General features: G+C 48.8%; 32 protein-coding genes and 7 pseudogenes. 22 read left to right on the top strand and 17 right to left on the bottom strand.

The genetic code is table 11. The features are described 5' to 3' along the window. Positions 1-168: 168 nt before the first annotated feature. From jag to mnmG, 3 genes and pseudogenes are all read left to right on the top strand, one after another. Entirely contained in the window at positions 169-927 is a 759-nt protein-coding gene (jag, locus tag JCM2765_RS06160; RefSeq protein WP_054735001.1) for an RNA-binding cell elongation regulator Jag/EloR, read from the top strand. Between the two features lie 776 nt (positions 928-1,703). After that, a pseudogene (gene mnmE, locus JCM2765_RS06165) lies at positions 1,704-3,094 on the top strand (tRNA uridine-5-carboxymethylaminomethyl(34) synthesis GTPase MnmE). 54 nt (positions 3,095-3,148) lie between these two features. Beyond that, positions 3,149-5,063, top strand: a pseudogene (gene mnmG / locus JCM2765_RS06170) (tRNA uridine-5-carboxymethylaminomethyl(34) synthesis enzyme MnmG). A 618-nt stretch (positions 5,064-5,681) separates the two neighbouring features. Here the strand turns inward: mnmG and JCM2765_RS06180 are convergent. Then, positions 5,682-6,872 (bottom strand): NADH-dependent flavin oxidoreductase, encoded by a 1,191-nt coding sequence (locus JCM2765_RS06180; RefSeq protein ID WP_054735014.1) that lies wholly within the window; start codon positions 6,870-6,872, stop codon positions 5,682-5,684. Between the two features lie 520 nt (positions 6,873-7,392). After that, positions 7,393-7,895, bottom strand: a pseudogene (locus JCM2765_RS06185) (acyl-CoA thioesterase). A gap of 197 nt (positions 7,896-8,092) precedes the next feature. On the opposite strand from JCM2765_RS06185, the gene JCM2765_RS06190 reads away from it, so the two are divergent. The 4 genes from JCM2765_RS06190 to lepB all read left to right on the top strand — a co-directional run bounded on the left by JCM2765_RS06190 (position 8,093) and on the right by lepB (position 10,521). Beyond that, complete coding sequence (locus JCM2765_RS06190; protein WP_054735017.1) at positions 8,093-8,449, top strand: iron-sulfur cluster biosynthesis family protein; 357 nt, start codon at positions 8,093-8,095, stop codon at positions 8,447-8,449. A 207-nt stretch (positions 8,450-8,656) separates the two neighbouring features. After that, positions 8,657-8,854 carry a hypothetical protein gene (locus tag JCM2765_RS06195; protein WP_054735021.1) on the top strand — a complete coding sequence of 66 codons (198 nt, stop codon included), beginning with the start codon at positions 8,657-8,659 and terminating at the stop codon, positions 8,852-8,854. A gap of 16 nt (positions 8,855-8,870) precedes the next feature. After that, on the top strand, positions 8,871-9,755 hold the full coding sequence (locus JCM2765_RS06200; protein WP_054735024.1) for an alpha/beta hydrolase: 885 nt from the start codon (positions 8,871-8,873) through the stop codon (positions 9,753-9,755). A gap of 184 nt (positions 9,756-9,939) precedes the next feature. Next, positions 9,940-10,521, top strand: coding sequence for a signal peptidase I (gene lepB / locus JCM2765_RS06205; RefSeq protein WP_054735027.1), 582 nt, complete (start codon positions 9,940-9,942; stop codon positions 10,519-10,521). A 284-nt stretch (positions 10,522-10,805) separates the two neighbouring features. On the opposite strand, the gene JCM2765_RS06210 is transcribed toward lepB, so the two are convergent. From JCM2765_RS06210 to JCM2765_RS06220, 3 genes and pseudogenes are all read right to left on the bottom strand, one after another. Continuing rightward, positions 10,806-12,077: a C1 family peptidase gene (locus JCM2765_RS06210; RefSeq protein WP_054735078.1), complete on the bottom strand. Its 1,272-nt coding sequence runs from the start codon at positions 12,075-12,077 to the stop codon at positions 10,806-10,808. A 309-nt stretch (positions 12,078-12,386) separates the two neighbouring features. Next, positions 12,387-13,666: pseudogene (locus JCM2765_RS06215) on the bottom strand (homoserine dehydrogenase). Positions 13,667-13,856: 190 nt separating this feature from the next. Next, entirely contained in the window at positions 13,857-15,089 is a 1,233-nt protein-coding gene (locus tag JCM2765_RS06220; RefSeq protein ID WP_054735029.1) for a D-alanyl-D-alanine carboxypeptidase family protein, read from the bottom strand. A gap of 526 nt (positions 15,090-15,615) precedes the next feature. On the opposite strand from JCM2765_RS06220, the gene JCM2765_RS06225 reads away from it, so the two are divergent. Continuing rightward, positions 15,616-16,041 carry a GNAT family N-acetyltransferase gene (locus JCM2765_RS06225; protein WP_225352007.1) on the top strand — a complete coding sequence of 142 codons (426 nt, stop codon included), beginning with the start codon at positions 15,616-15,618 and terminating at the stop codon, positions 16,039-16,041. Positions 16,042-16,333: 292 nt separating this feature from the next. On the opposite strand, the gene JCM2765_RS06230 is transcribed toward JCM2765_RS06225, so the two are convergent. From JCM2765_RS06230 to JCM2765_RS06250, 5 genes are all read right to left on the bottom strand, one after another. Next, positions 16,334-16,654, bottom strand: a complete 321-nt coding sequence (locus JCM2765_RS06230; protein ID WP_054735035.1) for a hypothetical protein — start codon at positions 16,652-16,654, stop codon at positions 16,334-16,336. Positions 16,655-16,725: 71 nt separating this feature from the next. After that, positions 16,726-16,965, bottom strand: coding sequence for a hypothetical protein (locus JCM2765_RS06235; protein ID WP_054735038.1), 240 nt, complete (start codon positions 16,963-16,965; stop codon positions 16,726-16,728). After that, positions 16,962-17,558: a phage integrase N-terminal SAM-like domain-containing protein gene (locus JCM2765_RS06240; protein WP_054735041.1), complete on the bottom strand. Its 597-nt coding sequence runs from the start codon at positions 17,556-17,558 to the stop codon at positions 16,962-16,964. Before JCM2765_RS06240 ends, JCM2765_RS06235 begins: the two co-directional genes overlap by 4 nt. Positions 17,559-17,740: 182 nt before the next feature. Continuing rightward, a complete protein-coding gene (locus JCM2765_RS06245; protein WP_054735044.1) occupies positions 17,741-18,289 on the bottom strand; it encodes a hypothetical protein in 549 nt (182 codons plus the stop codon). 137 nt (positions 18,290-18,426) lie between these two features. Next, positions 18,427-19,266, bottom strand: a complete 840-nt coding sequence (locus tag JCM2765_RS06250; protein ID WP_054735047.1) for a DNA/RNA non-specific endonuclease — start codon at positions 19,264-19,266, stop codon at positions 18,427-18,429. A 984-nt stretch (positions 19,267-20,250) separates the two neighbouring features. Between JCM2765_RS06250 and scrK the strand changes: the two genes are divergently transcribed. Both scrK and JCM2765_RS06260 read left to right on the top strand, forming a co-directional pair. After that, positions 20,251-21,123: a fructokinase ScrK gene (scrK, locus tag JCM2765_RS06255; protein WP_054735049.1), complete on the top strand. Its 873-nt coding sequence runs from the start codon at positions 20,251-20,253 to the stop codon at positions 21,121-21,123. A 139-nt stretch (positions 21,124-21,262) separates the two neighbouring features. Continuing rightward, positions 21,263-22,384 (top strand): hypothetical protein, encoded by a 1,122-nt coding sequence (locus JCM2765_RS06260; RefSeq protein ID WP_054735052.1) that lies wholly within the window; start codon positions 21,263-21,265, stop codon positions 22,382-22,384. A gap of 228 nt (positions 22,385-22,612) precedes the next feature. Here JCM2765_RS06260 and JCM2765_RS17550 read toward each other — a convergent pair whose 3' ends face one another. Beyond that, positions 22,613-22,756, bottom strand: a complete 144-nt coding sequence (locus tag JCM2765_RS17550; RefSeq protein ID WP_162838527.1) for a hypothetical protein — start codon at positions 22,754-22,756, stop codon at positions 22,613-22,615. A 175-nt stretch (positions 22,757-22,931) separates the two neighbouring features. Between JCM2765_RS17550 and cls the strand changes: the two are divergent. Further along, positions 22,932-24,384 (top strand): annotated as a pseudogene (gene cls / locus JCM2765_RS06265) (cardiolipin synthase). 666 nt (positions 24,385-25,050) lie between these two features. On the opposite strand, the gene JCM2765_RS06270 reads toward cls, so the two are convergent. Next, on the bottom strand, positions 25,051-25,647 hold the full coding sequence (locus tag JCM2765_RS06270; RefSeq protein ID WP_054735055.1) for an NAD(P)H-binding protein: 597 nt from the start codon (positions 25,645-25,647) through the stop codon (positions 25,051-25,053). A gap of 214 nt (positions 25,648-25,861) precedes the next feature. Here JCM2765_RS06270 and JCM2765_RS06275 point away from each other — a divergent pair, with 214 nt between their 5' ends. After that, complete coding sequence (locus tag JCM2765_RS06275) at positions 25,862-27,175, top strand: NCS2 family permease (protein WP_054735057.1); 1,314 nt, start codon at positions 25,862-25,864, stop codon at positions 27,173-27,175. Positions 27,176-27,253: 78 nt separating this feature from the next. Further along, on the top strand, positions 27,254-27,577 hold the full coding sequence (locus JCM2765_RS06280) for a MazG nucleotide pyrophosphohydrolase domain-containing protein (protein ID WP_054735060.1): 324 nt from the start codon (positions 27,254-27,256) through the stop codon (positions 27,575-27,577). 338 nt (positions 27,578-27,915) lie between these two features. Here JCM2765_RS06280 and brnQ read toward each other — a convergent pair whose 3' ends face one another. After that, entirely contained in the window at positions 27,916-29,289 is a 1,374-nt protein-coding gene (gene brnQ, locus JCM2765_RS06285) for a branched-chain amino acid transport system II carrier protein (RefSeq protein WP_054735062.1), read from the bottom strand. Between the two features lie 624 nt (positions 29,290-29,913). Between brnQ and proB the strand changes: the two genes are divergently transcribed. From proB to JCM2765_RS06300, 3 genes and pseudogenes are all read left to right on the top strand, one after another. After that, positions 29,914-30,750 (top strand): glutamate 5-kinase, encoded by an 837-nt coding sequence (gene proB, locus JCM2765_RS06290; protein WP_054735066.1) that lies wholly within the window; start codon positions 29,914-29,916, stop codon positions 30,748-30,750. Beyond that, positions 30,743-31,986, top strand: a pseudogene (locus tag JCM2765_RS06295) (glutamate-5-semialdehyde dehydrogenase). Before proB ends, JCM2765_RS06295 begins: the two are co-directional and overlap by 8 nt. Positions 31,987-32,952: 966 nt before the next feature. Then, complete coding sequence (locus tag JCM2765_RS06300) at positions 32,953-33,297, top strand: hypothetical protein (protein ID WP_054735069.1); 345 nt, start codon at positions 32,953-32,955, stop codon at positions 33,295-33,297. Positions 33,298-33,658: 361 nt separating this feature from the next. Here the strand turns inward: JCM2765_RS06300 and JCM2765_RS06305 are convergent, their stop codons facing one another. Continuing rightward, positions 33,659-34,828 carry an MFS transporter gene (locus tag JCM2765_RS06305; RefSeq protein ID WP_369404046.1) on the bottom strand — a complete coding sequence of 390 codons (1,170 nt, stop codon included), beginning with the start codon at positions 34,826-34,828 and terminating at the stop codon, positions 33,659-33,661. A 295-nt stretch (positions 34,829-35,123) separates the two neighbouring features. On the opposite strand from JCM2765_RS06305, the gene JCM2765_RS18015 reads away from it, so the two are divergent. From JCM2765_RS18015 to JCM2765_RS18025, 4 genes are read left to right on the top strand one after another with little or no spacing between them, the layout of a single operon-like run. After that, positions 35,124-35,927 (top strand): PD-(D/E)XK nuclease family protein, encoded by an 804-nt coding sequence (locus tag JCM2765_RS18015; protein ID WP_225352008.1) that lies wholly within the window; start codon positions 35,124-35,126, stop codon positions 35,925-35,927. Further along, the gene (locus JCM2765_RS06310) at positions 35,915-38,641 is read left to right on the top strand and encodes a PD-(D/E)XK nuclease family protein (protein WP_225352009.1); all 2,727 of its coding nucleotides are present in this window, start codon (positions 35,915-35,917) and stop codon (positions 38,639-38,641) included. Before JCM2765_RS18015 ends, JCM2765_RS06310 begins: the two co-directional genes overlap by 13 nt. After that, entirely contained in the window at positions 38,628-40,982 is a 2,355-nt protein-coding gene (gene addA, locus JCM2765_RS18020; RefSeq protein WP_225352010.1) for a helicase-exonuclease AddAB subunit AddA, read from the top strand. Before JCM2765_RS06310 ends, addA begins: the two co-directional genes overlap by 14 nt. Next, entirely contained in the window at positions 40,916-42,325 is a 1,410-nt protein-coding gene (locus JCM2765_RS18025; RefSeq protein WP_263849330.1) for a 3'-5' exonuclease, read from the top strand. Before addA ends, JCM2765_RS18025 begins: the two co-directional genes overlap by 67 nt. A gap of 58 nt (positions 42,326-42,383) precedes the next feature. Here the strand turns inward: JCM2765_RS18025 and JCM2765_RS06320 are convergent, their stop codons facing one another. Next, positions 42,384-42,575, bottom strand: a complete 192-nt coding sequence (locus JCM2765_RS06320; protein WP_156301697.1) for a hypothetical protein — start codon at positions 42,573-42,575, stop codon at positions 42,384-42,386. A 14-nt stretch (positions 42,576-42,589) separates the two neighbouring features. After that, positions 42,590-43,114: a GNAT family N-acetyltransferase gene (locus tag JCM2765_RS06325; RefSeq protein ID WP_054735080.1), complete on the bottom strand. Its 525-nt coding sequence runs from the start codon at positions 43,112-43,114 to the stop codon at positions 42,590-42,592. An 82-nt stretch (positions 43,115-43,196) separates the two neighbouring features. Here JCM2765_RS06325 and JCM2765_RS18030 point away from each other — a divergent pair, with 82 nt between their 5' ends. Both JCM2765_RS18030 and JCM2765_RS06330 read left to right on the top strand, forming a co-directional pair. Further along, positions 43,197-43,349: a hypothetical protein gene (locus tag JCM2765_RS18030; protein ID WP_263849331.1), complete on the top strand. Its 153-nt coding sequence runs from the start codon at positions 43,197-43,199 to the stop codon at positions 43,347-43,349. Between the two features lie 41 nt (positions 43,350-43,390). Next, a complete protein-coding gene (locus tag JCM2765_RS06330; RefSeq protein WP_263849332.1) occupies positions 43,391-43,918 on the top strand; it encodes a DNA/RNA nuclease SfsA in 528 nt (175 codons plus the stop codon). Between the two features lie 61 nt (positions 43,919-43,979). Here JCM2765_RS06330 and JCM2765_RS06335 read toward each other — a convergent pair. Continuing rightward, positions 43,980-45,157 (bottom strand): annotated as a pseudogene (locus JCM2765_RS06335) (thiolase family protein). Between the last annotated feature and the right edge of the window lie 470 nt (positions 45,158-45,627).

The following is a 45,627-nucleotide window of genomic DNA, read 5'->3' on the forward strand; positions in this document are numbered from 1 at the left end:
GATTCGAAACCCAGAATCTACGCCTTTAGGGGCTTACACTCTTGGGGCCTAAGCGCGTTTTGAACCACTCTGTAATATTACAGTTTCCGTTTACCACTAGTAACGCCGGGGTCCATGCTTTACTATATAGAGTGGGGTTTTAACCATTTTGAAGGGAGCACAACGCACATGACTGTATTTAAAAGCGGCACCATTGATTCTGCAATCGAAGCCGCACTGCAAGAACTAAATCTAGACCGATCACAGGTTGACGTCACGGTTCTGACGACGCCTAGACGAGGGTTCTTGGGAATTGGTGCTCGAGCGGCGGAAATTGACGTAACGCCAATTCCGCAAACACAGCCAACCGCAACGCCGGTATCGGAAACGCAACCCGTCGAAACGGTAGCGGATGCTGAAACGACAGCGACCGCGGTCGCAACACCCGTTGCAACCGTAGAAGCGCAAGAATCAGCACCCGCTGATCGTCAGGCGGCTTATCAACAGGTTGCCGGTGAGCTAGGCGACTATTTAGATGCCATTGTTGAGCAACTTGGCATCGACGCACAAAGTGATGTGACGGTTAGTCACCGCAACGTAACGGTCAACTTTGTGACTGAGCAAGAAGGGTTATTGATCGGCAAACACGGCCGTACCATTAACGCATTGCAAAATCTTGCACAAGTGTTTTTGAACCACCAACGTTTCTCAAAGCTAGTGGTGACGTTAGACGTTGCCAACTATCGGGAACGTCGGTTGGAAACGTTGACCCGCCTAGCAGAGAACATGGCTCGCGAGGTCGTTGCCACTGGAAAACCGGTTTACCTGGATCCAATGCCATCATTTGAGCGCAAACAGATCCACAGCGTGCTGGCAGATAATGACCACGTGGTGACCTATTCTGCCGGTGCTGAACCCAAGCGAGCCGTCGTGATCACACCACGGTAACCGGGTAATTAACGTTGATTAAATCGAAATTGGCGGCAGGCCTACCACACCGCATTTGCCGTGAATTTTGGCTAGGATAGTTCGGGTTTAGGCGGTTGACAAACGTCTGAATTCATTCTAGTATATTAACTAATCATTCTTATCTTAAATAGATAAAGTAGTCAAAGTGCTTTATCCATGCTGTTAGGGGCATGGAGTGGGCACTTTTTTTGTGCGTGAAAAGCTGAGCAATCAGTTTGAAAAAGGTCCGCTGTTGATGAAAGCTGTCGCAATGGCATTGCTGAAAGTAAGTTGAGTTCAGTGATGGTCGGCGGGCAGGTCAGTGGCTCTGACGGTTTAGGAGAATGACCAGTTTAGTCGTTGTTTGGGTGCTGGCGTGTGCGTTGGTGAGCCAAATGGTGGGTAAATCTGGGCGGGACGTGTTATTGTTGTTAGCCGTAATGCGTTTTTAGAAGAGTATGTAAAAGTTAGTGTTGGTGGTTGAGGGACTTGTTTCCTCGCTGTGCTGACTTGATTAGTTAGAAGTTGTTATGTTATATAGCCGAAACGTGTTCCGCAAGGCAGAGACTTGCTCCGCGCTCTGGCTGTATTAATAACGAGTTAATGTTAGTTTAGTCGTGTTATGTTAGATAGCCGAAACGTGCTCCGAGAAGCAGAGACCTGCACGTAAGCTACCTTCACCACAAATCCCAAAACCCGGGATTTCTGGCAAAGGTAGCTTACGCTCCGGTCTCTAACCGCTTCTCTCCGCACTCTGGCTACAAGGAGGTTTTTTCATGTCCACAACTAGTGAATTTGATACGATTGCGGCCGTTGCTACGCCACCTGGTGAGGGTGGAATCTCGATTATTCGGATCAGTGGTGAACGGACGTTTGAAATTGTTGCCCCATTATTTAAAGGGAAGTCGTTGGCGGATGTTGCCAGTCATACGATCAATTATGGTCACATTATTGACCCTGAAACCGGCTCTGAAGTCGATGAAGTTATGGCATCCGTGATGCGGGCGCCTAAGACTTACACGCGCGAAGACGTTGTTGAAATCAACTGTCACGGTGGTTGATGGCCACTAACCAAATCTTACAGCTCATTTTAAGCCAAGGGGCGCGGTTAGCCGAACCTGGTGAATTTACCAAACGGGCCTTTTTGAATGGTCGAATTGACTTATCCCAAGCAGAGGCCGTTATGGACCTTATTCGGGCGAAAACCGACCGCTCGATGAAAGTTGCCTTAAACCAGCTAGACGGGAACCTGTCGCGCTTAATTAAGCATTTACGGCAAGATATCTTGGAAGTACTAGCACAAGTTGAGGTCAACATCGATTATCCTGAATACGACGATGTGGAAACGATGACCACAAAGTTGTTGCTGGAAAAGGCGCAGGAGGTTCAAGCGTCAATTACCCAACTGTTGAAGACTGCTAAACAAGGCAAAGTCCTTCGTGACGGCCTGGCAACGGCCATTGTTGGTCGGCCCAACGTTGGTAAATCCAGTCTGCTGAACGAATTACTCCACGAAGATAAGGCCATCGTGACCGACGTTGCCGGGACGACTCGAGATGTGATCGAAGAATACGTCAACGTTGGTGGGGTGCCACTGAAACTGGTTGATACTGCCGGTATCCATAAAACGGATGATACGGTTGAAAAAATCGGGGTGGAACGCTCAAAAAAGGCGATTGCGGCTGCTGATCTGGTGGTGCTAGTCTTGAACGCTAGCGAACCGTTAACGTCGGAAGATCGCCAATTGTTGACGGATATGGCCGATGAAAAGCGGATCATCATCCTCAACAAGACGGATTTGCCACTTCAACTCGATTTAGGCGAATTACAACAGTTGGCGGGTGACACGAAGATTATCCAAACATCGATCCTGCAAAATAAGGGGGTTGATCAGCTGGAAGCCGAAATCAGCCACCTGTTCTTCGATGTTGGTATCGAAACCGGTCGCGGTAACGTGATGGTGACCAATGCCCGGCACATTGGCTTATTAAACCAAGCCAGCCAAGCCTTGGACGATGTCATGAACGGGATTGCAGCTGGCATGCCAGTTGACCTCGTTCAAATCGACATGACCCGTTGCTGGAACCTATTGGGTGAAATTACCGGCGACAGCTACCAAGATGAACTACTAGACCAACTCTTCAGTCAATTCTGTGTTGGTAAATAACTTTAAACTGAGTACCCGCGTATCATCGGATGCGCATGATTAGGAGGAACTGATATGCCTGAGATTCAACCTTACCAGGGTAAGGACTTTGACGTGATCGTCGTTGGTGCTGGCCACGCCGGTACTGAGGCCGCGTTAGCCGCTGCCCGGATGGGGAACAAGACCCTGTTAATGACAATTAATTTAGATATGGTGGCCTTTATGCCATGTAACCCATCAGTTGGGGCCCCGCAAAGGGCATTGTCGTGCGTGAAATTGACGCCTTGGGTGGCGAAATGGGTCGCAACATCGATAAAACCTACGTTCAGATGCGGATGTTGAACACTGGGAAGGGTCCAGCCGTCCGTGCCTTACGGGCACAGGCTGATAAGCACGCTTACCACGCTGAAATGAAGCACACCTTGGAAAAGGAACCTAACGTGACGTTACGTCAAGGCATCGTTGACGACTTAATCGTTGAAGACGGGGTCTGCAAGGGCGTTATCACAAATACCGGGGCCCGGTATTCTGCCAAGGCCGTCGTCATCGCTGCTGGGACCGCTGCGCGTGGGAAAATCATCATTGGTGAACTCATGTATTCTTCAGGACCAAATAACTCACAACCAGCGATGAAGCTGACGAAGAATTTGGAAAAGTACGGTTTGGAACTCAAGCGGTTCAAGACCGGGACGCCGCCACGGTGGATGGCAACACGATTCACTATGCCGAAACTGAAGAGCAACCTGGTGACGTTGAACCAAACCACTTTAGTTACACGACGCCTGACGAGAACTATTTGGCACTTAAAAACCAACTCTCTTGCTGGTTAACGTACACGAACGAAACGACGCATAAGATTATCCGCGACAACCTAGACCGGGCACCAATGTTTACTGGTGTGATCGAAGGGGTCGGTCCACGTTACTGCCCATCGATCGAAGATAAGATCGTTCGGTTTGCTGATAAGAGCCGGCACCAATTATTCTTGGAACCTGAAGGCCGGAACACGGATGAATGGTACGTTCAAGGGTTGTCAACGTCGATGCCAGAAGAAGTGCAACAAAAGATCTTGCACTCCATTAAGGGCCTTGAAGACGCTGAAATGATGCGGCCAGGTTACGCCATCGAATATGATGTTGTGTCACCTTATCAATTACGACCAACTTTGGAAACCAAGCTTGTGAAGAACCTGTACACCGCTGGCCAAACCAACGGGACGTCTGGTTACGAAGAAGCTGCGGGCCAAGGCATCATGGCCGGTATCAACGCCGGTTTGCGGGCCTTGAACAAGGAACCATTCGTTATGAAGCGGTCTGAAGGCTACATCGGTGTCATGATCGATGATTTGGTCACTAAGGGCACCAACGAACCTTACCGTTTATTAACGAGCCGGGCCGAATATCGCTTGATCTTACGGCACGATAACGCTGACTTGCGGTTAATGCCAAAGGGTCACGAATTGGGCTTGATTTCAGACGAACGTTACAACGATTTCTTGGCCAAGCGCCAAGCCGTAACGGATGAAATCGACCGGTTAAATACGGTTCGCGTTAAGCCATCTGACGAGGTTAACGCCTACGTGATGTCTCACAACGAAAAGCCATTGAAGGATGGCGTGTTGGCAGCGGACTTCCTCCGTCGCCCACAAGTCACCTACGCGGACTTACTGCGGTTCATTCCAGCGCCAGATGCACCATTGGACCGCCGGGTGATCGAAGAAATCGAAATTCGGATCAAGTACGCAGGTTACATCAAGAAGGCTGAGGAAAACGTGGCGAAGATGAAGAAGATGGAAGCCAAGAAGATCCCAGATATGATCGACTACGACGCCATCGACGGTCTCGCAACGGAAGCCCACCAAAAATTAAACAAGATCCGCCCAGAAACAATTGCCCAAGCAACCCGAATCAGCGGGGTCAACCCAGCTGATATTGCGATTTTGAGTGTTTATATTGAGCAGGGGAAGATTGCAAAGGTTAAGAGCGTGTAACAAGGCGGTTAGAGACCGAAGCATAAGCCCCTCTCGCCATAAACCCCGGTTTTGGGTTTGTGCGAGAGGGGCTTATGTGCAGGTCTCTGCCTTGTGGAACGCGTTTCGGCGCGGTGACCCCAAAACACCACTACTACCAAACTTCACAATAGAACTGATAAGCGGAAAGGCGACTCCAAGTGGCACCGAAAATAAAGTAGCCGGAAAGCACGTCGCCAGTAAGCAATTGACGAGTAACGAGCTACCGGTTTTGGGTAGCTTCACTTGGCCCCTCCTTATATGCAACCTTCTGCCCTGGTTCACGCATTTCGGCGCGGTGGATTCAAAACACCAATGTTACCAAACTTCACAATAGAACTGATAAGCGGAAAGGCGACTCCAAGTGGCGCCGAAAATAAAATGGCCGGAAAGCACGTCGCCAGTAGCAGCTGGTGAGTAACGAGTTACCGGTTGTGAGAGGGCTTACGTACAACTCTCTGCCTTAGGACACGTTTACCAATTCTCTAACGTCATCGCAAAAAATAAAATCTACTAACAGCAAACAAAAAAGCGCCCACAAACGACCAACTCTCGGTCATTTGCGGGCGCCTTTTTCAGCGTTAAATCACAAACAAATCATTACTGTAACTTCTTCTCAAACCCTTCCATCGGCGCCAACTCATCCTGATAGCTATTCTTCTTGCCATCAGTCGTAAACTGCATAACCGTCTTAAACGAGGTACTCAAGTAAGTTTGCATCACAGGTGGAATCGAAAGCTCAGTCATGTCAGTTGGGCTAAGCTGGGTGCGAATACTGCCTTCATCGCCAGCTTGTACCTTTTGGACCCACTGTGGTTCGCGAAGGAGTTCACGACCAATGGCGACTAAATCAGCGCCATCAGCCAGAACGGCATCGGCATCGCTAGGGAGTTCCACTGAACCGATGCCAATCAGCGGTACGATACCGTTTGTGTGGGCTGCGAACTGTGAAATCAAGGTTGCAGTGTTGGTCTTATCATTCAATGAGGTCCGCTTGTAGCTTCCCATCGACAAGTGAATGTAGTCAACCTCAGTCTTAATTTGATCAACTAGGTAGAGGGAGTCCTCTAAGCGGATGCCGGGTGTTTCGATTTCTTCGGGAGAAAGGCGGTAACCCAACGCAAATGGGGCAGTGGCGTATTTGGCAATCGCGGCTTTCACGCTACTGATAACGGCGAGTGGGAACTTCAACCGCTTGTCACGAGAGCCACCCCAATCATCGGTCCGCTGGTTTGAGTTAGCGGAGTAGAACTGCTGAATCAAGTAGGTGTTAGCCCCGTGAAGTTCCACCCCGTCAAATCCAGCTTGGATGGCGCGGCGAGTTGCTTCACCGAAATCAATGATGAGCTGTTCGATCTCAGCAACGGTCATTGCGCGTGGGGTTTCAGAATCAGGGGGATAAACAGCGGCAATTGCGCTGGCACTAACGGGTTGTTCGCCACGAAGAATCTGGTGGTTTGTTTTCCGACCCGCGTGGAAAATCTGAAGAATTGCTTTGGTCCCATTTTGGTGAATCGTTTTAGCGAGGTTAGTCAATCCGGGCAGCATATCATCGCTCGCAACGGAAAGTTCGCCTTCAAAGCCCTTACCGGAAGCATCGACGTTGGCGACACCCGTGATCACCATCCCGGGACCAGCGGCGCGAGCAGCGTAGTAGTTAAGCTCATCCGTGGTGATCATCCCGTTATAAAAACTGGTCATGGTCGTCATGGGTGACATCACGATTCTATTTTTGAGCGTGAGGCCGTTATTGAATTGAAATGACGATAGGAATTGGTGATTCGTAGACATACTGAAGACTCCTTCTTGGTTTTGAATTTTGAATACAAGAGTCAGTATAGTTGTTGGGGTGGTTAAAACAAGTACGTACTTAAAAGTGGGATAGATACTTTTAAGTGCCTATGTTGCTTACGTTTGTGTCCAGCGTAAGTGTGCGGAGCGAGGCGGTTAGAAGGTGGAGTGTAAGCATGACCCAGCGAAGCTACCGGGTTTGGGTAGGTTGGCTGGGTCATGCTTACATGCAACCTTCTGCCTCGCGCAGCACCATTCGGCGTGGTGGCCAGAAAGTGCGTGGTTGACAAGTTCCTGCAATGTCAGGAGCCCTAGAAATAACAGTTTAAGTGGCGCCGAATTTTGTAGTCTGAGAGCGCCGGTTTTCATGCGGCTTTGACGAGCGTAGCGATGACGAACAGCCGACACCCAAATTGCGCCCAATGCTTACGCTGAACACAAACGACAACAAAAAAACAGACACAACAGCCCACATTAAAGGACTGTCATGCCTGTATATTTCACATAACTAGATATCGAGTCAATCTAAATTCAAATGACTAAAGATCGCCTTTTGCTCATCACGATCCACTTTTCGTTCCGCCAAGCGGTCTTGATAACCCGCGCAGATGAACTTCTCTTCATCCGTTTCCGGTACAATCTCAGGTAATTCGGGATCGGCTGGTTTGGCTGCTGTAACGAAGGTCACGAAGCAGGTGAAGCCGACGAAGCGTTCACCAGTGAGGAGGTGTTCGCCAATGCCTTTCACGAAGACCTCTAGGGAACGGTGACTAGTCCCTGTGACGTAAGATTCAAACACCATCGCGTCCTGCAGCTCAAATGGGGCAATAAAGTTCAAGTGATCCATCGAGACCGTGGCGGTGACTTGGTGGGCCGCACGAGAAGCGGCGATGATGATGTGTTATCAACCATGGATAGGGTTTGGCCACCAAAAACAGTATTGTGTTCATTCAAATCGGAACTGAAGACCCGGTGATTAGTAATGGACAGGGTTTCGTGACAGGTAAGTTGACGTTTACTCATAGTTAGGACCTCCAACGTTAATGATTCTAGTGTACCATAAGTTTGTGAAAAATGGTGGCGGTTACATATACCGTAAGACGTTGTTTTAGACGGATGCATTTAACATGAATCACAACTGAATTTAACGAGGTTTTCAATTGCCTTTTGCAACCGAAACTTTCATAATGGGGGCATCTAAAGCCGAGGAGGAGATTAACATGGCACGATATCTTGAATTTTCAGATGACGCAATTGCGCGGATCAAACCGCATTTGACGCCAAATACCCGGGTGTTACTGAGCTATGATGATGGGGTGGGGCCTTATTCACATCATGGCTTGGTTGCGCTGCAAGTTTCATTTCAATTAGTGCTTATTACGGATACAATGTCGTTTAAGGACTATGACGAGCAACTAGAGACCAATTGGGTACCCGTCTACGTAAAAGGCTACTCAGACGAATTTTTGGGCGATCAGATGACGTTGACGTTACAGCCGAAGTATCAGACACTAGTTTTGGCGGATGATAGTGAAAAAATCGATGAAAACGTGGAGATCGTGGATGAGCGCAAGTGACTTAAAGTAAGTGACCTAGTTAACGGAAATGGCTAACGAAATCCTACTTTAGCGGGCTTTATACTCTTAAAACAGAGGTTGACCCAATCATTGGTATAACGACTTCACCAATTTGTGAAAAAATTTTGTCGTTCTCCTGTATTAGGGGTTCAAAAGTCGCGCTAGTCTGGTATCATCAAGGTAATTAATCTTGAGGAGGGCACCACTATGGGGAAATGGACGGATAATAAACCAACGTATACGGCAGGAAGGAGCCATGATCACGAGTTTGATTATGGTGAGTTTTACATGGCCTACGTGGCTGCCAAGCAGCAACGGCTTGACCGGCAGCGGTCCCAGGTCCAGAAGGTGTCCGAAAACATCAAGAAGGACCAGCAAAAGCAGGCCAAAACAGACGAAATGTAAGCAGGAGGCTTTTTAAGTGCGATTTATTGACCGAACAGTAGCGACAATTCCAGCAAATACCGCGGGGATCAAGCGGCAGTACCACGACATCGCGTATGCGAGTGGTGCGCGACATACGCTTGATATTTACCTGCCTAATGAGGGGAGTGGTCCCTTTCCAGTCATCATCGATGTTTACGGTGGCGGGCTGTATTTTGGTCAAAAGAGTTCGCATAAATTAGAGCCGGCACTGCAGTTGTTGGCGCAGGGCTATGCCGTTGTGAGTCCGGATTACTCGTTGAGTACGCAGGGCCGGTTTCCAGTTCAAATCAGTGAACTGAAAGCGGCGATTCGCTTCGTCCGGGGCAATGCGGAACGGTACCACTTGGCGCCCGGAAAAATCGCGTTGATGGGTGAATCTTCTGGTGCCCACTTAGCGGTGCTGACCGCGGCTAGTGAAGCGACCGGGGCGCTGGATAACGGGATGGGCGACTATCCTGATATCTCTAGTAAGGTGTCCTGCGTGATTGCATCGTATGGGCCTTATCAATTCGACCAGTTTGCGGCGCAGTTTCAACTGTTGGGGATGACGCCTCAATTTGCGGAAACTGGTCAAGCTGATTCTTTTGAGGGCGTTATGTTTGGCAATCATGAACTGACACAGATTCCGGCGCTGGTGCATCAGGCGGATCCGGCACAGTATTTGACCCGCGAAACGCCACCGTTGTTGCTTTATGCGGGGACGGCGGATGCGGTGGTACCTTACGTGCAGTCGTTTAACTTGGCAGCTCAGGCGATGACGGTCATGGGCGAATCGCGTGTGGCACTCCACATCGTTGAAGGTGCCCATCATGGACCAGCTGATTTTATGACGCCGGAAATCGTTAATCAGCGGGCGCACTGGTTGGCGAAGTGGTGTTAAGGTGAAATTTAATAAATTTTAAGCAGAAACAAAAAGCTGAGGATAGTGGCAACTATCACTCAGCTTTTTAAGTTGATGTGCCCTAGCACTTGCTTGAAATACCGTAACTAGAGTAGTATTGGTGTGTTCTACTAAAACGACTGAAAAGCACCTCGGTTCACACTGAGGGAAGGGGAATTTTCAAATGAAATTTTTAAAAGAAATTGGCCTGCCCGTCATCATTGGGTTGTTGTTGGCAGTGCTATTAAAGAGTTTTGTGTTATCACCAGTTCGGGTGGATGGGCCTTCAATGGAACCCAACCTCACGAATAATGAGCGGGTGTGGATGTTTAAACAGGCGAGTGTGAAGCACTTAAGCGTCATTGTCTTTGATGCCCATGGCGAGGATCCAGAAGCTAGTGCGGGGACGGATTACGTCAAGCGGGTCATTGGCTTGCCTGGTGATACCGTGGCCTTCAAGAACAACAAACTCTACGTGAACGGCAAACAGATCAACCAGAGCTTCATTAGCGCGGCAGAAGGTACGACCGGGACCGGTTCCGGAAACTGGACGTTGCAGAGTCTGGCTAAACAGTACGGTTGGGGCAACAACGTTAAAGTGGTGCCAAAGGGCGAGTATTTCGTCTTGGGTGACCACCGAAGCGTCTCCAATGATAGCCGTTACTGGGGCTTTGTGGATAAGGATAAAATCGCTGGGGTTGTGAAAGTACCGTTCTGGACGGGAGATAAGCAACAGCGACAAAATATTAATTCGTTGGGTTACTAATGCGTGATTAGTTGCGGTTGGTGGCTCGGAGATAAAAGAACAGCGTCATGAATTCTGGTTGGAATTCGTGGCGCTGTTTTTGTTTGAATTGTGTTTTTTGGAAGTTTGACGTGGAAGCGATGTGCAGTAGGGTGACGTTGGTGCTTTTAGGCAACCGTGTCGAAACGTGCTCCGAAAAGCAAAGACCTGCACCTAAGGGCCTTCCACCACAACCCCCAAAACCGGGGCTTCTGGCGAAAGGCCCTTAGGCTCCGGTCTTTAACCGCTTTTCTCCGCACACTCTGCTACATCAACGGATCCCACGGTGCCAATTCAACTGGCTCTGTTTCTAATAATGCTTGCTGTTCGGCCGTCAGGTACTTCTTGTGAACGACCACTTCGTAAACGAATTGGTCCATCCAGTCATCGGTCATGACGAAGTAGCCTTTTTCGCCGTTCTTTTCACCCCAAGAGTTTTCGACCTTCCAACGGTTAGGTTGGCCGTCAACTAGGTTAACGCCGGTCAGCGTCATTGCGTGGGTCACTTCGGCTTCATGGTAGGCAAAACGGTGAGCTTTATCCATTGTGAGGTCGATGCCAAATAGTTCCGCGCGTCGGAAGAGGTTGGCGTCAAGGAAGCCTTGTTCACGACTCATTTGCTGAAGCACGTCGTTCCCAAACCAAATCGTTTCGCCGTCTTGAAGTTGTTGGATGGCAGTTTGCTTGAGCACGTCCATGTCAACGTTCAAGAATTGGATCTGCTTGCCACCAACGATGTTTTCCTGACTCGCTAGCCGGTACAGTTTGTTTAATGGCTTATCGGGTGAGTTAGTGACGACGACATAGTCATCGAGATCGACGCCAAAATACTTATCGTAGAAGCCTTGAGGGGTCAAACCAGCGTCGCGATGTAGTTGCTTATCATCGTCACGATATTCGAGGTCAAAAGTTGCCGGTGGTTCGCCAAAGGAGTAGGCTGCCATGCGGTAAACTTCGCCGACCATGGTGTGGCGCTGTTGATCTAACTCGGCTGCTGAAGCACCATTGGCTGCCGCATCACGTAAGGTAACAGCATCACGGCGCATCTTCAACGCCAGGGTTGAGGCAAATGCTTTGGTGTGCTCTGAGTTGTAGGTTTCAGGCATCACGTAATCAGGCACCACACCGTATTTTTGAACTAACGCCGCGGCCATAGCCCATTGACCACCGTCGCCGCCAGCCATTTTGAGGTAGAAGGCGACTTCCCGGTCGTTCGGGCCCTTATCAGCGGTGTCGATGATGTGCTGGTAGAACATGTTGGCGCGCTCAACCTTATCCCAGAAAAACAGGTAGTTTTGGGAGAGTTCAAAGTCCTTAACCTTGTTGGTAGTCGCAAATTGATGACGCAACGTGTTCAGAAGTGAAAATTCCCAACAGCGGCCACTTTGCTTCTGGTTAGTCACACCGCCAGTTGGCAATTCAACGGAAAATACCCGGTGCAACCGCGATTGTGCTGCTGGATCAGTTGCGGCAGCATCAACACCATTGGTCATCACAGCGCGCTTGATGACGTCGCTGGCAGGTTGGCTTGCAACTATCTGGGTTCCGGTGTAAGTGTTAAGTGCGTGATTTGAGTGTTGGCTGTTTGTCGCCGCTTCGCTTGCCAAAGCCGCTGTTAAAAGCGCTCGTTCAAGTTACGAAATTCGGCGCCACTGGGACTGTTATTTCCAGGGTTCCTGGAGTAGTTAGAACTTGTCAACCACGCGCTTTATGGCCACCACGCCGAATGGTGCTGCGCGAGGCAGAAGGTTGCATGTAAGCAAGGCTCAGCCAACCTACCAAAACCCGGTAGCTTCGCTGAGCCTTGCTTACACTCCACCTTCTAACCGCCTCGCTCCGCACACTGCCTACTTCAAAACCTTATAAGCCGACAACAAAGTAATCGTATCGATGGCTTCAAGCTGTTCTTTTAAGTCGTGTAACTGAGCCTTCGACATATCATGCGTGATGATGACCACGCGAGCGGATTGGTCGTCGTTCTTGGTTTGAACGATTTGGCTAAAGCTGGCACCGATTTGGGTCATGACTTGGGTCAGTTTCAGCATTTGACCAGGGATGTCTAGCATCTTGAGAGACAGGTAGTAAGGTAGATGACGTCGTTGGCATCCACGTTGCCGGATTCGCTTTGGTAGTTGTTAAAGGCGTTCCCGGTTGTCTCCAGCACGATGTTTTTCGTGACCGACACGATATCGCTCAGGACACTATTGGCAGTTGGTAAACCGCCGGCACCAGGTCCGTAAAAGAGGGTCTCGCCGACCGCTTGACCGGTCACCATAACGGCGTTGTTTTCGTTGTTGATGGTTGCGAGCGGATGATCGGTTGGTACCAAGACGGGGCCGACTTCAGCGAAAACGCCACCGTTGATGCGCCGGGAGATCCCCAGTAATTTAATGGTGTAGCCAAAGGCATCGGCTTGCTCAACATCCTTAAGCGAAATGGTTTGGATCCCTTCAACCGACATGTCATCCAGTTTGAGGTGGGTCCCGTAAGAGAATTGGCTCAAGATGACCATCTTGTAGGCGGCATCGATACCGGCCACATCGTTTGTTGGATCTGATTCAGCGAAGCCGAGTTCTTGGGCCTTTTTGAGGGCCTGATCGTAGCTCCAGTTCTTCCGTTGCATTTGGGTCAAGATGTAGTTAGTGGTGCCGTTAACGATCCCTTTAACTTCTAGGATTTGGTCAGCGGCGAAGCTGTTCACGATGGTGCGCAGGATTGGAATCCCACCGGCTACGCTGGCTTCGTACATCAGGTCACAGTGGTTCTCACGGGCGATGTTGGCGAGTTCTTCACCAGCAGAGGCGATGAGGTCCTTGTTGGCGGTGACCACGTGTTTTTTAGCGTTAAGCAGTTGGGTGATGATCTCCTTAGCGGGATGAACGCCACCCATCACTTCGACCACGATTTTGATTTCTGGGTCGTTGATGATGGCATCTAGGTCGCTGGTAAGGGTCACGCCCTCAGGAACGGCGGCTTGGTGCTTTTCTGTGTCGCGAACGACGATGGTTTTGACGCTGAGTCGTTGGCCAGTAATATTTTGAACTTTATCCTGGTTTTCGGTCAGCATCTGCAGCACGCTGCCCCCGACCGTCCCAAGACCAATTAAACCGATTTTGATTGTATTCACGATAATCGCTCCAGTTATTTGGATTACGCCAGATGAGATTGGCGCGAGTTTAACTCAAAGTATATCAGAAGAAATTAGAAGATTGTGAAAAAAACCGGGAAATTCTCATAAATGTGAAATAAAACGGGTATTAGGTACAAAAAAAGACCACGGTTATCGGGGTTAGTCGATCGTTGTGGTCTTTTCAAGTTTAAAACAAGTGGGTAAAGAAGTCCTTGATACTATTAAAGAACTGGTTGATCCCGGAAACGTTGTGGGTGTTGCTTGATTTTTTAGGTTTAGTCACCGTCTTGGTTGCCGTTTGGCCAAGGTCGGTCGCTGCCGGTAAGCCGGTATGGTTAAAGCTCGTTTGGGTCACGAGACTGCCTTTTTTAACGGGGAGGGTCGTGGTGGTGAGCTTGTTGGTGATGCTGATTTTGGCTGGATCCTGGTTCTTCAGGTACCAGACGCCGGTTTTCGTTTCGGTTGGCGTTGTTTTAACGGTTTGGTGCTTGACCCGATACGTCTGCTTCTTTTCCGTCATGGTCTTGTAGTTTAACACCTTATCCAGATGTGTAATGATGCCGTTCATCGCGGAGAAGGTGGTGTCACTCCCTAGAATCGTTGCGACCAGTTGACGGCCGTGGCGCCAGTAGGTGATGGTCAAACAGAGGTGGGCCTTTTCAGTGTAGCCGGTTTTCAGGCCGTCTAAGTGATTGCTCTTGCGGTAAAAGGCACCGGTTTTGAGCATTGAATTGGCGTTGATCAGGGTTTGGTTGCCAATATCGTAAGTGGCCTTACTGCTCCACTTGGTGATTTGTGGAAAGGCATCAACCAAGTGCTGCGCAACGACCGTAATGGCCTTGGCACTGACGAGGTTCTGCTGGTTAGCAGTCGTCCCCTTGATCTGATAGCCGTAGTGGTGCAAATCGGAATTGTCGAGGCCGGAACTACTGATGAAGTTGGCGTCGAGGTGCCAGGCCTTGGCTTGCTGGTTCATTTTGGCGATGAATTTAGCATTATCGCCACCCGTCACCGCTTCGCCAAGGGCGATGGCGGCCGAATTAGACGACGCAATCAGCGCGGCTTGGTAGAGTTGTTTGACCGTGTACTGCTTGCTGCGGTTGATTTTAAACGTGCCCAGCGCGTAGTTTTTGCTCATCTTGATGAGTTGCTTATTTACGCTGACCTTATCAGACCACTTGAGTTGGTGTTGTTTGATGGCTTGGGTGGTTAAATACAGGGTCATCATCTTAGACAGGCTGGCGATCGGTAATTCCTTATCGCCACGGTCATCATAAAGCGTCTGGCCACTCTTGGCATCCATCACATAAGCAGCTTTGACCTTTTTGTAAGACGACATTTTAGTATCTTTTTTAGTTTTCGCATAGCTCGTTAGGGTTGGGGTAAAGACGAGTGCCGCACAGCTGATCGCAATCAGCAAGGTACGCAGTCGTCGCTTAATTTTCGACTGAATAATAGGTCGGGACCTCCGTTACAAAGATAGCATCCAGTATAGCAAAGATTTGGTAACAAATTAGCGACAAAATGGTAAAGAAACTGGAAAAGTTTGGCAAGCGCGCTTAACAAAATCATAATTTATTAGTTATTAATTAGATAACAATAAAAAAAGACAGCCGCAATAATTGCGACTGCTGATGGAAAAATCACTTCATTTGTCAGTTTCCTGACGCGTAAAGGGAACATAGATTGGTTATTAGGTTATTTGGTATGCCACTATAATAACGCAAAGTGACGGGGATTGCACCCATAATTTATCAAAAAGGTTTGCTTTTTTATCACTTGATTAGTCAGGCGTTTAAAATCAATAAGGTTTTCATCTAAGCTTACATAAGTATTTTAAATTCATTTATAAAATATTTTTTTCACAAGTTTTTAAATCAACTGATAACATCAAGGCTGGAGCGGAAATGATATAATTAACTTAACTAAAAATGGCGGTGATCAACATGAAAATTCGACCAATGATAGCGCAGGACAAACCGGCGCTTGCAGAAATCTATCGGCGCGACCGGGAACGCGATTTTCCGTGGGTTGCCCATCCACAATTAAGCGATTTTGAACGAGATTCAGCCAATGAGTCGGTGTTCGTTGCAGAAATCGACGGTGAAATTGTGGGATTCGTGTCCCTGTACCGGGTGATGAACTTTATCCACCTGTTATTTGTGTCGCCGGATTATCGGCATCAGGGCGTGGGCCACGCCCTTCTAGAAGCGATGCGACAAGAAGCGACGGGCATGTTGACGTTAAAGTGCGTGATTAAAAACGAGGCGGCCCTTCAGTTTTACGCCCAAGAAGGGTTTTCGATTCGGCGTGAAGATTGGTTAGCGTTTCCGGCGAACTATACGTTACAGGATAATCATTATACCGAGTAGGGGTATACAAAGGCCGATTTGAAGGATCTTTTGAGAATTTAGGACTTCAAAGTTACCAAGAGGGTGTTCACAATCTTGAAATTTAAGTGTCAAATCAGGGCGACAAAAAAGGATGCTTAACGAGGTGTCTTGACACAAAAATGGATGAACATCACTTGAACAAATTAGCGAAACAACGTTCTGATCGATTAGTCGAAAGGGTAATTTGAAAGTTAACCCAAAATAATGCCACCATCGCTGTTCTGAAATGAACTAGCGATAGTGGCATTTTTACGACTCATTATTAAGTTAACTAATGTGCCAACCGGCGTGGAAAATTGGGTGCCTCAGGTTGGTGCCCTTTATGGTGCTTTGGTTGACCGTGGTGGTGATGCTTACAGTGGCCTTCTGCTTGTAGTTGAAGGGCTAACTGCTTCGTCTTTTCACGTTCGATTTGGAGTTTCTTCTTATAGATACTGGCCTTCATGTGGCCATGGATCAATAATGCTAGTGGGATTACCTGGATGGCGATACCGGCGGGGATTAACCAAGGGTTGTCCTTGATAAATGCCTCACGCTGGTCAACAAATTTATTGAGTTGATCAAAGTCAACGGTTAACGTCTTTTTTGCCATAACGCCTCACACTCCTTTTGACCCTATGATACCTTAAAGTGGCAACCAATGCAGTGATTTTGGTGAAAAAACTACGCTGTCATTTCGCGAGCGAGTTGGCGGTAGTAACCAAGGGATTGGGGGTCTAATCGGAGCGTTTCTGCGATGGTGCTATCCGATTGGGTTGAATGGGTCAACAGGTAGTTCACGATGGCACTCTGGTAGAGCCGGGTTGGTGTTAGCGGGAAGCCAAGTACCTTTGCATCGGGTTTGAGGTACTTGTGGAGTCCGGGCGAGGTGAGGTGCGGATCACCGCCAAAGCGCTGCTTCAAAAAGAGGTCCTGGCTGTGTTGACGTTGCTGAATGGTTGAATGAATTGCTGATATCGTTGCCAAAAGTCGGCTTCTGCGCCGGTAAGGGTGGTTGCGTCAAATTGGTCGTAAAAGCCAGGCGTTAAGAATTCTTTGGCCGGATAAAAGTGACTCAACAAAAGTAAACTCAACCGTGTATAAACGGCCAACGTTTCGTTAGCTAAAATATCGGGTAGTAGGTAAATCCATTTAGTTGATGGCGTTTGTAATTGATCGTGTGATTTACCCTTTAACGTCACGGTGGGGTACTGCGGGATCAAATCGTGTGTGAAGAGGTATTTGAAATAAATGTTAATGTGGGATAACACTTTGTTGTAGGTCCCGTTCGTAACTTGTCGTTCGTTGACTAGCATCGCGAGGTATTGCTCAACGTCGCGGTCTAATAGTGTTGCGACCCGGTGATCACGTTGATAACCGGTGTTGAAGTCGCTGAGGTAGCGGAACAGGTCGGTGAGGACCGAACTGTACTCGTCAATGGTGGCCTGTGCCAGTTCTTGAATGGTGAGGTACTGCTCGAAACTGTCCTGATAGGGATATTGGTTGGTGTGAGCCATAGGTAATCACTTCCTTATAAGTTACTTTAACTTATTAGTGGTGCGAATGCTAGTGAGAAGCGCGTGATGCTGAAAGAAGCGTCAAAATTCAAATTTCGACTAGGGTAATAAAATAGCGTCGCAGATTCCAATGGTAGGAATCTGCGACGCTACTTTACTGATAATATGAAGCCTAATCGAAATTAATTGGTTTCCACAAACACCGCATTCGTCTTATCTGAATCGACGTTCCGCACAGCCTTATAACCGCTCATGTGGAGCTTGGTCTTGGTGTTGGTCCCCTTGGTAGTGGCCTTAACCGTTACCGTTTGAGTCATTGGGATGCCAGATAACTTACCAGACAGCTTGATGACGGTCTGGTTGTTGCTGTTCTTGGTGAAGGTGTAGTTGACCGTCCCTTCTTTGTTCAATGCGCCAGCCTTTTTAGCGGCACTAAGTGACTTGTAGAATTTATCAACGTTGTACATCGTGGCCTTGCCAGTGGCTTTGTCAAAGGCAACGGCTTCAACGCCAGAGTTACTGTTGTGGTTGATTTTACCAGCTAGGTACCAGAACCCATCGCCCTTCAGCACCGTTGATTTAACGTCAGCGTGCTGCGTGGTCTTAGGTTCATTCTTAAAACTAGCTTGTTCGTTCTGTTTTGATTTGCTTTGGTTTCCGCAACCGGCCAAAACGATGGCCAGAACCGCGACAAGACTAACTAGGAAGGTCGTTGTCCGGGTTTTCTTCATAAATAATCACCTCATTGATTTTGTGGCAAGTATAGCATAACTACGTAACAAGACGTTAATCGTTGTGTTAAGAAACGATTAAGAGTGTGGTTGAATAACTCAAACTTGGTAGGGGAGGTGGCGTCTGCCAGTTGCTGTTAGGAATTGCTGACGGTTGACTGACCAGTTTGGTAATCGATCGTCGCACCCGGTTGGACGTTGAAAATGTAGATATTGAAGCGAATTTGTTGACTACCGATGGATTCAGCCTGCATGTGAACGCCACGGGCGAGTAGTTCGGTATTTCGAAATACCGGTGTGACCTGATAGCGGACGTAATCGCTCGGGTGCGACTTCAGGTAACTCGCAACGTCGGATTCGTAGTTTTCCATGCCCGGTGCGTTGAGTGATCGGGTGCCGGTCATCAGGTTCTTCGGGTTGTTATTTTGCCCGGTGAGCTGGTAACCAATCAAATGACTTCTATTATAGAGCCAGTCAGTTTTACCCTGATAGGTGATGCGCTTGTTGTGCCAGCCGGTTGGTGAGACGTAGAGCGGTTCGCGTTCAGCGGATGGCATGAGCGACTTGGCAAGGAGAGCGTCTGCACCGGTGACCCGGTTGAGTGAGTCAAGGTTGTGGTATTCTTGCCAGGCGCCTTTGCTGGTGCTCAGTTGTGCTTGTGTAAAGGTTGGCTGATCACCATTCACTTTGACGATTTGCTGATTTTTGTAGGTGAGGTTGGCCAGTTGACTAGTGCTACTGGCGGTAGTTTTACCGGTAGTCGTACTATTTGAATTCTTAGTGTCTGAACCGCCAGTAACCGACTGGATCACGGACTGGGCTTTTTCCCGCCAGGCGGGTTGGCTGCTACTTGTTGCAGCTGTGTTTGATGATTGATTGCCGTTATCGCCAGTCGTCGAGACGACCCCGACAATAATGGCGACAAAGACAACCAGATACGTGAAGACGGAACCTTTCCGTCGACGCCTTCTTGGCATGGTGAATTCCTCCTGTTTATGATGATGTATTTAGTTTAACAGGAAACGTATGTTCGTGCGAGTGAATTTTTAATTGTCGCTTGTGTCCAGCGTAAGCATTCTTGTGTTTAGTTTGTGAAGTGAGATTTGTGTGAACTGACGATTCCGGTAAGCGACTAGGTTCCTGCTGTGGGGCCGGTCTGAGCCGAAGAGCGGTCTCAGACCTCAAATGTAAGCCTCGCCAAGCCCCGTGCGAGTCTTACATTTGTCCCCGATAATTGGCGGTTGTTGGAAGACCATCAACAACCACCAATTATCGCGACACAGCATACACCTAGTCGCTTACCTGCATCTCACGTTGCGCAATTCGGCACTATCGCAGAATATCTCAAAACGCGTTGAACGGCAACGTTAGCTTATCAAATCAGCACAAACGTGACGGTCAACTGATGAAGCTCAGCATCACGCAACCGTTGATTCATTGCGGTTACTAAACATTGACCATAATTGCTTCTGCAGTTGTCGAGTTATCGTCTAATGTTGCCGGTAGACAGTTTCGTCAACTTCAACATGTGACAGTCAACGGTTCTGGTTGCCAACAGCGCACCATGTAGCGGGAGGTGGAGGCGCGCGAGGCTCAGCAGTGTCGGTATGACTTAAGCAGTCGTAGTCCGCGGGGTTCGGGCTGCGAGTGCTTTAGTCATACGCGGGTCCGGAGAGATCCGGCACGGAAGTGGTCTTCTTCCGTTCCTAGCTCGTAGGCCCGCGACCCAGCGAAGCTTGGAAGCCTATCTGGCCACTGCGTTCCAGCCTCGCATAGCGCTGGAACCTCCCGCGGCATTCTCCCACTATTAGAAAACCAGAATCACTGAACTTCACAAACTAAACATACTTACGCTGGACACAAACGTAAGAAAAATATGTTCAACACATCAAAAACCAGTACAATAGAAACGGCAGTAAGATTCATAATAGTAATAACGTAACTCAGAAAGGAATAGACAGATGCGATTAGGGAGTATTGAAGCCGGCGGGACGAAGTTTGTTTGTGCCGTTGGTGATGAACAGTTTCACGTGTTAGACCGGACGCAGTTTCCAACGACAACGCCGGCGGAGACGTTAGCGAAAACGGTGGCGTATTTTAAACAATTTGAGGACGAACTAGATGCGTTAAGCATTGCGTCGTTTGGTCCGATTGAGATTCGATCACAAGCACCACAGTATGGCTACATAACAAATACGCCGAAGCCCAATTGGCCCTATACGGACTTCTTGGGAACGTTGAAGGCGGCACTAAACATACCGATTTATTGGACAACGGATGTGAATGGGTCGGCATATGGTGAATACGTGGCGTTACCAGAGGCGCAGCGGCCACGATCACTGGTGTATTTTACGATTGGTACCGGCGTTGGGGCTGGTGAACTCGTGAACGGCGACTTTTTGGGTGAATTAGGGCACCCAGAAGTGGGGCACGTTCGTTTGAAGCGGCACCCGGATGACTTAGATTTTGCGGGCATCTGTCCCTACCACGGCGATTGCTTGGAAGGCTTAGTTGCGGGGCCGACGTTTGAAGCTCGGTTGGGGAAGCCCGGTGTTGAAGTGCCACTCAGTGATCACGTTTGGGATATCATGGCCTACTATATCGCGCAGGCGGCGGTTCAAGAAACGCTGATGTTGCGACCCAATAAAATTGTCTTTGGTGGCGGCGTCATCAGTGAACCATTCATGGAAAAGATTCGGGAACAGTTTGCGCAATTAATGAATGGCTATGCCGAAGTGGGGGCGTTGACCGACTACCTCACGATGCCGGTCGTTCCTGAAAATGGCTCAGCAACGGTTGGTAATTTTGCACTCGCAAAACGACTTTTAGGGTAGTTTTAGTCGGTTACTATCAGTAATTACGCGGTTATTGAAAAAATGTTTGAAAAAGAAGAATTTTTTTCGACTATCGGGTTGTGTTTCACGTGAAACAAGTTCTATGATGAGAGGGAAGTTATAATTGAATAGGGGAGTGATGAAACTGAGACGATTAAGATGGTTAATGGTCAGTTTCATGAGTGTTTTAGTTGGTTTAGCACTTGTTCGGCCGTTAGGGGCGGCTGCCAAGTGGGTCGTTGTGCACCAAGCGTCATCCGGGCTGGTCGTGCACCGGTCAAGTATGCGCCGGGTTAACAACAGCCGGGTACACTACGTTAAAGTACCCAAGTCATATGCGCACGTTAAGAAGACGAGCGCCACGCATGAAATTAAGGCAACCAAGGGTAAGGCGGTCACGTTTAAGACCAAATACCTGTTGCCATACCCTGGTAAAAATGGTCAACGCTGGGGGAATCCTCAGTCGATCGCCATTTCCAAGAGTAATTATATGTATATCGTGTATTGTCCAACCAACGTTAAGAACCGTGGTCGAATCGTCCGGTTTGATATGGCGTTGTTAGCGAAGCTTGGCGTGGACAAGTCACCGAAGGTATTGCAGTCGGCTTACGTGAAGCACCATGGTCGGTATTCAGCAAGTCAAAAGCGGATCCAAAAGGCCATTAAGGTTGGCCCAACGTTTACGACGGGTCACGGGCAGTCATTAGCTTACAACTACAAGACAAAAGCCTTATACATGTGGCGTGATACGGAAAAGAGCGCCCGAGTCCCAACGAGTATGTGGGGCGTTATTCAGCACATTGATTCTAAATCTTTGCGGCCAGACCGAGCAGTTCGGTTCCGGTTAGCCTCTGGCGGGATGCGGGTACCAGGTGGCCACACCTTGGCATTTGATAAATCCGGTAACGCCTACTTCTGGAGTAATCCGGGAATCGGCGGCTACGTCTATAAAGGAAAGATTAGCGCGCATCACGTCAAATTCCGGCTAACGAGTCAGATTTTAAGACATATTCCGGGCACCCGGATTCAAAGTATGGGCTATAATCCAGTGCGTCACCGGCTATACATGGTGTCGGATGGCTCAATCGCAAGCTTCCCAACCAAGCGACTTAACGGCCGTGGCTCACTGACGAATGGCAGTTTCGAATGGTCAGGCTTGTCACCAAAGCGTGAGTTAGAAGGCTTGGCCTACGATAGTGCGGGTCATGGCTACTTGCTGACGAATCATAATCCGGAAGTGTTGGTGGCGAATAAATATTAGAGTGCGGAGAGAGGCGGTTAAAGAACGGCGTGTAAGGTGACTCCAGTGAAAGCGCCCGGGTTTGGCGGTTTTACTGGAGTCGCCTTACACATCGTTCTTTGCCTCTCGGAGCACATTTAGTCTCGAGGACAGCAACGAGGTTACGCTAGATCAACCACAAAGCAAAACCACAAAAAAGGCACCACAACACTCAACTTATCGAGCGTTGCGGTGCCTTTTCAATCACAATCAACGATTATTATAACGGTAAATCGCGAACAGCACGATTGCCAACAGGAACCCAATCCCTAAAACCGGGTTGTCCCGAAACAACCAGTGAAAGATGCGGAAGGTCCCTAAGCCGTGGATACCGCCGATGAGTGGGGTGAACATGTGCGTGCCTTCTTTCGGTAGTGGTCGTTAAACCAGAATGTTATAATCAAAATAAGTTGAACTAACGGGTCGTTAGCGCATGACTGAAGTGACCGTCTATGACGGTAGTTGACGTCATTATAGATGATGTTGGCGGCTATCTCAACTCTAGGATGTAGTGGATAGGAGGAGACGGATGGTCATTACGTTAACGATGATTGGCGAGTTGATCTACTTGGTCAACGTTGTGGTTGCCATTATCATGGTATTTCGACAACGGCGCGATATTGCGGCGATTTGGGCGTGGCTGCTGGTCCTGTTATTGTTGCCGGTGGTTGGGTTTGTGCTATACGCCTTTTTGGGGCGGCAATTACCGCAGGGCAAATTATTTAAAGTTAAAAGTGATACCCAGTTAGAAATGGCGGATCTATTGGCGAAGCAGCGGCAGGCATTAGGGAATGAGCAGCTACCAGCAGATGAGGTATCCACTTCGGTTCAGGAGTTGGTTCAAATGTTTATGACGGCCAACGATGCTTTCTTGGCCCGGAAAAACCGGGTTAAACTTATCGCGGATGGGCACGAGTTATTCCATCATATGATAGAAGATATTGAGCGTGCGAAGAGTAGCGTGCACGTGGAATTTTATACGTTTTATAACGATCAGATTGGGCGAGAACTGCGCGACTTATTGGTTCGAAAAGCGCAATCGGGAGTTGAGGTTCGGGTGATCTATGATCCGTTTGGGTCGTTGGGCACGTACCGGTCGTTTTTTAAACCATTACGAGAAGCGGGCGGTTATGCGGAGCCGTTTCTGGCCCACGCGATGATCTGGGACTTCCGGTTAAACTTTCGGAATCACCGGAAAATCGTGGTGGTTGATGGTAAAATCGGCTACGTCGGCGGCTATAACGTGGGTGACCAGTATCTCGGCCGAAAAGCGAAATTTGGCTACTGGCGTGACACTCATTTGCGTTTGACGGGCTCTGGCGTTTTCGGGCTACAGGGACGATTTATTCAAGATTGGAACGCCACGGCCCATGCGGGGGCACTGCCAGCGGACCGCATCGTTGCCAAATACTTCCCACTGACCCACGTCAAGGGCGAAACCAACCTCCAAATTGTGACGAGTGGCCCGGATTCAGAGTTGCAACAAATCAAAATGGGGTACATCAAACTGATCCAAACAGCTAAAAAACGAGTTTGGCTGCAGACCCCGTATTTAATTCCTGACGATAGCGTGATGGACGCCCTTAAAATTGCAATCATGGCGGGCGTTGACGTGCGAATCATGATCCCTGCATGCCGGATCATCCGTTTGTCTACCGGGCGACACAGTACTATGCGCATGAGTTAGCCAAATTCGGCGCGAAATTTTCTACTATCAAAACGGCTTCATGCACGCCAAAACGATGGTGGTGGACGACCAATTTGCATCGGTGGGGTCAGCTAATCTGGATTACCGCAGTTTCAAACTGAATTTTGAAGTCAACGCCTTTTTGTACGACCAAAAATTGGCTGGTGAGCTTGCTGAATTATTTAAAAATGATGAACTAAAAAGCCAATTAGTGACGGTGGAGCTATTTGAACAACAGTCCGGCTGGTTGCGGTTCAAGCAGAGTTTTTCACGCCTATTATCGCCTGTTTTATAGATTCTAGAAACGTTGTTATACCGGCGTTTACAAAACAAGTTAAAAAAATCACAAAATCCGAAGCAAAATGCTTGTAATCGGTTCCAAAACAGGTTATGATATCCATGGAAGGTTAGATAAGACCAATTCAGAACCATAGTAGTATCGTTGCTGTGAAGTAACAGAAGTCCATTGGTCAAGTGTTGTATACCAATTGATGGTAGTAGGATGTTGATGTTTCTGGGTAACACTTGCAGTACTGTTGTTGGCGGATGTTCATGTTTAATGAGGCGTCGAATAACAGAAGATGGAATCGGTGTTCGATGGTAACCCTCCCGTCATATGCAGAGTCCCAAGCAAAACGATCAAACAGATTTAGCGTCATTAGAATCAAATTGGTCATAACCTTCTACAGGTACGAAAGGTCGCGTTAGTTAGTAACTGCGACCGGTTATAAGCTCCATGTTTCAAGATTCAAGTTTTATGTTTCAAGAGTCATGCGTTAAGCTTCAAGTACCAAGTACCAAGTACCAAGCTTAAAGGGTTCCCTCGGTGATAACGATTATTGCTGAGGGAATCTTTTTTGCGTTGCATTTTATTACGACAAAAAAGTAACGCAAAACAGCCTCGAACCGGCACGCTCATTTGAGCTGTGCGGATTCGAAGCTGTTTTTAAGTTAAATTCAATTATTGACCGATTACCGCCAATGACTGATTAACGTGTGCGGCTGAGACAAGTTCATCAACCACAACTTGCGCCAAAGCAGCTTCGGTTACGGGGCGAACAGGAACTGGTTCACCTTCGTTGATCAATTGAACCTGATTGCTACCAGCAACGTTATCTAAAACGGGACGCAGAACGGTGTAGGGGAGTTCGGCTTCATCCACGATTTTGATGCCGTAGCGCTGTTGTTTGAGGTAGGTTTTCGGATCATCAATTCCCGGATAAGTTAACTCGCCAGTCAGTTCATCGTCAACGCCGGCGACGGAACGCATCACCGTTCGAACACTTTGGCGTCGTTGCCGGAGCGCTTCGAATACGGCCTCTAATTTCCAGTCGACATCAAGGCCGGTGAAGTCGGAATAGATCGTATCAACGTCAGCTAGTGCAGGCAGGTAGGTTGCGGCCTTCCGCGCATCGCCGTTATATTGGGCGGTCAATGGTAACCCAGAAACGGGCGCCTCTGCGAAACCAACGACTTCGACATCTGCGTAGGTGGCTAATTGGGTTGCGACAAGTTGGCCGACCGGTTGATCGACCCCTAGGATTAAACAGCGTTGCATGTTGAGTACCTCTCATTTGTGTAATAGTACTTCTACTATAACACGTTAACAGGGTTGATTTTTCTAGCGGTGGTCTAAGCGCGTTAAAAAGCATTTTTTCTCAGACATTATTCGTGTATTGAAATGAGAATCAATAAATGGTACGATGGTACTTGGTTTTTAAAAAGCAAAACACGAACATTCACGCAATTATTGCGGTAAGGGGTATTTATTTATGGGTCAAAAAATTGCGTCATATTTTCAGTTTGAGGCGTTAGGGACGTCTTATAAGAAGGAAATGTTAGCTGGGCTAACGACCTTCATTTCAATGGTGTACATCTTATTCGTTAACCCAAACGTGTTGAGCGTTTCGGGGATGGATAAGGGCGCGGTCTTCACAGCGACTGCGCTGGCTAGTGCCTTTGGTTGTTTCTTAATGGGCATCGTTGCCCGGTATCCAATTGCGATTTCCGCTAGTTTAGGGATCAACGCGTTCTTCTCCTACACGGTTGTGTTGGGGATGAAGATTCCTTGGCAAACCGCGTTAGCCGGGGTTTTCGTTGCTTCAATTTTATTCATGATTTTAACAGCTTTCAAGATTCGTGAAATGGTAGTTGATGCGATTCCCCGGGATTTGAAGATGGCAATCAGTGCTGGGATCGGGTTATTTATCGCCTTTATCGGGTTAAGTGATGGGGGTTTGGTTAGTGCTAACAAGTCAACAATCGTGGCCTTAGGGTCGCTACACGTTGGCTCAACTTGGTTGACGATTTTAGGCTTGATCTTAACGATTATCCTGATGAGCGCTAAGGTGCCTGGGGCCATCTTTATTGGGATGGTCATCAACGTGATCGTTGGGTTAGCCACTGGTTTGATTCAAGCGCCTGACCACTGGGTTGCGGGTGTCCCAAGCATTTCCTCAACCTTCGGCGTAGCCTTTACCCACGTCGGCAGCATCAACACGCTCCAACTCGGGGTTGTGGTGTTAACCTTCCTATTAGTTACCTTCTTCGATACTACTGGAACGTTGGTCGGCTTGACTGAACAAGCCGGGTTGGTCAAAGACAACAAGATCCCACGTATCGGTCGAGCCTTATCCGCCGATTCAACAACGATGGTCGTTGGGTCACTTTTAGGAACGTCACCAATGGGCGCCTTCGTTGAATCATCAGCTGGGATCGCCGTTGGTGGTCATTCAGGCTTCACTGCCGTGGTTGTCGGGGTGTTGTTCTTATTGGGCTCCTTCTTCTCACCACTCTTGACGGTGATCACCAGCCAAGTGACCGCACCAGCGTTGATCATTGTCGGAACGTTAATGGCGCAATCGTTGAAGAACATCCACTGGGAAAAGTTCGAGATTGCGGCCCCAGCCTTTTTGATTTTAGTTGGGATGCCACTGACTTACAGTATTTCAGATGGGATCGCCTTAGGGTTCATTACGTACCCACTTTCAATGATCGCCGCTAAGCGCGGTAAGGAAGTTAGTCCGATCATGTACGGCTTGGCCGTTGTGTTTGTGATCTTCCTTTGGATTTTACAACAAGGCTAATTTAACCTAACAGGGATTCGGGGTTACTTCCGGTCCCTGTTTTTAGTACCATAGTAACCAACGAAAGGAAGTTAGTACATGACAATTCAAGACCACCAAGCCTGGTTAAAAGACTTTTACGAGCAACGTAACTGGTACCGGTTCAACCCGATGATCCGCCTGAATTTTCTCACCGAAGAAGTGGGGGAGCTGTCACAGGTCGTTCGGACGATTGAATTAGGGCGCGACCATCCTGGTGAACACCATGCAACCCCGGCTGAGCTACATGACCATTTAAAGGAAGAGTTAGCAGATGTGTTCGACCAGACGTTGATTTTATGTAGCAAATACGATTTGGATCCCGCCGATGTGATGAAGTATGGCGAAGAGAAGTTAAAGCACCGGTTCAACGTGGGCGATTAATAATATAGTAGAAACGCAAAACCCAACAAACGAGATGCGACCTATTTTTCTATAGGTCGTATCTCGTTTGTTGGGTTTTGATCCTTTTTAATTGCTTGATGAGGTTCAAATATGTGTGAAGGATAAGTATCGGGCAAGCTGCCCGGCATTGTGGTGCACTATGTGTGGTGAGCTATGTGTCGAAGCCTAGCTTCGGATGAAACGTTATGTGTTTAATGGTGATGCAATATGTGTCCGAGATAGTTCCGGAATAGGTGACGCAATATGTGTTGAAGCTAATGCTGCTATGTGTCGGGAAGTTCCCGAATAAGTGGTGCAATATGTGTGGCTTTAATTAATTATTTCTTTTGTAAACTAGGCGTTGCGGTTTGTAAGTTGAACATCTTGGTTAATGCCCAACTGCCTAAGATGCCGATCAACATGAATGGGAAGAAGTCCAAACCAACGTTGAACAGTGGAATGTAGCTGCTAGCCCATGCGTCTAAGGCTTTGAAGAGACCCATGTTAGCGAAGAATGGTGGTAAGGTGTGAATCCCGTCGAAGATGGCTGGGATAAACGTTAAGATAATCGTTGTCTTGTAGATGAATGGGTTCTTACCGAAGAATGGGGTTAAGAGACCCAAGAAGATCAGTGACATTGCGAATGGGTAGATGAAGCTTAACAGTGGCGTTGAGTACAAGATGATTTGGTTCAAACCGAAGTTCGCAACGATGAAGGCACCAATTGAACTGAGGGATAAGAAGAAGTGGTAGCCCAACTTTGGGAACCGGTGACCCCAGTCTTCTGAAAGGGCGGCCATCATGCCGATACATGACGTGATGCAGGCTAAGAAGGTAACGGCACCCAAGATGGCAGTTCCGGCAAGGCCGGTGTAGTGGGTCATGATTTGGGTAAACGCCGTCCCACCTTCACTGGTTAACTTCAAGTAACTTAAGCTAGAAGCACCTAAGGCAATCAAGAAGATGTAGATCAAGGCTTCAAGGCCCATGCTGATGGCGCCAACTTTAGCAACGGCTTTAGAACGTTGTTTCGTATCGTTCATCCCGAAGAATTTCAAAGCGGCGATGATCGTAACCCCGAATCCTAAACCAGCTAAGGCGTCCATTGTGTTGTAGCCTTGAAGGAACCCGTTGATCAAGTTGCTACCAGCACCTGATGTGGTTGGTAAAATTGAGATGTGACGTAAATCGCCTTTGATGACGAAAGCCATGAAGAAGATAAATGCCAATAGGGCTAACAAGATTGGGTTGAGTAACTTACCAACGTAATCGGTAATTTTGCTTTGGTTCCATGAGAGTAGGAATGAAATGCCGAAGAATAACGCTGAGAAGAGCAACAGTCCAATTTGATCCCAGGCCTTTGGCAAGAAAGGTTGAACCCCGATGGCGAACGTGGTGGTAGCGGTCCGTGGTGAGGCAACCAAGATGCCTAAGGTCAAGTGAATCATGATCAAGAAGAAGAGGGCGAAGTGCCGGCCAGCTGGTAAGGCTAAGTCGTAAGCACTGCTGCTACGAGTCAAACTAATGGCTAAAATCGATAATAGCGGTAAAACGATGGCGGTTAACAGGAAGCCGATGGTTGCTGGGCCCCAGTTACTCGCACTGAGTTGGCCTAAGTGAATGGGGAAGATCAAGTTCCCGGCACCGAAGAATAATCCAAATAGTAATGAACCTAAGATAATATATTGACGCTTCGTTAAACTTGTTTTCATATTGAAAACCTCCTATGTGATTGGTGGCAAATAAAAAACGCCCCTAGCATAATTGCTAAGGACGTGTTAATTGACGTGTTACCACCTTAATTTCCAATCACCTCACGATGACTGGCTTAGAAAGTACGGCCTACAGATGCGCGGTCTGTCGACGATACTTCATTGCTGTAATGGGCGCACTCCCAGTGACCACTTCGTTGCCGTCGCGGTCACGACTTGTAGATTACTTTCATCGTTAGATCCGCTACCTCGTCGCACTTACTGAGGCTCCCTGAGAACTTGACTAACGACTACTCTTCTACGCATAGTCTTTATCGAACTATATTGAAATATGTGATATGTGTGAAACATGTTTATGTGACTAATCATAACCGCTTTAAATTAAAAGTCAAGGGGAAAGATTAAACTTTTTTAATTTAAATACTGTCAGCTCTCACACAGTTTTAAGGACCTTTATAGTAGAATTCGGGAGAAATTAGTTGTTAATTCCGTTAAAGTAAGCAATAATTGTTGCTGAAGCCAGTTACTCAAGATATGATAATTTGATTAGCTGGTTTGACTGGCACTCATTAACGGAGTACCAACAGTCGAGGACCTTAGCATAGACAAAGGATGGGACAACTTATGGATAAACAGCTCAACAAACGGAAGATGAACGTCAAACGCTTGGTCGTTAAAGTGGGGACGAGCACCTTGGTTTACCCGAGCGGCGGTTTGAACTTAAACGCGATCGACCAACTGGCCTTCGTATTAAGTACGCTCTGCGGTCAGGGTAAGGAGGTTATTCTCGTTTCTTCTGGTGCGATTGGCGTTGGCTTGAATGCACTCCGGTTGGGAGAGCGACCCAAGGACATTTCAGCGCAACAGGCGCTGGCTGCGATTGGGCAAAGTAAGCTGATCACGCTGTTTAATCAGCGGTTTAACCACTATAATCAAACGATTGGGCAACTGTTGCTGACGCACGATGTGTTCGATTTTCCGGCTAGCACGCAACATGCGCTGGATACTTTCGACCGCCTCTTGAAGATGCACATTGTACCAATCGTCAATGAAAACGACTCCGTTGCCGTGGACGAAATGGATCACCGGACCAAGTTTGGTGATAACGACCAACTGTCAGCCATTGTCGCCACCCGGACGGAAGCCGATTTATTGATCATGTTATCGGATATTGAAGGCTTTTACGATGCTAACCCGATGACCCACCCAGATGCCAAGATCATCCCAACGATCCATACGATCGACGACGAAACGTACGCGGTCGCTGGCGGGAAGGGCAGTATGTATGGCACTGGTGGTATGATCACCAAACTCACAGCAGCGGAACTGATGTTGGCGGACCAACGGCAGATGATTTTAGCCAGTGGGGCCGATCCAGCAATTATCTTAGACATCTTGAATGGTGACCCAATTGGAACCTGGTTCACCCCCGAACAGAAGGGAGCGGTTAAAAATGGCTAGTGACTTAACAACGATGGGGCAAGCTGCCCAAACAGCGGAAACCCAATTGGCCCAGTTATCAACGACGCAACGAAATGCCGGTTTAACGGCGATGGCGCAAGCGTTAGTTGACCACCAAGACGTTATCTTGGCGGCCAATCAGGCGGATTTGACATCAGCTACGGACCTGAAGGAAAGCTTCGTTGATCGGTTGACCTTAACGGCAGACCGCATCGAAGCGATGGCTGAAGGCATGCGCCAAGTCGCCCAGTTGCCAGACCCAATTGGGAGTGTCGATAAGATGTGGAAGAACGAAGCCGGCTTAATGATCGGTAAGCAACGGGTGCCACTCGGCGTTATCGGCATTATCTTTGAAGCCCGGCCAAACGTGACCGCGGATGCGGCAGCACTCTGTTTTAAGAGTGGGAACGCTGTGATGTTACGTGGTGGTAAGGAAGCCATCCAAACCAACATTGCGGTGAGTGACGTGCTCCGCCAAGCGTTGACGGATAACGGCGTGGACGCCAATGCGATTCAACTCGTTCACGATACCTCCCACGAAACGGCGAGTGAAATGATGGCGTTGACGGGCTACTTGGACGTGTTGATTCCTCGTGGCGGCCGTGGGTTGATCCAACGGGTCGTGCAACAAGCAAAGGTACCTGTGATCGAAACCGGCGCCGGCAATTGTCACATCTACGTGGATGAATTTGCGGAACTCCAGATGGCCATCGATATCACGGTTAACGCTAAGGTGCAACGGCCATCGGTCTGCAATGCGGCTGAAAAATTGGTGATCCATAGTGCCGTTGCGGCGGATTATTTACCAGCGATTGCGGCCGCCTGCGTGATCAAGGCGTTCAATTACGGGGCGATGACCGCGCTTGTGCAATCGTACCAGACATGGTTGCGGCAACGGATGCCGACTGGGACGAAGAATATAACGACCTCATCATGGCCGTTAAAGTGGTCGATTCTGAAGCAGAAGCCATCGCCCATATCAACGCCCACAACACGAAGCACTCTGAGGCCATCATTACCGATAACTATCAAAACGGCCAACGGTTCTTACAGCAAATCGACGCAGCCTGTGTTTACATCAACGCGTCAACCCGCTTTACCGACGGCTTCGAATTCGGTTTCGGTGCTGAAATCGGGATTAGCACGCAGAAATTGCATGCTCGCGGACCAATGGGGCTTAATGAACTGACATCGACTAAGTATATTATTTATGGCGATGGGCAAGTGAGAAAGTAATAATGTTAACTGACACCTGAACGTGAGTTGTTTGGGTGTTTTTTGTTGTCGTTTGTGTCCAGCGTAAGCATATTTAGTTTGTGAAATGATTCTGGGTTTCTATAGTGGGAAGATGCCGCGGGAGGCTCCGGCGCTATGCGAGGCTGGAACGCAGTGGCGGGCCTACGAGCTAGGAATGGGCAAAAACCGCCCATGCCGGATCTCTCCGGACCCGCGTATGACTAAGGCACTCGCACCTCGAACCCCACGAGGCGCGACTGCCCAAGTCATACCGACACTGCTGAGCCTCGCGCGCCTCCGCCTCCCGCTACATAGTGTGCTGTTGGCAACTAGAATCTCTGACTGTCACATTCTGAAACTGACGAAACCGTGTAATAAGCAACGCTAGATGGTAACTCAGCAACCACAGAAAAAATTGTAATTAACGTTCAGTAACCGCAAGAAACGATTGTAGTCAATGTTCAGTAACCACAATGAGTCAATGGTTGCGTGATTCTGAACTTCATCAGTTTAACGTTGCGCTTATGCTGATTTGACGAAGTAGCGTTGCTGTTCAACGCGTTTTGAGATGTTCTGCGATAGTGTCGAATTGCGCAATATGAGATTCCGGTCAGCGACTAGGTGGAAGCTGTGTCGCGATAATTGGTGGTTGTTGACGAACTTCCAACAACCGCCAATTATCGGGGACAACTTGAAGACTCGCGCGGTTTTTGGCGAGGCTTCAAGTTGAGGACTGAGACCGCCCTTTGGCTCAGGCCGGCCCCACAGCTGGAACCTAGTCGCTGACCGAAATCGCCAGTTCACGCAAATCACATTTTACAAACTCACATCAATGATGCTTAATGCTTACGCTGGACACAAACGTAAGTTAATCCAAAACGTCAATATTTTAGTTAAATCTACCCAACACCACTCGTTTCAAGGGTTGAAATTTGGTACACTAGACCGAAAAGGAGTGATGGCGCCGTGACAATTAAGACGAATCCGGAACAGCTATCGGTGCTGAAGACCCAGATGGATGAAGCGAACCGCAATTCGCACTTTGTGATTTTTGAATCGACAGAGTTAGCGAGCGGGGATGCTTTGCGGTTGATCACTGATTATGAAAGCTTTAAAGAAATTCAAAACGTTCATCAAGACCAAGCTAGCATGCATATTCTCCAAGACATTGTGCCAATTACGGATAATTTAGCTAAGTGGGCAATCGCCGAAAATCAGGCGGCTCAAGAAAGCGACAATCCAGAAGTTTTAGCCGATTTGGAACACTACACGAACGAGGTGTTGCGGGAGAATCGGATTGAAGAAAATTAGAGAGTGCAGAATAGGGCGGTTAGAGAGTGGAGCCTAAGTTACTTCCGCCAGAAACCCCGATTTTTGGGGTTTGTGGTGGAAGTAGCTTAGGTGCAACTCTCTGCCCTATGGCGCACGTTTAGTCTCGAGGACATGAGTACGGTTAAGTAATATCAGCCACAAAGAAATCCACAATCTATAAGACTCTTTTGCCACAATTTCCCGTTTTTGAGGGTTGTGGTGGAAGTAACTTAGGTGCAGCTTTCTGCCCTGTGGAACACGTTTCGGCTACCAACCAACTTGGTTCAAAAAACGCCCCTCACGAATGCTTGAAATAGCATTCGTGAGGGGCGTTTAACTTGTAGTTAGTCACGATTTTTACCTACTGCGTTGCCAACTGCCGATGATAAATCACGTAAACCAGAATCACCAACGGCACCGTCAGCATCAACGCCGGGTAAAACAGACTGTGCGGCAGAAAATCAAACAAGCCACCACCGATCACCGGACCCAAGACCATACCTGAATCCATGCCGATGTAGAACGTGGCGTTGGCCAGTCCCTGTTCCTCCAAGGGCGCAATCAGCAAACTTGTTGCCTGACAAACGGAGTACATGACGCCGTAACCACCGGCCAATCCGGCGGCTGCTATCAGCATCATCCAGTTATTGAACAGGTAAGTCATCCCAATCATCCCAACCAAGTTGGCGATCAGTCCCGCCAGTAAAAAGTACCGGTAGGGGAGGCGGTCAAAGTAGTCCTTCAACCCTAACCGTAGAACCAGCAAGATCACCGCGTAGATGAGGAAAAAGCTCCCGACCATGACGTGAAAATGCCGACTGGCGACGTACTCAACGAGGTAAGATTGCGTGGCAAAGTAGGGAATCGCCAACAGCATAATCATGATCGCCACGGGGACAACTTGGCGCTGAATCAGGTGGTGTGGTTTCGTTGCTTTGTCTGGTTGAGGGAGTGGTTCACCGTGGTCGCTGATAAATTGAATCATGATCAGCAAAAGACCGGACAGGACAACGGCGCACATGAAGGCGACGCGATAGCCAAAATGCTGATACATAAAAATCCCAAGGGCGGGCGCGACGGCCATGCCCAACGCATTCATCATGCCGTAGTAGCCCATTCCGGCGCCAATGCGATCACGAGGAAGTAAGCCAGCCAACCAGGTGGCCATACAGATTGAACAGAGCGCAAAGCCCAGTCCGTTAATGATTCGGACGATGATCAGCATCCAACCACTGATGGCAATGACGTAGCCGATTGCGGCAACTAACAGTAAGATGCCGCCAATCAGCGCTAGGCGGTATTTGGACACCCGGTCCGTCACTTGACCGGCAAATGGGCGAAAGACGAGGCTGGTGAGGTTCATCATGGCGGCAATCAGGCCGGCAACGACGGCGGATTCGCCTAAGCTAGTTGTGAAGCCGACGATGAGCGGATTGACCAACATCGAATTAGACATATAGCAAAAGCTGCCCAATAAAATTAAAGTGGTATCTCGGTTGAAAATGCGGTTCGTTTTTGCCAAAGGGGACAACTTCTTTCAGAAAGTAATGATTATTAGTATACCACTAACTGAAAATGGTTAAGGAAGAGTCGGGTAACGGCAACGAGTAAGCCATCATAACAGGTTGTTACTGAAAATAGTCTAAAATCATCTAATTAAGCGTGACGTTAGCAGTAATGATAAGTACTTAACGGCGATGTTTCATGTGAAACAATCGCCCAAAACGACAGTCGAACACACGTTCACTGTGGTAAAATAAGACTAATTTAACGAGAAGGAAAGGTGCGGACAACATGACCCTGCAGTTTGTAATTGGCAAAGCAGCGTGGACCATCAGGCAACGCTCTTGGCGGCGTTATCGAAGGCGAATCTCGATCACCCTGATGATCAGTTTTACTACCTCGTCCCGAATCACATTAAGTTTGAATCAGAAGTTCAGGTACTTGATCGGTTAGCAACTTTAGCTGGCAGTCATGAAACGGCTTATGCGCAATCAGCCGTTCAAGTGCTGTCACTGACCCGGTTGGCCTGGTTTTTCATGAAGGATGAACCCGCCTATCAGTTACCACGAATCTCCGAAGCGGGCTTGAACATGTTGGTGTATCAGGCAATTTTAGATCATCAAAACGAACTGCGGTTGTTCAGCGGTGAAGCGGATCGACCGGGCTTTATCAGTTTGCTGACCCGTCAATTATTGGAGTTGAAGACGGGGCAAGTCAGTGTGACTGATTTGACCCAGGTTGCCGAAAAGCTAACGGGGAGTAGTGCAGATCTGGATGCCAAACTCCACGATTTGGTGCTAATCTACGATAGTTTTGAAACGGCGATGATGAACAAATACGTGGCGAATACGGATCTATTGAACCAATTAAGCGGGTATTTGGAAAACGTGGATCTGTCACACGCGCACTTTTACTTTGACGGGTTTTCGCAAAATCAATTCTCGGCGCAGGAAATGAAGCTGCTGACGACGTTGATGCAGCGGGCGGCGGAAGTCAAGATCGCGCTGATTTTAGATCACGGCACACCAACGATGGACGACGTTTCGACCCAGAGTCTGTTTTACCAGCCGCTCGCACTTACACGCGGGTTTACCAAACGGCTCGAGCGCTACAAGTGCCGGTACTGACTGACGTGGTCGCGACTCAGCCTCGAGTGTCCGCAGATTTACAGCGAGTAGAATCGTTCTGGCAGGTGTTAGCGGGTGGTGAACAAGCCCAGCCAGCAGCACCGTTAGCTGACCCGAAGTCGGTGACGATTATTCAAGCCGATAACCGGTACGCCGAAGTGGCGCGGGTGGCGGCGATGATTCGTCAACTAGTGACCCAAGAGGGGTACCGTTACCGGGACTTCTTGATTTTGACGCGGCATTTGGACAGCTATGAAAACATCTTGGCGCCGATTATGAACGCGCAGGAGATTCCCTACTTTAGTGACGTGCAACAATCGATGGTGGACCACCCGTTAGTTGAGCTGATCACGGCGTTGTTTGAAATCAAACGACGGCACTTCCAGTACGCTGACGTGATGCGGTTACTCAAGACGGAGTTGCTGTTGCCAAAGACGTGGTCGGTTGCTGATTTTCGAGAAGCACTGTTTAAAACCGAAAACTGGGTGTTAAAACTGGGTTGTCAAGGATCTAAGTGGACGCAAAAGGAACCGTGGCCTTACGCCCGGCTCCAAACGGATGACTTGGGCACGCAAACGGATGCGGACCAAGCGGTGAGTGCCCAAATCAACGGCATCCACGATTTCGTTCGCGAAACGTTAGTCCCGTTTTACCGGCAACTTGATCGCGTGAAAAACGGTCGGGAAGCTGCTAAAGTGCTGGTGACCTTTTTGACGAAGGCGGGGGTCGTTGACCAGTTGATTGCTTGGCGGGACGCTGCAATTGAAGCTGGTGACCTCGTGCAAGCCGGCCAACCCGAACAAACTTGGCAGACTTTTTGCGACCTATTAGATGAATACGTGACGATTTTAGGTGACCGGATCTTCTCCGAACCGGACTTCTTAGCGCTACTTCAAGCCGGTTTTGCGGGGGCAAACTATTCCCAAATTCCGTCAACGTTGGATCAAGTGACGATCTCTGAAAGTGGGATCATCCAGATGAATAACCGGAAAATCACGTTTATGATCGGCGCAACGGATAAGGTAATGCCGGATACGACGTTGCCAACCCATCTATTGAACGATCAAGACCGGCAGAAACTCGAATTACCGGAGGGGGCTTACCTGAACGATGGCGGTATTTTGACCCTTCAAGGCGAACCCTATCTGAACTACTTGGCGCTGATGACGGCGAGTGACCGGTTAGTCTTCACCTTCCCAATGAACGCGGGGGATGATGCGCAAAATCAGTTGAGTCCTTACGTGGACCGGTTGCGCGAGCAGTTCCAGATTCCAATCGTTGACCACACCGCAACCCCAGATGTGACAACGGATGATCTGCAGCCCTATCTGGGGGCCCGGCGAGCAACGTTACGACACCTGGTTCAGGTCAGCAATGCGAGCCGTGAACACAGTCAGCCACTGAGCCTGGCCTGGCAGTACGTTTACCAGCAACTCCGTACGGATCCGTTGACGGATAAATTGCTGGGCAGTATCGCTTACCGTAACGAACCGGGAAAGCTGAACGAAGACATTGTGACCGGCTTATATGGCACAACAATCGATAGTTCCATTTCCAAGCTGGAAGAGTTCTACCGAAACCAGTACGCCTATTTCTTAAAATACGGCCTCAAACTCCGCGAACGAGACGAGTTTGAACTGTCACCAGCTAACACCGGTGAGTTCTTCCACGCGGCGTTGGATATGCTGATGAAGCGGGTCAATGCCGAACACATTGACCTTGCTAACCTGGACGACCAACAACGGTTCCAGTTAGTGGATGAAGTCACGCAGGTCATTTTAAACGATCCGCATAACTTACAGTACGCGGTGCTGAACAGTAGCGCACGGATGCAGTACATCAAGAGTCAGTTGATCGCGGTCATTCAGCAAATGGCGAACACGTTCCAGCAACAAAGTCGTTATACGCCGATGCGGGCCAAGAAGACGGAAGTGCTGTTTGGACACGTGGGAAGTGAAAGTGGCTTACCGGCCTTGGAATTCGATCTCGATGATCGACGTAAGATTCGGGTTCGCGGGAAAATCGACCGGGTGGATACCATGCAGTTGCCGAACAACGAGTACGTGGGCATCGTGGATTATAAATCAAGTGAACGCAAAGTTGAATTCGACCAAATCTACGAGGGCCTTGCGATGCAGATGATGACCTACCTCGACGTGGTGCAGCGCAACATGGCACTGTTGACGGACGATGATCAAGCGCAGTTGGCGGGAGCGGTGTACCTGCATTTGCAGAATCCACGGTTCAAGCCCAATGAGTTTGAGCAGGACATGGTGGCGGCACTGTTGAAGAAGGAACGCTATACTGGCGTGTTGGTGTCGGATGAACAACTGTTGCATGAATTGGAACCAGAGTTAAAGGCGGGGGAAGAGGCTCGGGTTTATTCATTCAAATTTAATCAGGGTGGCGGTCTGAGAAAGGGGAATTCATTAGTCACCCGCGACCAGTTAGAAGACCTCTTACGCTATACCGAATATAAGATCCAAGAAGCGGGCAAGGACATCTTTGCCGGCCAGATTCAACTGAATCCATTCAAACAATCGGATCAAAAAACCGCGTTAACGAACTCGCCATACAAATCGATTATGCAGTTCGACCCGATGTTGCCGGAGAATAATTATCATTTGTTGACGTCAACAACGAATAAGGAAGCTGTTTTAAAACTGATTCAAGAAAAACTACAAGCGGAGGCGAACCATAATGGAGTACACTGACAGTCAACAACAAGTGCTAAACACTCACGGCACGAACCTATTAGTGTCTGCCTCAGCAGGTTCTGGTAAGACGCGGGTACTGGTCGACCGGGTGATCAATATGGTGCTGGCACACGAAAGCTTAGAACACCTGTTGATCGTGACGTTTACCCGGGCGGCGGCTAAGGAAATGAAGGATCGAATCGAAACGGCGTTGCACAAGCAGATCAGCAAGGCAAATGCGGAGGAACAACGGTATCTGAGTCGCCAATTGGCGGTGTTACCAGTGGCGTCGATCAGTACGCTGGATGCCTTTTGTCAACAAATCGTTGAACGGTATTACTACTTGATCGATTTGGATCCGGTTTTCCGTATTTTAGGTGATCAAGCTGAGAGTGCGTTACTGCGGGAATCGGTTTGGCAAGACGTGCGGGAACAGCTCTATCAAGATGATACGAACGATGCTTTTAAGCGGTTAGTGATGAACTTTTCTAACGACCGGTCCGATGACGGGTTAACTGACGTGGTCGATCAGGTGTTTAACTTTATGGGGTCGAAGCCCGATCCCAAAGCGTGGTTGCAGCACCTGGCTGACCCTTACGCGGTGAAGGGGAGCTTGATGCGGACACCAATCGTTCAAGAACAACTGATGCCGTTGATTCAAGCCCAATTGCAGGAGATTGCAACGGAATTGCAGGCAGCGGCTGATTTGGCGGAACAAGCGCAGGTTAAAAAAGCGAGTGATTACATTGCAACGTTGATGGATCAACTGGCAACGCTTGATTTGACGAGTTATGGCTGGAATGAGTTCCGGGCGAATGTGGCTGCGTTTAACTGGCCACACCTACCATCAATTGGAAAAAAGGCCGATGATTATGAAGCTTACATGGCAATTAAGCCAAGCTACGTGGCACACCGGAACAACGCCAAAAAAGCGCTAGAATCAATTCCGGAGCTCATGCCATTGCCAGAACAAGAAACCGTTGCGGCAATGCGCGATAGTGGCGACCTCGTGCGAACGTTAGCGGAAGTGGTGGACCGGTTTGCGACGGCTTACCACCAAGAAAAGCAACGCCGGCACGTCTGGGAATTTAGTGATATCGAGCACTTTGCGCTACAGATTTTACAAGCGGACTCACCGGCAGCGGAAGCTGTGCGTCAACAACTCTCCAAGGACTACCACGAAATTATGGTGGACGAATATCAGGATACCAACGAACTGCAAGAAGCCATTGTGACCACTTTGGCTCACGATGATCCCGGCAACCTCTTCATGGTGGGGGACATCAAACAGTCGATCTACCGGTTCCGGTTAGCCGAACCAAAACTGTTTTTAGACAAATTCAACCGGTACCGCGCCGACGAAACTGCCGGCACCGAAATCACGTTAGCCGAAAACTTTCGCTCCATGAAGAATGTCGACGACTTTACCAACCTGATTTTCACCCAGATCATGGATCAACAGTTGGGCCAAATCAGTTATCAGGGGAGTGCTAAGTTAGCTTACGGGGACATTTACCCGGATGACCTAGACGGTGTTGCGACCGATGTGGCATCATTACTGATTTATGACACGGCCGCCCCAAGTAGTCGTGGGAAGAACGAAACCCCAAGTGGCGATGCCGGGCAGGTGACCCTAGTTGCCCAAAAGATTCAGCAACTGATTCGTGACAAAACTGAGATCTGGGATCGGAAAACTAGCAAAAAGCGTCCAATGACCTACCAAGATATCGCGATCCTCTCATCATCTAAGGGGAGTAACCTTGAGATTCAAGACCAGTTCGGTCGCGCCGATATTCCGGTGCAGATCAACGATGCGCAGAGCTACTTCAAGACGACTGAAGTTCAGATCATGATGTCGTTGTTACAAGTGATCGATAATCCCTACCAGGATATTCCGCTGGTGGCGGTCCTGCGATCACCAATCGTTGGACTGAACGAAAATGAACTGGCGTACCTCCGAATTACGGATAAGCGGGATGACTATTACACCGCGGTGCAGTATTTTATCGCCCATTACGCAAAATACGCGGATAATTCGTATGCCGAAGCGTTGCGGCCAAAGATCCAACGCTTCTTAGAACAGTTGACCACGTTCCAGACGGTGGCGCGGCAGCAATCGTTAGCCACGTTGATTTGGCAGATCTACCAAACGACTGGCTTCTTGGACTACGTTGGCGGGATGCCGGCTGGGGCGCAACGGCAAGCCAACCTGCATGCCCTGTATGAACGAGCAGCGGACTACGAACAAAACGGGTTTAAGGCTTATTCCAGTTCGTCCGGTTTATTCAACGGATGCAACGTAACGACCAGGACTTGGCCGAAGCGAAAACTAAGGCGACTACGGATGCTGTTCGGGTGATGACGATTCACGGCAGCAAGGGACTTGAATTCCCGGTAGTCTTCTTATTGAACGCCTCCAAACAGTTCAACATGCGGGATTTAAATGCCAAGGCGGTTCTTAACAACCAGCTAGGCATCGGGATCGACTACTTCGACCAGCAAAACCGAGTCACAGCACCGACGTTGCCGAAAATTATTTTAAAAACGGCCACGAAGAAGGAATCGCTGGCCGAAGAAATGCGGAAGCTCTACGTTGCGTTAACGCGGGCCGAACAGCGACTCTACATTGTCGGTGCATGCAAGGATCAGGAGAAGAAGCTGCAAGCCTGGTCCGCCGCTAATCAGGAATCAACGTTAGTGTTAAATCCGATGTTGCGGGAGAAAACCACCAACTACTTAGATTGGATCGGGTTAGCGCTCATGCGGCATCCTCAGTTTGATGCGGCTGACCATGAGGTGTTGCCAGCTTTGGCTTCAGATGAAACCAAGTTTGACATCACTTTCTATTCAGCAGACGATCTCGCTGAAATGGGACCACAGAAGAATCCGGAAGCGGGTGCGCAGTGGTTGGCTAACCTCAAACAGCAGGTTGAAACGACGGATTACGCCACGGTCGATGTTGATCAGATCAACCAAGTACTGAACTTTAACTACGGCTACAAAGCTGAGACCCAGACCACGGCGTACCAGTCAGTTTCCGAAATGAAGCGCTTGTTCGAAGACCCTGATGTGGCCCAACTCGGCCGTTATCAACCAACGTTGACGGTATCACAGGGGAACCGGTACGTGACTCGTGAATTTGCCCAACCTGCCTTTCTGCAAACGGTGACGGCGCCAACCCCGACCGAAATTGGGACGGCGACCCACCTTGTGTTGCAGAAACTGGATCTGACGCAACCGGTAACAACGGATGCTATTGACCAGTTAATTGATACATTGGTGACGAATCAGGTCATGACCGCCGCAGTAGGTGAGAAGATTGACCGAGAAAACATCACCCGGTTGATCGACAGCGACTTTGGTCAACAGTTAGTAGCTCATGCGCAAGCGGACCATCGCGAGACACCGTTCTCGCTGTTGTTGCCCGCCCACGATGTCTTTGAAACGGTCCAAGATGAGACCGCCAAGATTCTGATTCATGGGATCATTGACGGCTACTTCATTGATGACCAAGGTGAGGTGACGCTGTTTGATTACAAGACGGACTACGTTGCCGATGGTGACGCTGGCATTGAGAAGATCAAGGACCGGTATGCGGGTCAGTTGAACCTGTATGCGCTGGCGTTGTCGAAGATGTTGGATCGGCCAGTTGCGCACCGGTATTTGTATTTGTTGTCGGTGGGCCAGTTAGTCGAAATTTAAGCAATCAAAAATACGATGATCGCCCAAGTAGCAGTCATCGTATTTTTTGATGGGATCATTAAAGCTGAACCAACATGCCCAACACGCCAATCATAAAAATCGCAACAATGAGGAGCGGTAGGGTGGTTTTCAGATCTAACCGGTGGTCGTGGCGAATCTGATAAATACTGATGGCGATTAAAACAATGACGCCAACGGTAAATAAAAGGCCAAGTTTCAGTTGAACGCGAATGTCAGCAGGGGTCATCATGTACCTCCAATCGGTTATTTGATCAGTAACTGGTAAGCGAAACGCTTAGCGCGCGAGGCATGCATGTAGACCGTTCCCCGGTGCGTAAAGCCGTTGCTTGTGATGACGTGTTGCATACCTAGGTTGTCCGGATGCGTATCAATGCGGATGTCACGGTAGCCGAGGCTACTAGCGATGGTCAAAAGGCCGCTCATCAGGTTACGTGAGAGATGCTGACCTCGAAATTGACTGGAAACCGCAATTCGGTGGATGGCAGCGTAACGCGCTTCAGTGCCGTTTACCCAGCTGCCGTCCTCAATTGACAAGTAGTCGACATCGATGCCTTGGTGGAGCGCAGCGGTCCCAACGACCTGATCGTCAACACTCAGGACGTAGGTGATGCCGTCATCAATATCCTGCGTTAAATCAGCAGCGGCGGGGTAGCCGTCCTGCCATTGGTCGATGCCTTGAGCCTTTAAGTAGGCTTTCGCATCGGTGATAATTGCGGTAATTGCAGGCAGGTCAGCTGGTACGGCCCGTCGAAGGTAAGTTGTTGTGATAACGATCACTCCCTAAGTGGTATATTAATAACAAAATCGTCTAAGTGGTAGTTTACCACGAAATGACGGGAGGAGGATATCCATGGAGTACGAAGCAATCCGATTGGCAACGTTTATCGAACGTCCCAACCGCTTCATCGCTATCTGTGAGCTTGAAGGGGAGCGGGTGACGGTGCACGTTAAAAATACCGGCCGGGGAAAAGAGCTCTTTCATCCCGCGTTCAGGTCGCACTAAATTATCAACCGAAGCCAACACGAAAAACAGCTTATGATTTGGTGGCGATTCAAAAAGCAGGTCACTGGATCAACATTGATAGTCAGGCACCGAATCAGATAGTGAAGGAAGCTCAAGCGAACGGGACACTGGTTTTGCCGGGAATTGGTCAGTTACCAGAGTTGCAGTCGGAAGTAGTGTATCATGATTCCCGATTGGATTTCTGTGGTCAAACAGCTCAGGGCGAGACCTGTTGGATCGAAGTTAAAGGGGTGACCTTAGAAAACGAGGGCATCGCGGCGTTCCCGGATGCACCAACTGTTCGCGCGGTTAAGCACGTCAATGAGTTGATTCGAGCAGTGAAGGCGGGCGACCAAGCGGTGTTACTGTTTGTAGTTCAACTCGACTTTGTTCAAACGATGACCATTTATCGTGAACGGGCGCCGAAGTTGGCGGCAGCGATTGAAGATGCGCTTGCTGCGGGCGTTCAGGTGGTTGCGCTTGATTGCGAAGTCACACCAGCAACGTTGAAGCTGCGGCAACCAGTGACGGTTGATTTAACAGCGCCATTCCATGAAAGTGCCGAGTAATCAAAAATACGGTGATTGCCTAATGCTGGCAGTCACCGTATTTTGATTATTGTGAATGAGACTAGTTAGGTCGGTGTAGCGACATAGCGATGCCCATGCCACCGCCAATGCAGATACCAGCAACGCCGGTTTCTAACTGACTACGGTGCAACTCGTGAACAAGGGTCGTCACGATCCGGGCACCAGACGCACCAACGGGATGGCCCAGCGCAATGGCGCCACCGTTAACGTTTAAACGGTCATCAGGAATCTTAAGGTCCCGGGCAACGGCAACTGATTGGGCCGCAAAGGCTTCGTTTAACTCAAAGCGGTCAATGTCGGTGATTTGCCGGTCTTGTTGGCTGAGCAGGTTAGAGATAGCGTAGTAGGCGCATAGCCCATAATTTCAGGGGCGATTCCCACTTCTTGATAGCCATCTAAAACGGCGAGGTAGGTCAACCCAGCGTTATCCGCAGCTACTTTATCCATTAAAACTAACATGCTAGCACCGTCATTAAGACCAGCGGCGTTTCCGGCAGTGACAGTTCCGTTAGTCTGAAAGGCCGGGCGAAGGTGTCCTAAAGCGGCCATAGAAGTGTCTGGCCGAATGGGTTCGTCTTGGGTCATGGTAACGGGGGCCTTGCCGGGAAGCTCAATGGGGACTAACTCGTCGTCAAATTTACCAGCTTGAGTGGCTGCAACGGCATTTTGATGAGAACGGAGTGCAAAGGCGTCCTGATCTTCGCGAGAAACGTGAAATTGTTCAGCCACGTTCTCAGCGGTGATCCCCATCGGTTTTTGTGAAAATGCATCGCGAAGGCCATCGTGTTCAAGCCCATCGAGGACTTTCGTTTCACCATATTGACGACCACGGCGCATATCAGGTAATAGGTAGGGAACGTTTGACATACTTTCTGTCCCCCCAACGAGGACGGTGGTGGCATCGCCCAACATAATAGCGGTTTGAGCTAACCGAATGGCTTTAATACCTGAACCACAGACTTGATTAACGGTCATTGCGGTACTGGTGACGGAAAGTCCGCTATTAAGGGCGACCTGGCGCGCAACGTTTTGGCCCGACCCAGCCTGAAGAACGTTGCCGATGATGGCTTGGTCAATAGTATCGGCAGCAATATGTGCCCGATCGATTGCTGCTTTAGCTGCAATCGTGCCAAGATCAACTGCAGAAAAAGGTGCGAGTGAGCGTCCCATTTTGCCAATAGGTGTTCGAACAGCACTTAAAACGACAACTTCATTCATATTTTTAATTCCTCTTTATTTCAGATTACCTCGCTAAGGATACATGATTTAAAAGGAAAAGTCTTGTTTGGCGCGGTAATCTAAGGATAATTTTAGTTTTTCTTTCATTATAGGAAGCGCGTTTAGGGTGATCAAAGAATGGCGACTGTAATTCAGTTGTTAGTAAGTCCGCGATTAGCTGATTTCGTGAGATTTCATAAAATACCAAAAAATGAAAATAATAGTTGACCAAGCAATGATATCTTGGTATAGTTATTTCTGTTGTCGCGAGCGGCAAGAACGATGTGGACCAATTAAGAATTTAAATATTCGTTGTTGACATCAGTTGCTTAAGATGATATATTAGTAAAGTTGCTTCAGCCGATAACGAACTTGCTTGAAACGTTGATTTTAAAAAGTTCTGGTTGACAACTTGAACAAGATTTGATACAATTTAAGAGTTGATTCAAAAAGAATTAACTTGGTAGACC

Source organism: Secundilactobacillus similis DSM 23365 = JCM 2765, from assembly GCF_001311075.1.
GTDB classification, from domain to species: Bacteria; Bacillota; Bacilli; order Lactobacillales; family Lactobacillaceae; genus Secundilactobacillus; species Secundilactobacillus similis.

Coding starts and splice junctions, on each gene's coding strand:
- JCM2765_RS06250 (WP_054735047.1), bottom strand. CDS start 19,266: ATGCCAAGAAGGCGTCGACGGAAAGGTTCCGTCTTCACGTATCTGGTT.
- brnQ (WP_054735062.1), bottom strand. CDS start 29,289: ATGAAAACAAGTTTAACGAAGCGTCAATATATTATCTTAGGTTCATTA.
- JCM2765_RS06320 (WP_156301697.1), bottom strand. CDS start 42,575: ATGATGACCCCTGCTGACATTCGCGTTCAACTGAAACTTGGCCTTTTA.
- proB (WP_054735066.1), top strand. CDS start 29,914: ATGGATAAACAGCTCAACAAACGGAAGATGAACGTCAAACGCTTGGTC.
- JCM2765_RS06270 (WP_054735055.1), bottom strand. CDS start 25,647: ATGCAACGCTGTTTAATCCTAGGGGTCGATCAACCGGTCGGCCAACTT.
- JCM2765_RS06180 (WP_054735014.1), bottom strand. CDS start 6,872: ATGTCTACGAATCACCAATTCCTATCGTCATTTCAATTCAATAACGGC.
- addA (WP_225352010.1), top strand. CDS start 38,628: ATGGAGTACACTGACAGTCAACAACAAGTGCTAAACACTCACGGCACG.
- JCM2765_RS06245 (WP_054735044.1), bottom strand. CDS start 18,289: ATGAAGAAAACCCGGACAACGACCTTCCTAGTTAGTCTTGTCGCGGTT.
- lepB (WP_054735027.1), top strand. CDS start 9,940: ATGAAATTTTTAAAAGAAATTGGCCTGCCCGTCATCATTGGGTTGTTG.
- JCM2765_RS06240 (WP_054735041.1), bottom strand. CDS start 17,558: ATGGCTCACACCAACCAATATCCCTATCAGGACAGTTTCGAGCAGTAC.
- scrK (WP_054735049.1), top strand. CDS start 20,251: ATGCGATTAGGGAGTATTGAAGCCGGCGGGACGAAGTTTGTTTGTGCC.
- JCM2765_RS18030 (WP_263849331.1), top strand. CDS start 43,197: ATGGAGTACGAAGCAATCCGATTGGCAACGTTTATCGAACGTCCCAAC.
- jag (WP_054735001.1), top strand. CDS start 169: ATGACTGTATTTAAAAGCGGCACCATTGATTCTGCAATCGAAGCCGCA.
- JCM2765_RS06275 (WP_054735057.1), top strand. CDS start 25,862: ATGGGTCAAAAAATTGCGTCATATTTTCAGTTTGAGGCGTTAGGGACG.
- JCM2765_RS06195 (WP_054735021.1), top strand. CDS start 8,657: ATGGGGAAATGGACGGATAATAAACCAACGTATACGGCAGGAAGGAGC.
- JCM2765_RS18025 (WP_263849330.1), top strand. CDS start 40,916: ATGCAACGTAACGACCAGGACTTGGCCGAAGCGAAAACTAAGGCGACT.
- JCM2765_RS17550 (WP_162838527.1), bottom strand. CDS start 22,756: ATGTTCACCCCACTCATCGGCGGTATCCACGGCTTAGGGACCTTCCGC.
- JCM2765_RS06190 (WP_054735017.1), top strand. CDS start 8,093: ATGGCACGATATCTTGAATTTTCAGATGACGCAATTGCGCGGATCAAA.
- JCM2765_RS06280 (WP_054735060.1), top strand. CDS start 27,254: ATGACAATTCAAGACCACCAAGCCTGGTTAAAAGACTTTTACGAGCAA.
- JCM2765_RS06225 (WP_225352007.1), top strand. CDS start 15,616: ATGAAAATTCGACCAATGATAGCGCAGGACAAACCGGCGCTTGCAGAA.
- JCM2765_RS06260 (WP_054735052.1), top strand. CDS start 21,263: ATGAAACTGAGACGATTAAGATGGTTAATGGTCAGTTTCATGAGTGTT.
- JCM2765_RS06230 (WP_054735035.1), bottom strand. CDS start 16,654: ATGGCAAAAAAGACGTTAACCGTTGACTTTGATCAACTCAATAAATTT.